Origin of the sequence: Carboxylicivirga longa, from assembly GCF_050589825.1 — a bacterium.
GTDB classification, from domain to species: domain Bacteria; phylum Bacteroidota; class Bacteroidia; order Bacteroidales; family Marinilabiliaceae; genus Carboxylicivirga; species Carboxylicivirga longa.
The window spans coordinates 1-57671 of record NZ_JBNGOZ010000010.1 but is presented as its reverse complement, the minus strand read 5'-3'; the positions used below and the strand labels follow the sequence as shown (position 1 = coordinate 57671).

The window sequence follows — 57671 nt, the reverse complement described above, 5'->3', positions numbered from 1 at the left end:
AGGTTATATGGTGGGGCAGGTAGCCGATAGTTTTGAACAGCCCATCCCCAAAAAAAGCTTTAACGCACTTATTAAACCAAGTCTTATCAATACTCAAAAAGAACTAAGTATGCCCGACTACTACCACTTTGATGATAAAGAGCAAGTGATGGAAGGGAACCGACTGCGCATCCACAATGACATCCAGGAAATCTGTCAGCAGCGGATGCGACCGAGCTAAAAAAGACAATTATTAACCCCTTAAATATAGAAATGATGGAACAAAAAACACGTTATGGACTCAATGAAGTGCCCCTGGAGAAACTCGAAAAAATGGGCATCAAACGCGACTTTGTCGATAAGATGGAGAAGAAAGAACTGACCGACTTCCTGAATGGTTTTCGCTCCCAGAAGCTGTACACGGTCAGTGCAAAGATTAACGATGAGAACTACCGCATTCCGGCTAAGATTCGTCTTCAAAAGGAAGAGGGCGAGATGAAGGTACGCATTCATCCCATTCAACGATTACACATCCCGGATAGCTTTATGGGGCATGCATTCTCCAAAGAAGAAAAAGCGGCCTTGCTGCAGGATAAAAACATTGGCAAAGCCATCGAGCTGCAGGATTTTAATGGCAAGAAGGATAAGTATTACATCGGCATCGATGCCAAGACCCATGAGATTATTCCGCTGAAGCAAAAGAATATCCAGGTGGCCGATAAAATCAAGGGTGTTACTCTGACAGATGCTCAGAAAGAAAAGTTATCCAACGGGGAGAAAGTGCAACTCAAAGGCATGACCGGACGCAATGATAAGAAATTCTCAGCAACACTTCAGATTAACCCGGCTGAGCGTAACATAGGTTTTAGCAATTTCAAACAGGAGAAAGCGGCGACTCAGAAGCAAGAAAAATCCGAAACACAGAAGCAAGGAAAAATTGCCAAAGTGGGTGGCTGATTATCGCTAATTCATTGTCGGAAAAGGAAAAGTAGAAACGTTTGCTTTTCCTTTTTTAATGCTGATTCTCTCTGAAAAGAGAATTAAGAAATGACTCTTACGAAGTGGATGCAAGATGTGTTTTTTAGTGCCTAAAAAACGAAAGTACTTGCCCGGTGGGACTAAAATAAAACAGAGCTAAAAATTAAGAAATTATTATTGATGGCACACAAAAAATCCAAGGAGCAGCGACGCACGATTCAGTTTAAGATACACCTAACTACAACGGAAAAGAAACAGATTCTAGAAAGCGTCAATCAGGAGAAATACAACTCCATCAGTGATTATGCCCGTGAACGCCTTTTGAAAAAACGCTTGGCAAAACGGATTACTGTCAGTGATGATTACATCCGGATATTTAAAACGATGGATTATAACCTGACGAAGATAGGCACCAATCTCAATCAGATAGCTCATAAGCTCAATGCGTACAATACCTATGTATTAACTGAAGATGACCAGCAAACCTTCAAAGCGTGTTTTGAGCAATTGAAAAGTTGCTATCAGGTTTTGGGAGAGCACCTTCGAAAAATCAAATAAAACAATGGTGATAAAAATTCATCAGACCGAATCAACAAAAGATGCCTTCTATTATAATGAGCAAAAGGTGGAGGAGGATCATGCCCGATTTCTTCATAGCAGGAATACCAATGAATTGACACCTTTTGTTTATTCCCAATCTCAACGCTTGGAGCAATTATTAGCCATCGAAAACGGTAATACACGTTGTCGAAATAAGTGTTTTCATGTATCGGTCAACCCAACGCCAAAGGAACTCGAAAAGTTAACAAAAGCTGGCATTAAAAAAGAAATTGATGCCTTTATGAAAAACATGGGCTATGGCCATCAGCCTTATTTTGTGTATGAACATGCAGATTTAAAGCGCACGCATTTTCATATTGTATCTACCCGCATTGATGCAAATACAGGAAAGAAGATTAGTGACAGCAACGAAAAACGAAAAGTTAGTCAGTTTATACAAGAGTTGCAGCAACGATATCAATTGGAAACAAGTAAAATAAAGCCTGAGAAGGTACAACTGATACCAACTGTTAACAATACTAATATGCATGAAAGTATTCAGCAGGTAATTAAACTTCTGAATCGTTCCAATGTCGCTAACCAGCAAGAATACCTGGATATACTTAAAGCTTTTAACCTGGAACTCTATCAATCAGAGCAAGGGCAATCTATATTAGTTAAGGACCAGGATGGACGAACCTTACGCCATCCTATTTCATTATCCCAATTTAAAGAATCACCGAACTTAAAAGACACTCTAACATCTGAAACCAATGAACAACTACAACAAGAATTGAAACTGAAGACAGAACGGATACTTAAGGAGCTGAATAAAAGTTATCGATTCTACACTAATATAGAATTACGAGAGGCTTTTATCAAGCACAATCTATTACCCTACAAACTCACAAAGAATGGCAATATAAACATCTATTCGCCCTTGGATAAGACAGTAGTTGATGCCCAATTTTTGCTGAAGAAAAATAAGATGCGTTTGCAGCAATTTACCCTCAGTAATGATCGGTTTTATGGAATCATTCGGGAATTAACAGAGCAGAGGCAGCAGGCAAATTATGCTGGTGTTGAGGCTTTAATTGATATAGAAAAATCAGTTTTGAATAATGGTGAGAATAGAAAAATAGTTCTAAAAGAGCTGGATTTAGAAGCTTGTGAAATATACAACCAACTGGCATCTCAGTTTGATGTTAAGGAGCAAAAAACAGTTAAAAAGGCAATACAGTCACACTTAGAATATATAGCAGTTAAAGCCATGGATAAAGTACAGAATCCCTCAAAATCATATCAAGAAAAACAAAGCAGGAGTTATTGGGAAAAGCTGAACTACCAGTTTATGATAGAGCTTTTGAATTATCAGGATTGGCAGAGAGGAAAGGGCAGCAATAAAAGAAAAAGTATTAAAAATCACCAGCAAAGACGAAAATGGAAGCGATTTTAGTTTTATGAAACCACTGTTTGGTGAGACATTTAATTCCTCCGTAACAAACATTGTCATTGACAGTCTCATAAACTGGCTTTATTAATGGTGTAGGTCTTCAGCTTAATTTGGACAGATTGGTATAAAAGTTAAGAGATGAATTCCTATTTTATAAACCAATAAAAGTTCAATAATGAAACAGAAGAAGCAGATTGTACAATTGAAGATATTGGAAACGAAAAAAGAGACGACATTGAAAAAAATAGCCCCTAATGGTTATCAATAAGGGCTATTGTAATTTTTTATCTTAGTCTTTTTCTGTTTGTTTTAGTTAAACACTTCGTCAGGCCATAAAGCTTCTTTTCCACTTTCTTTAAAACTAGGTCGTTGAGCTTCTACGCTACGTAAGTAGTCAGCTAGTTTTTTTGCCAGTTCATGGGTTTTATCTGGATTGGATGAGTTAAGATTATTGGTCTCTCCAATATCCTCTTTAATATTATATAATTCGAAATTGCCAGTTTTATACCAGTAAATCAGCTTCCAGTCATCCTCCCTGATTGTACTACATGTACCAATTCCAGGACCACTGTGACCCCATTTATTTGGATAGTGCCATATCAGAGCGCGGTTATTGCTGGTGTTACCATTTTGTAATAACATGGGTACGAAGCTAAGGCCATCAATTGTTTGTTTAGTTTGGTAATCGATAACATCTGCCATCTCAAGAATTGAAGGATAGAAATCTTCAATCATTAAGTAATCGTTACAAACAGAGCCTGCCTTCACTTTACCAGGCCATTTAACGAGCATGGGTTCTCGAATACCACCTTCGTAGGCCGAGCCTTTTCCACTTTTTAAGGGTGCGTTCTGAGTGTGCAATACACCACCCCTATCGTGAGCGCTAAGGCCGCCATTATCTGACATAAATAATACGATGGTGTTATCGGCAATTCCCTTTTCTTCCAGGTAATTCATTAAATCTCCTAAACTAGCATCCATACCTTCCACCATTGAAGCGTATTTGGCCTCGACATTGTCAAGACCTTTGTCAAGGTATTTTTGGTAATAACGATTATCAGCCTCAATTGGAATATGAACGGTGTAATGCGACATGTATAGGAAAAAAGGCTTCTCTTTGTTTAGTGCACTGTCCATGGCTATTTTAGCCTCAATGGTTAATGCTTCAGTCAGGTTGATGTCTTTTCCATGATACTTTTCCAATCCTGGAACTGCCCAATGATTGATTGGTTTCCCATTTTTATCATGTCCAAAGTTTTTTAAACCTTGAAAGGAAGCTGGTGCCCCCGCTGCATGACCAGCAATATTAACATCGAAACCTAATGCCATTGGGTTTTCAGATGGTGTACCAATGGCTCCAAAATGTGCTTTACCTGAATGAATGGTATAATAACCATTTTCCTTTAATACCTGCGGTAAAGGAGTAACAGCTACTGTATTTTCAATAGAGTCACAGGCTTGAACTCCATTTACATTCCATTTAGGAAAATCCAAAACATCATCTTTTGCATCAGGACCGGCATTACGCTTTAAGGTCCAGTTAGTCACCTTGTGACGTGCAGCATTCATTCCGCTCATCAAGCTAACACGTGTAGGGGAGCAGACAGCACAGGCATAAGCTTGTGTAAACTTCATTCCATTGGCAGCTAATTTTTCCATATTTGGTGTATGGTACTTTTCATTCAAAGGGGTTTTCTCAGTCCAAAATGGTACCGATGTATCCTGCCAACCCATGTCATCAACCAAAAACATGATGATGTTAGGTTTTTTTGCCACTAAGTTGGCCTTTTTAGAAGAGCAGGCCGATAAAAGCAAAGCGATGAGAATGAATGGTACTAACTTGAGGTTTCTGTTGTATTTAATGTGTTTCATTTGTATTGGTATTTTTAATTAAGCGAGAAATTAGTTAATGGTGTAAGCATCCATTACTGGCTTAAATTTCTCTAAACTTTGCTGTAAGCCACCCGGACGGTTACGCTCAAGCCATAGGAGCTGATAATCGTGCAGGATTGATTTTAAATCACTTTGCAAATCATATTTTACCTTATCTGAGGCCTTTGATATTTTATTATCATGTAAAGTAAGTCTTGCCTTTGCCTGCAATGCTGTATGTTTTGCAAATTGGGCAGCCACCATAAGTTCTTTTGCCAGCAACTCATCTTCCTGATTGTATTTGTTACAGTTTTCGAGCACCTTGATGATAGTGGTTAATTTATCTATAACCTTGTGTGTTTTTTTGAGGTTGACATGAGCAAATCGCTCTGTTGTAAGCAGGCTGTCAGGTTGTAATAGCATTTCATAAAACGTATTAACATACCTTCTTAGGTCTTCATCGTACAGTTTATAAACATGCCCCAGTTCTATAAGTTGATGAGCTATTTCTTTATTGCCACTTTCAATAGCATGGTTAGCTACAGCTTGCTCAATGTTTAGTTCCATGTTTTCGTTAACACTCCAGCTTAAAGCGGCCCCGTACATCAGCGGAGGATAACTAATAGCATACGGTTGCCAATGCCCATGATCCCCCCAGTCGGTGTTTAAATAACCGATGGCACCGTGTTGTTTTCCGGCTATGGCTGCCTTCTGTTGGTTTTCAAGGGCATTGGGCAAACGTCCTATAAATGATCGCCAGCTGGAAGTTCCTGGGCAAACATAGAATGGTACGCCAGCTTTTTTCATTTTCTCGCAATTTTTATCAAACGGATACCAATAACGATAACCCCATACCATGCATGTGATGTTATCAGGAAGACGGTGTAAATCTTTAGGGTAGTTTAAAATGATATCAGCCCACATTTGTGGTTCATAGCCTTTGTCATTCAGCGTTTGTGTGATTTCAGACATGTATGACAGATAGACTTCTGATTTGCCGTGTTTATCACATTCTTCTTTTGAGCGACCATAACCAAGTTCCCATGGTTCGTCACCTCCAATATTTACACTCTTTGAACGGAAGTTAGGTAGTAGTTCATCATATAACCCATTGACTAGCTCCAGTGAGCCTGGATCTACCGGATTAAATGTCGTCCGTTTCCTTTCATGTCTTTCGCCATTAGGTACCACATGTACTAATTCGGCCAAGTGTTGATACTCTTTGTGGTCAAACCACTTTTCCATGTGCCCAAGAGAGTTCTGATTAGCAATCAATTCAATGAAGTTAGCATGGCAATAGGCATCAATGGCAATTATATCCTCAGCAGTATAAGGCGAGTAACCTTTCCATACCTTTTCGTGATTTTGATAGGCAAAGGTATGCTCGGTATACAACTGAACCTGATTAATTTTCCAAGAAGCAAATTGGTCGATGTATTTAAAAAGAGTGGTTAAAGTTGGAACTTTATCGCGGCTGATATCAAGCATGATACCACGATTGGTATAATCCGGATGGTCTTCAATATGCAATTGCGGAATGGCACCAAACTGCTTGGCATAGTCAATGATTTGTTCCAAGGTTTTAATGCCGTTATTAAGTCCTTTCACATCATTACCTGTTAAACGAATGCCAGACGCATCAATATCAATTTTGTATCCTTGAGTTGGAGCATCCTTCTTATTCAAAATGGCTAACTCAAGTAAAGGCTTTTCACCATTAGCCAATTGATGAGTTAATTCGCATGATATGCCAATGTCAGATAATTGCTGTTTAACTTTTCTTGCTAAGTTAGTAATTCTGGCATCCTTTATTTCTGGAGATATAAGCATGCGACCTTTTACGATTCCCAAATTACCTTCGTTGCACGAAATGTGTTTTGGCACAGGCATCAAGTATTCAGTAAGCGGTACTTTGGCCGAGGATGAGATAATGCAGGCGTACAGGGCTGCAACTATTAATACAAACTTCACCATGATTTTATTTTATTAATTGATTAACGTATCGTGTATAATTGTATTCGTTGTAGAATATAGAATATGGTAAGGTTAGTCGTGTAATAGTGGTTTTGTAGCTATCTTCAATTATGATTGATCATTAGTTTTGATGAAACTGCTTTTCCCTCATTGAGTGTAGCTTTTACAATGTATAAACCGCCAGATAATGCAGAAACATTAATATTGCTGATATGATTAACGTTTGAATAATGTCGGTTAAAAACCGTTTCGCCGTTTTGGTTAATGATTCGTACTTGTTTAATAGAACTTGCTGAATCAATACTAAAAGATTGGTTAGCATGATTGGGATAAATAGTTAGATTGTTATTATCAATGTTAGTAATACTTGTTGGCTGGTTTGTTCCTTTTAACTCTAGCTGAGTAATCGTAGAATCAACATTGGCGTTGATAATGGTATTTAATCCTCGGAGTAAACATTTTGAGTTATTATAATCTAAATCAGTGGCTGAATCCCAATACATAACGCCTGCACAATTATTATTGCGAGCAAATAGTGTTTTTTTAATGATTGTTTTCTGGCCGTTAAATATGACTTTCTGAAGCTGATCATTCATTATTATTTCAGCTTCGTCAGCTTCTGGATTAATATCCGGGATTTGCTTTAAAACCGTATTGTAACCAACTTCTGTATGGTCGGCTGCATTGCCATAAAACGGTAAGCCTATCACCAGTTTATTGGCAGGTATACCATAATTGGTTACTGTTTGAAAATCCTGTTCTGTCCGTTCGTAGGGAAACAGATGGTTTTGTGGCCCGTATACTTGAATGGAAATGAAGTCACAAGCGTCAATTGCAGGCTGGCTAAGCTTATAAAAGAATGAATGTAAGGAAACGCTCAGGCATTTGTCAGCCGGTAAAACAGCATCAATTGCTTCAATCGTTTTACTATAGTTGGCCCACTCATCTGGCGATTCACACCATTCAAAATCCAGATCGATACCATCCAACTCATAGGTTTCAACCATTGTTTTTACATTATTAGCAAAAGTTTCACGTGTCGCCGATGTTTTGATCATTTCTTTCCATTGCTCTTTGCCCATAATGCTAAAACGCACTTGAACATCGCTCAGCTCTTTCACAGCTTGTTTTAATCGCTGTAAGTCATATTTGATGTTTTTTATATCTTTAGCTGGTGTGATGCGGTTGTTTACTTGCCAATAGCCTGTTAATAAACTGTATTCCCACCAATGACTTGGTACTTTTTTATACATTAACTTGGTAATTGCTTCAGGTGTTTGTGCTATTTTCCACAATCTGATTTCATCGATTTTACCCTTAAAATTTTCACCAATAATAAAGTCCCCTTCAATTTTGGGGCAATTGGTAGCAACTAAACCATTATTTCTGTTGAACCAGTGCTTAACAGGTACAGCATCAATGCATATCTCAAATTGCTTAAATGCGCCGGCGCTTCCATTGTAAGCTACCGCAATGTGATGCCATTTGCCGGTCGATAATTTATTATCTGCAACAGCGTAGGTATTGGTTCCGTTGTTAACGTGGATGTTTATAGATTTACTGGCTTCAGTTCCTAAACTAAGCGATGTTTTATTAAGCCAGTCCAGTGTTTTATGGAAGATGAAGCTTCCCTCCACCCATTCATCAATGTATACCCATGCTTCGAATGTAAATTGCTTAGCTCCTACATTGGCTGCCTGATATAGAAGCCCTTCACCGCAATTAACTTTTGAGTTTTGCCCATTAAACTGAAGCACACCACTTCGTCCATCAAATTGATCCAGATAATTAACGTTCGAAAGAACACCATCATTATCCGGGTATTCGTTATAGATACCACCATCTTTTTTTACTGTAGTTGTACCAATAAAAAGGAGGTCATTATTATTATGGAGATATTCATCGCTTATTTGTCCTGTTTGAAAGCGATTTTGGCGAACGTAACTGCTGACAATTCGGTATTTAAAATTAGGATTGTTGCTTACAATATTTTTTGCAACATTCCCAAAAGCTCTTGCGTGGTAGTTCCCAGTGTAATCGTAAATATTGGTCAAAAGATCTTGATCACCTCGATAATAAACTTTGAGCTTATCATACAATTGATGGTATTTGTTTATGGTGTTATTGAAATCTAACTGTTCAGCAGTTAGGGATGTATTCCAAACTCTGAATTCGTCGATTTGGCCATTAAATCGACTGCCAATTTCCAGGTTTCCATTAGTAGTAGGAGTAGTTGATGGTAAGGAGTTGTTAACGGTAGAGTACCATTTATTGCCGGACTGCTCACCATCGATAAAAACGGTTAACTGCTCTGTTGAATCACCCTTATAAACAACAGCGACATGGTGCCACTTGTTAACAGAAATAGACGAGTTATCCAGGGCCATATAGGTATTTGTACCATTTGACACATGTAGATAGATACGTTTGCTGGCATCAGGCCCCAGCGTCATACTTATCTTAGTTTTCCAGTCTGCACCCTCCTTTTTAAAAAGTATAGCGCCTTCGTTCCATTGATTGATAAGTATCCAAGCCTCAATGGTAAAAGCAGAGGTGTTGTTCAATGCCGCCACATTGCCGGACGAAATTTTTGATTCTTGCAGTCCATCAAAGCTCAGACATAAATTTTTAGTTTGGCTATTTATGTCGGTTAAAAAAGCTAAAGCTATAAGAATGAAGATTAGATTTTTTTTCATGTTAAGGGTGTTGGAGTTCAATATCAATGGTTATAGAAGACGACAGGTAATAGATATTTACTTGTATTTATTTCAATTAACGAGAGGCTTGGTATTTAAATTTTACTGATTAAAATTGCGAGAAGGCCTAAGTACTTCTCGCAAGAAAAAATAAAGGTTTACTCTACTAGTATCTTCTTGTAAGCTCTTTCTCCATTAGAAATTACTTCAACAATATATATTCCAGGTGTACTGGCTGTAAATGGTACTTTAGTGTGATAATTATTAAAAGCCATAGTTTTTTCTTTAATCAAAGTACCTGTTAAACTATAAATGCGTATGCTCCCAACTCCAATCGATTCGTTTTTTATGAGTAACGTTTTCGTGGTATTGTTGTAGTATAAGTCGGCTTTTTTATTTTTATTATCAAAAATGCTTGTGGGGGTGTTATTGAAGAACTTAATACCAGCTCCAGATATTGTACCATGTACTTTAGATGAACCGCTATCTAATACATTATTTACGTCATCGGCGTCTTCTTCATTCATTTTCCAATTGTGAAGAAGATCATAGATATTTGGATGACTCATTGGAATGTAATCCTGATAATTATTAGCGATGGTTGACTCATCCAAAACAGCACCCCAAACACGAATATCAGCCATTTTGCATTTCATCCCTTGATGACAAATCTGAAAATTACTTGCAAAACTACCAGGGAATTTATCTGGGGCAGGATTTGTAGAAGGATCATTTTCAACAGATAGAACACCATTAACATATAGTTTTATCGTCTTGTTTAGTCCATCAAATACGAAGGCTAAATGTTCCCATTTTGGATTATTAAAATCGTTAATTGTACCAGCATCAGTGTAAGCTACTGAGTTACCTATTGCAAGGGCTAACATATTATCGTTGGAAATCTGAATGGTAAATCCTTTATTTGTAGCCCTATCCCAGCCAAAATCAATTAATTTGCGATTGACTCCGGCAATTTCACGTAACCACCAGAATTCAATTGTGAATGACTGCAAATCAGCATATGCTGTGCTTAAAGAAGCACCTGGGAGTGTTAGTTTAGAAGACCAGTCGTTATTAAATGAGTAACCTTTAGAAGGTTGAGCATAGCTCATTGCGCACACAAAAAGAGTGGCAATAAATAGTAATGATTTTTTCATAATAAATCGTTTTTACTTAAAATAGATTAATTAGCGCTATTTGCATTTCGAGCAAATAACAGAGGCAAATGTAAAGGCAGTATCGAACAGTTTGAGGTGGTAAATTCTTTAAAGAAAGGCGAATAATTCGTCAGTAATGACAGGGGATGAATTATTCAAATTTGGTATATGAAATCACCTGTTGTTCTTGCAAATATCTGATAAACAGGATTTATGGGTTGCTTTATTTCTGAGTATACTCATTCGGAAGTTTCAAATATAACACAATGGTTATTCTTGATTCTTCACTTTTGCATGTAATCGTTAACCATGTGTTTTGCTATATTCCGATGGTGTGATACCAAATTCTTTGACAAAGCACTTGCGAAAATAAGCCGTATCACTGAAGCCTATTAGTTCTGAGATTTCTGTAATTGTATATTTTTTTAGTACTATGAGCTGTGCAGCTCGTTTAATTCGAATAGAACGTATAAATTCGGCAATAGATAAGCCGGTGAGTGCTTTTAATTTGCGGTAAAGACTTGGTTGACTCATGTTTAGGTTGGTTGCCAATGTTTTGGCACTAAACAGAGGATTTTGCAGGTTGTCTTCAATATGCTTAATTACCTTTTGTAAAAATTCTTCTTCATGGTGTGTTGCTTCCAGTTCGCTTGGCTCTATGGTAACTTTTTTACTGTAGTGTTCTCTTAATTTCTGTCTTGCGTTAACGAGGTTATTAACACGTGCTATTAGCATCTCTGTATCAAATGGTTTTGTCAGGTAATCGTCGGCACCATGTTCTAACCCAATTAGTTTATCCGCATCAGCTGATTTAGCTGTTAAAAGAATAATTGGAATATGCGAAGTTTTATTATCAACCTTAAGGCTTTGACATACATCTATGCCATTTTTTATTGGCATCATAATATCGCAAATTATGATGTTGGGAACGTGTTTTAATGCTAATCTTTCTCCTTCTTTGCCATCTGTAGCTTCTATAACATTAAAGTTAGTTGAAAAAATACTTTTAATGTAACTTCGAATGTCATCATTATCTTCAATCAATAGCATCAGCTGGTTATCACTGTTGTTCTCGCTTCTAGTTCCAGAAATCATATTCGTGCTGGTTGGGGTGTCTGGAATTTGTTCTAACGTAACTAGATCGTTACTTTCAGTATCTGACAACTCTTTCTCCGTAAAATGTTTGTTACCCAATAAAAAACTTAATGTGAATTCGGAGCCTTTATTGACTGAGCTTTTAACTTTTATCTGGCCTTTGTGAAGTTCAACAAGTTCTTTAACAAGCGCAAGTCCAACACCTGTTCCTGGTTTTACAGATGATTGTGCATCAGGAACCTGGTAAAATCTGTTAAATATTTTTTCAATGTGTTTTTGACCGATGCCTTTACCGGTATCTTTAATAATGATTTGACAATGCTTTAAAGCTTTATCATCTGGCAATGAAAGGCGAACCTCCATAGTAATACTTCCTCCCTGAGGTGTATATTTAAAAGCATTAGAGAGGATATTAGTTATGATCGTCTCCATTTTTCTGGTGTCATACCACAACCTAATTGATTGGTTTTGACAAATAAAAGTATACTCAATCTTATTTAATCTTGCTAAATCTTTAAATGAGTTGAAAATTGCTTTGCCAAATGGAACGATATTATTTTTCGAGGCAAAAGTATTCATTTCCTGAGTTTCAATTTTTCTTAAATCAAGCAATTGATTTACCAGAGTCAATAGTTTTTCAGCATTTTTATTAACTAAAATAACGCGTTGTTTTAAACCTGTTGGTAGTTGTTGCGATTGAATGATGTCTTTTAATGGTGCAGTAATTAGCGTCAATGGTGTTCTGATTTCATGCGATATATTCATAAAAAATCGCGATTTCATAGTGCTAAGCTCCTGCTCTTTTTTGTGCTTAATTCGAGCAATCTTAAGGTTGTTTTTCAATTCAGTTTGCTGCAGGTCGTGCTGCTGCTGTTTTATTAAACGATTTAGTCGTAACCTAAAAATACCAAATATAAAAACGAATAATAGAATCGCTTCAAGTGTAAAGGCCCACCAAGTGCCCCACCACGGAGGCAATATTGTTATTTTAATAGTTGTGGGTACGCTATTCCATTTTTCATCGTTATTTGATGCTTTTACCTCAAATATATAATCGCCAGGTCTGAGGTTATTGTATGTTACATACCGCCGTTTATCATCGGTAAAAACCCAATTGTCATCAAAATTTTTAAGGCGGTAGGCATATTTATTCTTCTCCTGATGAAGGTATGATAAGGCTATGAATTCGAGTGTAAAATTATTCTCTGTATGTTTTATTGTCAATTCTCTTGTATAGCTTATCGATTGTTCTATAACTGGTTTATTATTTGCTTGTTTAGTAGATGCCGATATGTTTTTAATTTTAAGGTCTGAAATAACGACTGGTGGAATAAATTCATTTTTAACAAACCTTTCAGGATTAAAAACTAATAAGCCACGGTTGTTTCCAAAATAGATATTGCCCTTAGAATCAGTGTAGGCAGTGCGATTGTTGTTATTAATGTAGTAATTGGTAAACGATTCATTTTGTTTATTAAAACGCGCAATGCCGGAGTCAGTGCCGAGCCACAAATGGCCTTGCGAGTCCTCAGTAATACATGTGATAAAGTTATCGCACAAACCATCGCGTTTGGTATAAAACCGGAGTTTCCCTTGCATAGGAATATACTTACCTAAACCACCACGATAACCAATCCAGATTGTTCCGGAAGAATCTTCATAAAGGGACCAAACTTCCTTGCTTTTTAGCTGTTCTATTGGTGTATAGATATCATTAAAGTGATTAAAACGAAAAGAGTCACGTTCGTGATAAATTAATTTATTGAGACCATTATTTGTGCCAATCCATATATTACCTTCAGCATCCTCCAGTATGGTTCTGATATAATTAGAATTAAGTGTTAGTTTTGCTTTTGTTTGCCTTGTAACTCGATGAAAAAGATCTTCTTTTCTATCATAAAAGACTAAGCCATTGTTAGTGCCAATCCAGAATCTATGTTTCGAATCGATGTAAATGTCTTTAATTTTCGGCTGGGTACCATTTTTTTTAGTGTTAGTCAAAATATTAGTAAAGTCTTCCGTTTTTGCATTATATAAAGACAAACCACTGCCTTCATGAGCAAACCACAAGTTGTTATCTTCATCCTTGGCACTTGCTACCACAACATTTGAAGCAATGGAGTTAGAGTGCCTATCGCTATGCAGGAACTCTTTAAATTCGTTCGTATTTATTGCTCCGGTTTGTGCTGTGGTTCTCTTTATTCCACCATGCCAGGTCGATACCCATAAATACCCACTTTCATCTTCAACGATATCTTTTATTTCCAAGTGGTTTTGCTTTGGTGAAGAATCAAAGTTAACTCTTCTGAAATTCTGATGACCGAGGTTAACTTTCACTACACCACCACCAAAAGTTCCAATCCACATAACTCCAGAGCTATCAAAGAACAATGCACTTGTTCTGTTCTCTAACTTATCTCTAAATTGAGGATGATTCCAGTTGTAATGGGTAAAATGTGGTTTGTTTAACCGTTCGTTGGAAGATTCAGTAACATCAACGCCATTCCATGTGGCCAGCCAAATATTGCCTAAATTATCTTGAGATATGGCATATATGTCAGTGTGAATTAGGGAATTAATTGCAGTGTGATTGTATGTGAATTGCTCAACGTTGGCAGAGGATTTGTTAAATCGCAGGACACCACTGCCCAGTGTAGCCAGCCATAGATATTTGTCATTCTCGGCAAATATTTTTTGTATAAACTTAAAATTATTGGCTTTGTGTTTGGGTAAGAGTGTAAATTCCTCAACCTCATTGGTAAAGGGATTGAATCTAATCAAATGGTTTTCATACGAGCCAATCCAAATCAGTCCATCACCATCTTCATATAAATCTGTAAAGTTGATATACGGCTGTCCATTCTTTTTTTTGATGATATGATTTAAGAACGTAACCTCATTGGAGTTATTTATCGTCATGTAGGATAAGCCTTGATTGGTAGTCAGCCATAGTCCACCTTTTTGTGCTATATGTATTGAACTTACTTTTGTACCAGGCAGACTATTCATATCTTTTGGATTGTGAGTGTAATGTGATACAAAGCTTTCGGTAATTGGGTTAAAATGATACAAGCCATTGGAGCAAGCTATCCAGAGGGTTGAATCACTGCTTTGTTCAATGTCCAGTATATGCATTACTTCGCCATCGGGATTAAAGGACTTTATTTGACTTCCATCATATCTATTTAATCCATCGTTAGAACCAAACCACATGAAACCTGTAAAATCTTTATAAATACAGTTGATGGTGTTATCCGACAGCCCATCTTCAATAGTAATTTGCTCAACCGAAAAGTTAGTTGATTGAGCATACGAAATAATGTGACCGGCAAGAATGAATACTAATATTTTGAAGGTTCTCAGCATATCTTGATTAGTAACTCAGCTTTTATTTTTATTGGTGACTTATTTTAAACAACATCTAATTAGAGAAAGAGTTGTACTAATACTGTTTTATCCAACTGCGAAATTAATGATTTCCACATAAAGTTATTACTCTGAGAAAATGCGTCCATGATGTATTATAATCAAACCCCTGCTACCACAACTAATGTGGTGTTAAAGTGAATAATTAATCCATCTTAAATGAATAAAATAACCACCTTATAGTCTGGAGAAAAAAGCGCTTTACAAAGATTAAAACGTCACCATCAGCAATAAAAGACAGTCGATATTTTTGTTACAAATAATTGCAATTAAAAAAGGTGGTATAGTGACAATTTACCCATTAATCGGATTATTATTTAAACACTCGATACATGTTATTAATGAAGAATAATTATTTACGGCTACTCATCCTGTTCATATTAGTCAGGAGTGCTTCGTCGGTTATTAATGCTCAGCAAAAAGATTGGGAAAATCAATTTGTAACCTGTCAAATGAAAATGCCAGCACGGGTTACTTCATACTCATATGGTAGCGAAAAGGATGCCTTATTAGGTCAACGAGAGCGATCCAGTTTATTGATGTTGGATGGAGATTGGAAATTTAATTTTGTACCAAAAGCAGAATTACGCTCTAACAACTTCCAGATGCTGGAGTTTGATGATAGTAATTGGGGCGAAATACCTGTACCCTCATGTTGGGAAATGCAAGGTTATGGTACGCCTATTTACACAAATGTTGAATACCCATTTAAGGTTAATCCACCATTTATTGAACGAGATAATCCGGTTGGGTCATATATAAAAGAGTTTGAACTGCCGAAAAATTGGACTGAACAGAACGTGATATTACATTTTGGAGGTGTCTCTTCAGCTTTTTACTGTTGGGTAAATGGTCATCTTGCTGGTTACAGCCAAGGTAGTAGATTACCAGCCGAATTTGATATTACAAACTATTTAAAAAAAGGCAACAACAAAATAGCCGTTCAGGTATTTAGATGGTGCGATGGCAGTTATCTTGAAGACCAAGACCATTGGCGTATGAGTGGAATTCACCGTGAAGTGTTTTTAATGGCACAACCCAAGGTGCATTTATCTGATTTTTTTGTACAAACAAAATTTGATAAAACGTTTACAAACGCGTCTTTGAAGATAAATCCAACTATTAAAATGACGGACGATATAAATATAAATAATTGGCAGTTCTCAGCAAGGCTTTTTGATGCCAATGGTCATGAGGTATTGGATTCACCGCTCACGGTTGATGTCAACCAAGTGGTTAATAAAAAACATGTCCCGCGTGATAATATTTATTTTGCTTTAATGGAGAAAATGATTCCTTCTCCGCATCAATGGTCTGCTGAACAACCATACCTGTACACATTAGTCATGTCTATATACAATGCTAATAAAGATTTGGTAGAGGCAAGGAGTTGTAAGATTGGTTTTAGAGACATAAAAATTACCAAAAACGGTGAGTTATTGGTAAATGGGAAATCCGTCAAACTCAAAGGAGTTAACCGCCATGACCATCACCACGTAACTGGTAAAACAGTTAGTCGTTCTGATATGCGGAAAGATGTTCAATTGATGAAACAATTTAATTTCAATTCCGTTAGGACTTGTCATTACCCTAATGACCCTTATTTCTATGAGTTGTGTGATGAATATGGATTATATGTGATGGATGAGGCAAATGTAGAAACACATGGTATAGGTGGACAACTAGCAAATGATGCTACATGGTCAAATTCTTTTCTTGAGCGTATCATTGCGATGGTTGAAAGGGATAAAAATCATGCTTCTATTATCTCCTGGTCATTGGGAAATGAATCAGGTTGTGGCCCTAATTTTGCAGCTGCATCTGCATGGGTAAAAGACTACGACCCCACAAGATTTGTGCATTACGAGGGAGCTCAGGGCGTACCAACTAGTTTGGATTACATTCCGGTTAACACAAAAGAGTGGCAAGAAAATTATAATACGCAAATGGCTAATCCCACTGACCCTGCTTACGTAGATGTCATCAGTAGGATGTACCCGTCAATTGAGCAAGTTCAAAATCTAGTAAATAATCGGCAAATAAAACGTCCGATTATCATGTGTGAATACGCACATGCAATGGGGAACTCGCTTGGTAACCTGAAAGAATATTGGGATTTAGTGTATGACTCGCCTAATCTGATTGGCGGATATATTTGGGATTGGATTGACCAGGGTATTTTACAAGAAGATGACAAAGGTCAAGTATATTGGGCTTATGGAGGAGATTTTGGTGATAAGCCTAACTTGAGTAACTTTTGTATTAATGGGATAGTTGCATCAGACAGAACACCAAAACCGCAACTATGGGAGTGTAAATATATTTTTCAACCTGTTGAATTTGGAGCTGTGGACTTGAAGAATGGTGCAGTTAGAATTAAAAACCGATTCAATTTTACTAATACGGACAACTATAACTTCAAATGGAGTGTTTCTGAAGAAGGCAAGGAAATTAAGGTAGGCACAATAGAAAATGTGCATATCAACCCCGGGCAATGGAAAGAAGTTGTAATACCTTTTAAGAACCTTAAAATTAAACCGGGAGCCGAGTATTGGCTAAGGGTGTGGGTAGAACAGAAGAATAGAACCCCATTTGCCGAGATTGGGTTTGAGGTTGCCAAAGAACAGTTTAAACTGCCTTTATACAAAGAAAAGCCTGCTGAGAGCAATAAATATTCCTCAATAGAACTAAGTGAAACAGAAACAGAACTCTTATTATCAGGGAATAAGTTTAACTTAATTTTCGAAAAGAAATGTGGTGTGCTAAAACAATATAAGTTCAAAGGAATAAATATCATTGAAGCACCATTAACAGCATCATTTTGGCGACCTCAAACAGATAATGACCGCAGAGGGTGGAAATCGCATAAAACATCAGCTTTTTGGAAGGATACCCATCAGCAATTGCAAGTATCGGATATCGAAATTGATGAAGTTACACCTGGAAAGATAAGTGTTAAAATAACGCATATAATTGAAGATAAACTTTCACAGGTGAGTGAATTTATAATTACAGGTGATGGAGAATTGAATGTCAATTATCAATTACAGGCTGATAAATCACTACCAATGCTTTTAAAAGTAGGAAGCCGATTTGGAATTAATAAGGACTTTACCAATATGAGTTATTACGGCAGAGGTCCTTGGGAAAACTATGCTGATAGAAAGGCCGCTGCTGAAATTGATGTTTATAGCGGAACGGTTGATGATTTTATTTACCATTATGTGTATCCACAAGAAAATGGGAACAGAACTGGAGTTCGTTGGCTTACGTTAACAAACGACAAGGGTGATGGATTGAGAATTGAAGGAACTAAACCGCTTAATGTTTCGGTTTGGCCATGGAGTGCTGATAATCTGGAAAAGGCAACACACACTAATGAACTTTACAACGATGAAACAATCACAGTGAATGTAGATATGCTTCAAGCGGGTGTTGGCGGAAATAACTCATGGAACGAGAAAGCTCGTCCGATAAAAAAGTACCAGATTCCGGCTGGCACATATCAATATTCATATAAAATAAAACCATTGCATTAATTACAATAGTGTGTGTATAAATACCTATCGGATAGTGTGATGGTGATTTTGAAGTTGAATGTGTCATGGTAGAATGAACGATTAATCATCCTGATTTCTGAACGATTATTACACATGTAATGATTAAAATGATGATGGAAGTTTAATTGTATCACAACTATTTTTGAAACACAAAATTAACTATCAGTAAGTTCATATTATGCAAAAAGGAATTGTTTGATAGTATTCATCTAAAGAAATAGTTAAAGATAAGTTTAAGTTATGAAAAAAGGATTATTTAAAGCGCTTAGCTATTTGCTTGTGGTTACCGGTTTGCTGGTGGTTGCATGTAATGAGGATATTGAGGAGCAACGCATCCCTTATTTTAGCGCTACTGCAGAGTATTTCACTGATGAAACCACTTTACAGGTTGGTGTTGATTCAATGGAGATTAATATTGAAACCAACTCGTATTGGGAAATTCAATTGGATGAAGAGGTTGATTGGGTAAGCGTTACACCGCAAAAGGGAACTGGTGATAATGTTGCATCTGTAGAACTTACACCTAATACAAGTGTTTATGAGCGAAGTGCCTATGTTTATTTTAATGCCTATGAGTTAAACGACAGTATTAAAATTCAACAGGCAGGTAGTATAATTGCTTTATCCGAAAGCTCTTTGACTGATGTACCGTGGAATGGCGAAGAAATTTCTATAAACCTTGCTTCTGCCGTAAAGTGGAAGTCAGAGCAATCCGAAACCGGAACATGGATTAATGTAGAGCCACAAAAGGGTGACGACGGAACTACAGAGATTATATTAATGATTGATGAAAACGATAATAAATCAGCACGTCTTGATTCTGTCTTATTCATTAGCGCGACGGAAGATGATTTGTCAAAAGTATGGTTAAAAGTAGCCCAGAATGGTAATGAAAATGCAGGTAAATCCATTATTCTCTCACAATCCAAAGTTGAGAAAATTGATGCTGCAGGTTTAACGCATACTATAGAACTTACGGCAATTAAAAACTGGAAAAGTAGTCAATCAGCCACCGGAAATTGGATAACGGCAAAACCAGGTAATGGAGAAGCCGGCAAAACCAGTGTGGATATTATTATTGCTGAAAATACATCAACAGAAGTTCGAACTGACTCAATTTTATTTAATGACAACGAGGCGGCCTATAATGTTTGGTTTAAAGTAAGCCAAGAAGCATTTGAACCGCTAATAGAAGCTACAACATCAATTGATCAGGTAAGTTCAGAAAGTGGTTCGTTAACAATTGAATTAAGTAGCAATGTCGACTGGGAAGCGTCTTGTGAAATAGAAGGTGTTCTATTTGAACCTGCTAATGGTATAAAATCAAATGAAAAGCAAAATATTAAGGTTACATACCCTAAAAATTCAGAAACTGACGCGCGTAATATTGAACTAAATATTATAGGTATATCTCCATATAATGATATTGTTCAGACCATCACAATAGCTCAGCAAGGTAGTGAGGGGCCTAGTTTTGAGGTTGAAAAAGAAAATATTAGTATTGATGGCTCAAATCAGGATTTTGAGATTCAACTTAACCTAGCTGTTGAAGCATGGGAAGCTGTTTCAAGCAATTCGAAGTTTCGCATTATCGAAAATGAATCGGGCAATGCCAGTACAACACCAATTGTTATTAAAGTAAATGCAGCTGATAACAAGAGTTTGAGTAATGTAGAAGGCATAATCGAGATAAGAAGTGTAGCAAATCCCGACAATAAAATTGAAGTGAATATATCGCAGGGATTACATCCTATGAATGATGAAACTCTTGTATATACCATTCCATCTCAAAAAGCTAATGAATTAGGTTTAGATCGTGGAGTAAATCATCCTACAAAAGAAGGTTGGAAATTCTGGAATGCCAATGAATTTGAGAATGGTCAATCAATGGATTGTTTCTGGAATTTTAATACCGCAAATGGAATTAAAAATGCCACTTTTAATAAAGATTTAAAAATTAGAACAGCTGAAGGAACACTAAAGCTTAAAACCATAAAATTAACAGAGGAAACTACCAATCAACATGGTGAACCAGCATTCTTTGAAACTGGTGCAGCTATTTATAGCAAACGCCATCATCAAGGTGGTGATAAATGGGTAAAGTTTACAGAGAACATGCGTGTGGAAGTTCGCTTTAAAAACTCGGGCATCCATGGTTTCAATGAAGCTATCTGGTTTATGGGACAAACCAACTACGATAGTTATAAAATTAATTGGCCAGATTGCGGTGAGTTAGATTTGGTTGAAATGCCTTTTCCTAACGAAGCACACTGCTCATTGCATACACAAAATTTTTCATCTAATACAGGTAATGCCGAAACGGCTCATGTGACTTTAGCCGATGAAACTAAGTGGAATATATATTGGATAGAAGTTTTAGAGGATCGCATAATTGGCGGCGTTAACGGTCACCAATACTTTGAGCATATCAAAGGAGAAGGCGGTAATAATGATTGGCCATGGGATCACCCGTCAGGAATGATGTTAATTGTTACACCAGGTATTGGTGCCTGGTCGGGTGTAATGCCAAATATGACAGCAGGTCAAGAGGCAAATATGGAGTTAGATTGGATTAGAGTATATGTTAATGACCAGTTTGACGAGTCTAGTCAAGATGGACACAATGCCAAATATTATTAAATCGGGAAATAAAGGGGGCGTTGTTCTAACGCCCTCTTAAAAAACTCTTCATATATGTGTGATTATACCTATATGAATAAGGATTTTAAAAAGTAAGAACTTGTGTTTTTTAGCATAAACTCTTGCTAGTAATTAGAATATTTAAAAACAGAATAATGAAAAGTATAAATAAATTCTGGTTGGCATTAATGTTATTTTGCTTTATTGGAATAAATGCTTTGGCCCAAAGCAATAATGTAACAGTCAAGGGGGTTGTTGTTGATGAGACAGGCGAACCTTTGCCAGGTGTTAATATTGTTTTACAAGGAACCACCAATGGAGTTATTACTGATTTTGACGGTAATTACAAAATTAATTTCGAGTCGACAGGAAAAGAGGTCTTAATTTATAGCTTCATTTCTTTTGAAAATCAAATATTTGAAATAAAAGAAACCGGAACTATTGAAAACAACGTAACTCTTCGTTCAGATTCAGAAGATTTGGATGAGGTTGTAGTCGTTGCTTTTGCAACGGTAAAAAAAGAAAACCTAACAGGTTCGGTTAGCCAGGTGAAAGCTGAAGTGTTGGAGTCACGTCCTGTAGCCCAGGCTTCTCAAGCCTTACAAGGTGTAGTTCCTGGTCTTAATATCAGTAATGATATGGGAGGTGAACTCGATGGAAGTATGAATATTAATATTCGTGGAGCCGGTACCATCGGGCAAGGATCATCAGGAAATCCTTTAGTATTGATTGATGGGATTGAGGGAAGTCTGAATGAAATTAATCCCAATGATATAGAATCTATTTCTGTATTAAAAGATGCAGCTGCAGCATCTATATATGGTTCGCGTGCACCATTTGGTGTTATTCTTGTAACAACCAAAAAGGGATCAGGTGGAAAAACAACAGTTAATTATAGCAATAACTTACGTATTTCAACGCCTATTAATATTCCAGATCGGATGAATTCTTTAGATTTTGCCTATTATTTAAATGATTTATATCAAAATACGGGATTAAACCCGGTGTACAAGGAAGCACAAATCCAACGAATTACTGATTTTCAAAACGGTGATTTGGCATTTGGTACGCAACCAAATCAAAGTAACACAGGGTGGTTATCGCTCTACGAAAGTTATGGTAATACCGATTGGTATGATGTACACCTGAATGATATTAGCTTTGCTCAAGATCATAACTTAAGTGTAAAAGGTGGAACTGAAAAAGTGAATTACTATATTTCTGGTGGTTATTTAGATCAGGAAGGTTCATTCCGTTTTTCAAATGAAACCTTTGGACGAAAGACATTAAGTACAAAGATTGGTGCTCAATTGCATGAAAAAGTGACCTTGAATCTAACTTCAAGATTTATTCGTAAAGAATTGGATAAGCCAACTGCTCAGGATGCTATGTTTTATCATAACTTGTCCCGTCGTATTCCTACAACTGCCTTGTATACTCCTTATGGCGATTACACTCAGAAGTCATTAGTTAACCAGCTAGTAGATGGAGGTCGAACTGTCGATCAGAAAGATTATCTGTATAATAAAGCACAGATTAAATTTGAACCAATTAAAAACTGGAATATTTTTGGTGAAATTAATTCACGTATTGAAAATCATGATAACACCAAACACATCGCAAAAGTATCCATAACTCAACCTAATCGCAATGATGAGTATATTCCTGTTTTTGAGGGATACGTACCGCAAATTGAAGCAAGGCAGCATGGTATTTATGCCATAACAGCCCCTGGACAGAATTATTTCCAAATTGGATCACGTCAGATTAACTATACAGCCTTTAATTTTTATACCGATTATTCGAAGTCAATAAAGGAGCACAACTTTAAGTTTTTAACTGGTGTTCAAAATGAACTATTTAAATCAAAATTATCATATCTGGGAACAGATAATCTTGATTCCGATGAACGTCCATTTATTTCTCAAAACGGCGAAAAGTTTGTTTACGAAGCTAAAGGAGAATGGAGTAACCTAGGTATTTTTGGCCGAATCAACTACAATTATAAACAGCGATATCTGGTAGAAGTTAATATGCGTGCCGATGGAGCATCACGATTTCCTGAAGACGAACGTTGGGGATTTTTCCCATCAGCATCTGCTGGTTGGAATATGTCGCATGAATCATTTTGGAAACCTATTTCGCATGTCGTTGGTAGTTTTAAAATTCGTGGTTCATGGGGAGTCTTAGGAAACCAAAATACCAATAGTTATTATCCCTATTTTCAGAATATGAGTATTGCTAATGGAAATTGGGTTGTTGATGGAGATGTCCCTTCTGAATTACCAGCACCAGCACCTTATAGCTCATCTATTACTTGGGAAAGCATCGAAAGCTATAACTTTGGTTTCGACATGGGGCTGTTTAATAATCGATTAACATCCACATTCGATTTATTCAACCGAACCACTTCTGACATGATTGGCCCGGCACCTGCAAAACCAGGCTCTTTTGGTGCAACAGTACCAAAAACCAATAATGCCGAATTGGTTACACGCGGTTGGGAATTTGAAATTGGCTGGAGAGACAACGTGACAAATGATTTTTCGTATGACGTTAAAGTGGTATTGAGTGATGCTAAATCAGAAGTAACACAATATAGTAACCCTGAAAATTTATTGTTTGCCGGTAATACTCAACAGTTTTACGAAGGTATGCAATTAGGTGAGATATGGGGGTATGAAACAGTAGGTATTGCACAATCAGATGCGCAAATGAACGAATGGCTGGTGAATAATCAACCATCTTTTGGAAGTCAATGGGCAGCTGGTGATATAATGTATCGCGATTTAAATGGTGATAATGTCATTGACGCAGGTGCACAGAAACTGAATGATAGTGGTGATATGAAAGTTATTGGTAACAGCACACCTCGTTATTCGTTCGGAGTTAATGCTGGTTTTAATTACAAAGCTTTCGACTTTAGTTTATTTATTCAGGGCGTTGGTAAGCGTGATGTTTTGCTTTCGGGCGGAGCCTTTTATCCTGGTATCAACCAATGGCAGGTATCACCATATAGTGATCACCTTGATTATTTCCGTCCGGCAGGAAGTTCACTTGGCGAAAATATGGATTCGTATTACCCACGACCATTTATTGGCGATAAAAATTACAAGTCACAAACTCATTTCTTGCAAGATGCTTCATATGTGCGTTTAAAGAATGTGCAGATTGGTTACTCTTTACCACAAACACTCTTGAGTAAGGTAGGTGTTTCTAATTTACGTGTATTTGTATCAGGTGAGAACCTACTGACGCTAACAAACCTGATGCTGTTTGACCCTGAAGGATTAGCTGATTTAATTAATGGTAGCGGTAAAACCTACCCTATGTCTGCCGTATATTCGGCTGGTTTAAGTCTTACCTTTTAATTGAATGCAATGAATAAGTTATGTAAATATTTTAGTAGTGTGGCAATCATAGCAGTAATGACTGTATTTACAAGTTGTGAAGATTTTCTACAACGTGAGCCGCAAGATTTCTTATCTGAAGAATCATATTTTAATAAACCGTCAGATTTGGAATTGTTTGTCAATAAGTTTTACGCATCATTTAAAGTAACTGATGTGTATGGACAATATTCACTATATTCGGTTGATAATAATAGTGACAACCAAATAGGAGGTTCAGCTGATATAAACCTGGTAAAGGGTTATAAGCTAGTACCCGCTTCGGCAGGTAAAAAGGTAGGCGATTGGTATTTCAACAATATTCGTGAGTGTAATTACTTTATCGAAACAGTTGAAAGTCGAATTAATGAAGGAGTTCTTGATGCAGATCATGGAGATGTTCAACATTTCAGAGGGGAAAACTATTTCTTTAGAGCCTGGTTTTACTTTAACAAATTACAAGCTTTTGGCGATTTTCCAATAATTAAAACTGTATTGGCAGATGATACCGAAACTTTAAGTAAGGCTAGTAAGCGTGCTCCACGAAATGAGGTAGCAAGGTTTATTCTGGATGACCTTTCAAAAGCTATTGAATTATTAGACGATGGCCGTTCTAAAAATCGAATTAGTAAATCAGTTGCTTACTTATTAGCATCACGTGTTGCATTATTTGAAGGCACTTGGCTAAAATATCATAAAGGTACTGCCCGTGTACCGGGAGGCGAAGGATGGCCAGGAAGCGCCTTGTATCCTGATTTTTCATTCAATGCCGGAAGTGTTGATGACGAAATTAACTTTTTTCTTGATAAGGCAATGAGCTTTGCAAAGCCTGTAGCCGATAATGTTGAGTTATCTTCAAATTACCAGGAAATGTTTGTTTCAACAGCCTTAGAGTCGGTTGATGAAGTACTACTATTTAAAACATACAATGTTGGAACAGTAACCGGACATGGAGCTACGCATTACCTGCAACGAACTGGTGGTGGTAGTGGTTATACTCGTTCGTTGGTTGAATCATTTCTGATGAACAATGGTCTGCCGATTTATGCAAATGGTTCCAATTATCAAGGAGATGTTAAAATATCTGATGCTGTTACAGACCGAGATATGCGATTCCAACAATCTGTATTATCCGAAGGCGATGTCCGTAAAGTCAATTCTAATGGTTCAAAAGAATATTTTGATTACCCGATGCTATTGTTAGGATCTGGTTGGCAAGGGGTTTCGTCAGGGTATCAGCTGGAGAAATGGATGAGTACCGATCCACAGCAGGCTCTTTCATCCACAGCAGGAATTACTGATTGCCCAATTTTTAGAGCTGCAGAGGCTTATTTAAATTACATCGAAGCGGCCTATGAACGAAATGGCAATCTGAATGCCACTGCCACTGCCTATTGGCATGACATCAGAGCACGTGCCCAAGTTGATACTGACTTTCAAAAAACAATAGCAAATACAGATTTATCGAAAGAACGTGATTTGGCAACTCATTCAGGCGAAGCTCAGGTTGATGCAACTTTATACAATATTCGTCGTGAACGACGTAGTGAATTTATAGCTGAAGGGATGCGTTTAATGGATCTTTATCGTTGGCGTTCTTTGGACAAAATGGAGAATTATATTGTTGAAGGCTATAACTTCTGGGACCATTATTATACCGATTGGGATGGTATGCTTGAAGAAGGAGATAATATCTCTTATTCGCCAGAGAATGGAGGTTCAAAATACTATCAGCCATTCCGTCGCTCTGAAACAAATATCGCTTTTGAGGGATATACGTTTCCGCAAGCACATTATTTGAGTCCAATACCTCTTGACCAATTTGCGTTAACCAATTCAATTCGCGATGATGGAGTTTTATATCAAAATCCAGGATGGTCTAAAATTGCTGCAGCACCCGCTGAATAAATAAAATACAAACAAGAGTACTTTATCTGAAGTGCTCTTGTTTTATTCATTACCCTCTTATATGTACAATTACTCTTATACTTCTTTTTTCTTTTTACTACTTCTCCCGCTCTTTCTATCAGGATGCAATAAGAAGAACAGGCAACCAAATTTTCTTATTATAATATCGAATACGCATGATACTAAAATGTTCAGTATCTATGATAATCGATTTATAGAAACACCGAACTTAGATAAACTAGCTAAAGATGGAGCGGTTTTTCGAAATGCATTTATAAGTAACTATAATGTAGACTGTAATAAGGCAGCTTTATTAACAGGTAAACATATACTATCGAGTCATCATTTATTCGATAATGATGATGCCGGTAATAAACAGGCTTCATTTCTTAAAGTACTTAAGGATGTAGGCTATCAAACAATGGTTTTTGGGCAATGGTATCCCGAAGGTCAGTCTTTAAAATATGACACTTTTGATATATCTAAAGTTAGGCGTGAAGATGTACGAAGTCATCAATGTAACAATGACCTAATTACTAGAAAGGCTATAAACTGGTTGAGCAATAAAGGTCATTCGCAACCGTTCTGCCTGATTGTTAATTATGATAGCGGTTTTCTAAATCATAAATCATCAAAAGGGGGATCGAACAATCAAAGTTTATCTTCTTCAATGGCTGACGAGTCTAAATCGAATCTGGAAATCGGTAATTCTTATCAGGAGTATATTGCTTCAATTGACAAAAATATTGGCAATATTCTAAATTACATGGATAATGGAGGAATGATTAAGAATACGGCTATGCTATATACATCCCTTCAAGGTAATACAATAAATGACGTAAAAGCAAAGGAACATCATGTTAAGCATGAGCAAACAATGCGCATACCTTTAATTATTAAATATTCTGAATTAATTAAACCAATTGATATTTGCGAACTGGCCCAAACTATTGATATTGCACCAACTCTTGTGGATTTGGCGGGCCTAGAAGTGCCTTCAGTAATGCGAGGTATGTCATTAAGACCTCATTTAGAATATAAGTCTGCTAGTTCAAGAAACGAAATCTACTTTCATTATTCTGATAGCTGCAATATAAATAATCCTGTGTTACATTATGGAATTCACACAGGTAGATATAAATTAATATACTACAACCATTCGAATCAATGGGAACTATATGATCTTGAAAATGATCCCGACGAATTGAAAAACTTATATGATGACGACAATTCTCAGGTATTAATTAAACATCTTAAGGTAAGGTTACACAAAATTAAACGTGATTATTCTATGCAGAATGATAAGCGGATAATATAGAATAATTGTATTTAAAGTGAAGTTGGTTCTTCGTCAATTTTGGGGAATTAGCCATATTGAGACAACAACACTTTCCTCTTCAACAATTCAAAGTTTGCACGACCATACATTTGACGTTTGATGCTCTTAATCCTGTTTACATGACCTTCAACCGGGCCATTACTCCACTTAAGCTGTATTGCATTCTTTACAGCGTCAATATCCATCGCCATTCCTCTCGCAAAAGATGTGAGGCCAGGCAGTTTTTGCTTGGAGTCTTTTACTGTCTGAATCCATTCTTCGATATCACCAGTACCTTTTCTGATCATCTTTTTAAACTTGCGAACTAATTTTCGCACCTGCCGTAGCAAAGGCATATATTTTAAAAGCATCTGCATATAATTGCGTTCATCAAGATTCTCAATCCGATTCATGTTTCGCCCAATGTATTTTGCAAGCCGGCGAGTACTTAATGGTTTAATATATGGGATGTTCTGCTGGTTTATTTCAGATTGGCTCAGTACCATATTGCCAGTTGTGCCTTTAAGTTGTCTTATGTACTGGTATGCCTGGGAATTACCACCTGAATATCCCAATTGACGAATGTCGGCAACGATATCTTTCATCAAATAGCCAGCCTTTGAAATACTGTCAGTTATGTAAGACTTAAAATTCTCAATGTTGGTTCTTCTTGAATGTGATTTGGGCACCAACTCATCCATTGTAAAATACAGGCGTACAGTGTTACGACTAATGCCCAGTTCTCTCGCGATTCTCTTTTTCGGTATATTTTGACTTTGCAGTTCTTTAACTTTTTCAAAAACAGGTAGTCTCGAATCGAATCTTGGCAAAACGCTTGAAGTGCCCGTTATATTCTTTGATTCTGGTAGTTCTGCCTCTTGACACAACTCCATTGTTTTGGCCTTGACTAGTTTATTTATTTTGGGTGCCACGCTCTTAAAGTACGTATCTAAAGCTTCTGACAGGTTCATTAACAGGTGAAAACGATCTGCAACTTGTAGTGTACCGGGACTGGCAGAGTCAATCGCAGACGAATAAGAACTCGCTCTGTCCCTTGTAATTATTTCAATACCAGGATTCTTTTCGAGCCAGACTTCCAGATCTTCTCCCTCTCGTGTTGGCAGAAGGTCAATTGGCTTTGAGGTTTCCATGTCAACCAAAACAGTACCATAATTGACACCTTTCCGGAATGCCCAATCGTCGACACCAACCACTGTAAGTTTTCCTGGTTCCGGCGGTTGTAACCGGTAAGCAAGACGAGTGATGGTAGCCCGGCTTACTTTGACATTAAGTTTTTCAGACAATTTACTTCCTGCGCCACTTGTCATTTCAATGGCAATTTCAGATAATAGCTTATCAACTCGGAGCGTACGTCTGGCATATGGGAGAATATCATCATGTCGTTCTGTGAAAACCTTTCTTTGGCAGTTTGCATTCTGGCATTTAAACTTACGAATGCCTAATATGATTCGAGTAGAGTATTGAAATACTGGCAGATCAGTTATCTTACGGGCGTATCGATCGTGTACAGAATAACTGTATCTGTTACAAACCGGGCACTTTGCCTTCTTGCTGGTTATTGAAGCATGGAATGTAATTAATGATTGTTTATACTCGATATTGGAAATCTTGATTTTTGAAATTCGAAGGAGCTGTTTTAAGGTAATATATAATTGATTATCAATTATATAGATATAACCAAAAGCACCATCATAACCAAAGAAAAACACACATTAAATAACTGTACATCAATTAATTAAAGACACATCTCCTTGTCTGAATGTGGTTCCCCAAAGTTGACGAAGAACCAAGCTACTTTGGGGAACGGCTAACGTTTTCTCAAATGCACGTTACATGAATGGTGCTTCTACTAATCCTGATTTCACAGCTTTAGCACATGCTGCTACACAGGTTAAAAATGCCATTGATACAACGATTGCCTTAGGTGGTCAGAACTATGTATTCTGGGGTGGACGCGAAGGTTACATGTCATTGCTTAACACCAACATGAAAGCTGAGAAAGAACACCTGGCACAGTTCTTAACCATGGCACGCGACTATGCTCGCAAAAATGGTTTTACAGGTAACTTCCTGATTGAGCCTAAGCCAATGGAGCCAATGAAGCACCAGTATGATGTAGATGCTGAAACGGTAATTGGTTTCTTACGTCACCACGGCTTAGATAAAGACTTTAAATTAAACATTGAAGTGAACCACGCTACTTTAGCTCAGCACACATTTGAGCACGAATTACAGTGCGCTGCCGATGCAGGTATGTTAGGTTCTATCGATGCCAACAAAGGTGATTACCAAAATGGCTGGGATACAGACGAATTCCCAACAAGCATTCCTGAAACAGTACAGGCTATGATGGTTATTCTTCAGGCTGGTGGTTTACAAGGTGGTGGTGTTAACTTTGATGCCAAAACTCGCCGTAACTCAACCGACTTAGAAGATATCTTTATCGCTCATGTATCGGGTATGGATACTTTCGCTCGTGCTTTGGTTATTGCTGATGATATTTTAACTAACAGCGATTACCTACAACAGAAAGCAGCTCGTTATGCGTCATTCGATAGCGGTAAAGGGGCTGAGTTTGCAGCCGGTAAATTAACGATGGAAGATCTTCGCAAGATTGCTAAAGAAGCTGGCGAACCAGCAATGATTAGCGGTAAGCAAGAGCGTTATGAGCAGTTAATTAACATGTATATTTAAATTTAGGCAGTAGTTGAAAGGCAGTAGGCAGAAGTTTATTTACAGCTTCAATAAAAAAATCCCCCATCGCCTTACGGCACTTCCCCGAGGGGAAGATTTATAAACGTATCGGACAAGGGAAATTATAAACCTAAGCACTGTAATACTAACTAATATAAATTATTAATAATCCCGAAAGATGTAAAATGAACTCAAACCCAGACAAATTCATTGAATAGAGTCCGGGTGTTATCTAAAGAAATTAAAACACATTTGTAGTTCAGTCTTCAAACCCGCATCTTTCGGGATAACTTTAACAGTCAATAGTCTGTGGAAAGTAATCAGTAGTCGTGATACATTGTATCTTTTTATAAAACTACTGACCAATAACTATCTGCTACTGACTAACATTAAATCCGGGAATAATGAAAGAAAATCAGAATTTAGGCTATATCATGCTGTTAACATTGGTAGCAACCTTAGGCGGGTTGCTTTTTGGGTATGATACGGCCGTCATTTCGGGGGCCGAAAAATCCATTCAGGCCTTCCTTATCGATGGGCTTAACTTAAGCTCATTTGCACACGGAGCAACTGTTTCCAGTGCATTAATTGGTTGTATTATTGGTGGTGCCATCTCAGGTATTCTGGCTTCACGACTGGGAAGAAAGAAATCACTAATGGTAGCAGCTACCTTATTTTTTATCTCTGCCTTAGGTTCAGGAAAACCTGAAATCTTATTTTTTGAAGAAGGCAAAGCCACCATGGGCTTACTATACATGTTTAACGTCTACCGTATCATTGGCGGTATAGGTGTTGGTTTGGCTTCGGCTATTAGCCCAATGTACATCAGTGAAATTGCACCGGCTCACATTCGTGGTCGTTTAATTTCATTCAACCAGTTTGCCATTATCTTTGGTATGTTGGTGGTGTATTTTGTAAACTGGTCCATTGCTAAAGGGCAAACAATAGAATGGATTAACGAAACAGGCTGGCGCTATATGTTCTTATCAGAAGCCATCCCTGCCTCTTTATTTGGCATCCTCTTAATATTCGTACCTGAAACGCCACGTTATCTGGCCATGCAAGGTCATAACGACAAAGCATTAGGCATTCTGGAACGCATTAATGGCATCGATAAAGCCAAAAGCATTTTAAATGACATTAAAGAAACCGTTACTAAAACAGCGACTTCATCATCAAGCATCTTTTCGTACGGAAAAAAAGTGATAATCATCGGCATTTTACTATCAGTACTCCAACAATTTGTAGGTATAAATGTGGCACTTTATTACGCACCTCGCATATTTGAAAGCATGGGAGTCGCTAAAGATGCATCCATGTTGCAAACCATTGTAATGGGATTAATTAATGTGGTTTTTACCGTTGTTGCTATACTTACAGTTGACAAATGGGGACGTAAGCCTCTATTAATCACAGGTTCCATTGGAATGGCAGTTGGCATGATTGCCATTGGCCTATTATCATTCTTCGAAGTAATTGGCATCAGTACCTTGGTATTTATCATCGTCTACACCGCTTCGTTTATGATGAGTTGGGGACCAATCTGCTGGGTATTAATTGGCGAGATATTCCCTAATAAAATTCGTGGTAAAGCCATTGCTATTGCAGTAGCAGCACAATGGGCTGCCAATTACTTTATATCGTCAACCTACCCGGCCATGATGGAGTTTAGCGGTGGAATGACCTATATGTTCTATGGGGTGATGAGTATTTTATCAGCCATCTTTGTCTGGAAAATGATTCCTGAAACAAAAGGTAAATCATTGGAAGAAATGGAAGAAGTTATTGAGAAAATATAATTTAAACGAAACGCTCCGCTCTTTTATGAATGGAGCGTTAAATTTTGTCTCTATGACAAATTTGGTAAAGATGTGAAGTGATTGGCTTTAACTAGCAATTTATTAATGTATAAGGGTGGTGTGAGTTGCATCTGATTAACAATATTTTAATCTGGCAGATATGGTTGTTAAAACTATCCGCACTTTGTAAATCTAATTTAGAGACTGAAACTTTATGTATTAATGTGTTTTTAATGTGATATCAAACACAAATCCAAGGTTCGAACCTATCATTCATTTTTTCTTTTTGAGCGAAATGATATGAAACCGATAAAAATGTTAGAAAATTAATTTTGACTTGTTTTGTTGCTTTTTAGTCAAAAAATGCGTAGCATTACATTGATAAACAAAGGTTTATAAAAGCGGGTGACCTGCGAGGTGACCTAATTAAAAATGAAATTATAACAAAAAGAAAATAAGTGATTTACGAGATAGGTGTATCATCCTGGTACCCCGACAATTATAAGGGATGGACTATTAGGTTTATCCTTTTTTTATAGCATCTTCCTAAGTGCTTATTTTACTAGTCGTAAGGAAGAGATGCGTGAGAGGCAGTGACGGCTGTTTCGATAGAAAAGATTGGAGAGTTGGGTGAGTGGCTGAAACCACCAGTTTGCTAAACTGACGTACGGGCAACCGTACCGGGGGTTCGAATCCCCCACTCTCCGCTGAATAAAATGTCAATAGAAGACAGAAAAGAGACAAGTCCTACACTATCAATTAGTTGTAGGACTTTTTTTATGTCTTCATGTTTTGTCTGACTTACTTAAAATGCCTGTAAAAGACACGAAATCGTGACTAAATCGTGACCGAAAATTTTCAGGCAAAAAAAGGTCACGATTTGTCCAAAATTGGCAGTGCTTTGTCCAAGCTTGGCAGTCCTATAATCATTTCATTTTGAGATTGATAATGTAATTTTACAAATTGAAAAATGATGATTATGAGAAGTACATTTAATGTTCTTTTTTTCCTAAAAAAGAATGCAGAAAAGAAGGATGGAACAGCCCCTATCGTGGCCAGAATTACCATTAATGGAAAAAGCAGCCAGTTCAACACGAAACAATTCGTTAACAAAAATGACTGGAACGTAGAGTTAAACAGGGTTAAAGGCAGAAGTGCAGAAGCCAAGAAAATGAATAGCGTATTGGATGAAATTAGATCATGTCTCCGGAACGCTTATAATGACCTTACCCGAAAAGAAATAATTGTAACTGCCGAAAAGGTCAAGAATACATTCTTAGGTATAGGTCAGGAAAAATTCTTACTGGTTGAGTTATTTGAGGAATGCAACAGCATTTTGAAAAAGCAGGTTGGTATCACCAAATCAAAAGCAACTTACCAAAAAGCCGAAGTTTGCAAACGGCATGTATCCGAATACATAAAGGCGGAATATAAGTTATCCGATATTGATTTAAGAGAAATCAACCACTCCTTTATTGTTGGCTTTGAAACCTACCTGAATACTCATTGCAAATGCAATTACAATACAACAGCTAAATTCATTCAGAAATTTAAGAGCATCATTATTACAGCTCAGAAAAACGGTCAACTCCATAACGACCCCTTTGCCAACTACAAAATATCTTTAAAGAAGGTTGACCGTGGCTACCTGACCAAAGACGAGCTAAATAAAATAATAGAGAAAGAAATTAAAAATGAACGACTGGAGCGCATACGTGATATTTTTGTTTTCTCCTGCTACACCGGTTTAGCTTATATTGACATCAAAAACCTAAAGAAAGAACATATTATCCAAGGTTTTGATGGTAATCCATGGATAATGACCAAAAGGCAAAAAACCGATGTACAAACCGTAGTTCCTTTGTTGGATGTTGCCCAAGAGATTCTAAAAAAATACAAAGGGCTTCCAAAGGATGTATTGCTACCTGTACCAACGAACCAGAAAACAAATGCGTACTTGAAAGAAATTGGAGACCTGTGTGGCATTAATAAAAACCTCACCTTTCACCTTGCCCGGCATACTTTCGCAACCACCATTACCCTCTCAAATGGAGTACCCATTGAAACAGTTAGCAAAATGCTTGGGCATACGAATATTAAAACTACGCAAATTTATGCCAGAATTACGAATGAGAAGGTCAGCTCAGATATGCAGATACTGTCAGAAAAACTAAAGGAATCAGGATTGGATGCCAAGACATTATCGGCTTAGGCATTACAGACACAAAAAAAAAACTCCCGGTTGATTCATTGAGCCGGGAGTTTTTTATTCATTTATAATTTTGATTAGGCCAAAGCTTTAAATTCACTTAGGATTTTTTCAACAAGCTCTTCAGGAGAACTGAAACTTGTATCAATTATTAAATCATAATTGGTAGTATCAGTAAAATCAACACCAAAATTCTTGATAAACCGTTCTTTCATTTGCTTGTTTCGCTTTTGGATAGCCACTTTTGAATAATCTTCATCATTCCGTTTAGATGAAGCAATGCGATTAAACGCTATATCATCAGACACAGTAAGCAAAATGTGTGATGCATTTTTGACAAAATGAAATCCAAGTCTATAATCAATAACCAAGCTATCAGATTTATTACAATAATTTTTAAACCTATCGTCTATGATATTATCAAGCTCCGGCTTCTCAGAAAGCAATACTTGAAATTCATTAATTGTCATGTTGTAATCTTCCTTTGCTAATTCTCTGGAGAAATTTCCAACTGAAACAAAACTATAACCCAAAGCCTCAGAAAGCAATTTACCCACCGTTGATTTACCGGTTCCGGCTAATCCACTAATTGTAATATTCTTCTTCATACTAGGCTATTTCTGTTTTTATCAACGAATCATAAATACCACCTCTTTCTAAAAACTTACCATAGTTATACTCCATGCTATTATAAGCATCCTGCACCCCTACTTCTAAAATTGGTGAACTATATTTATGCCTACCTAAGCTGTTTTCAAAAAACCTTCCTGATGGGTCAATCATTGCATACGATGAAATCATTTGAGAATTGTCTTCTGATACTAAGCTATTAATATGTTTATGCCTGTCCAGAAATAAATCAAATTCCTCATTAGAAATGATATACTCATCTACTTTATTGTCGTTCTGCCCCTCAATAGGTAAAACTTGCATTACTTTCCATCTTTTGGGTTTTGCAAACTCAATGAAGTCAACAAAACTTTCGTTGTAATTAAATCTGTTTATTACCGTGTTTAATTTCAATTTGTAATTATTTACTCTAATTCTCTCAATTAATGAGTAATAATGCTCACGCAGTAATGGCCTCTTACCTTGTAATGCTCTGCCAATTTTAATATTAGAAAATTCGTTTAAGCTATCGATACTCAATCCAATCCAGTCCAAATGCGTTTTGTTCTTTTTTAGAAAGTCATCTGAAAGCTTTGTACCATTACTAATAATCATAGTTGTCATTCCCAGTTCCTTTGCCAATATAATTAGCTCAGGTAACCAAGGGCAAAGCGTAGGCTCTCCACCTGCAAAAGTTATTTTCTCAAAGCCAAAACCAGCCAATTGTTTTACAATTTCAATGGCTTTGTCTTTTGGTAAATGTCCTTTCGGTAAAATACTACTTTTCACATCCTGAAATGTCGCAAAACAAAAGCCACAGTCCATGTTACATGGTTCCCATAAGTGAAAGTTTACACTTGGGATAATCTCAATTGCACTAACTAATTTGTTCATAATATTCACGTTTAAAAAGTTAGCTTATAGCTATAACATGAATATTCTGTGAACAATTAATTACTCTAGATAACCTGCTTCTGAATTATACTCACCAATAGAATATGAATACACGATATTGTCAAACTCTAAATGCTTCCATATTTTATTTTTCTTTATTGCTGATATGATATCAAATGGAGAACAGTTATTATCATTTTTCCATAATTTTAAATCCTCTTTCTTTAAAATTCTATCTTGTCCCGGCTCTGGAAGCCCAGAAGGATTATGATGACTAACATTGTCAACATTAAATCCTTCAAATTCATTTATTTCAAGCAGTGTTTTAAACATTTGCGTTGTTCTCATTGAATACAAATCATCTCTTAAAATAATCGTCAATTCAAACAGACTTAGTTTTAAATACTTCTCATAGAAAATATTTTCGTCTCCCACATATACATTTGAAACAATTAATGGTTGGATGTTTAATTCATCTAAAGAACAATCAATTTTAAGTTCCTTTTTAATTTCAGGAAAATTATCTCTTATGTACTTTTCTCCTTTTTTAAGTTGATTTACAGCATGAATTTTAAAATTTTCCAATACATATTTATGGTCTCGTTTGGGATTTTCCTCTACATATGTATTTTTTACTTCTACAATGAATAATGTTTTTTCCTTATATGCCAACGTGTCAATATCCCCACTAATCCTTGTTTTATTATCAATGGTGTAATTATACTTATAACTTGGCTTAGATTCGAATCCTGCATTTTCAAAAAGCTCTGCTATATCCCTTTCAGTATCTTCAGTTTGTTTATTATGTGCTAAAATTTCATCTCTAACAAATCTTCGATGGAGTACTACTTCCCATTTCAAGTCTTTGTTTAATGCAGACAACCAGAAATATAAATCACCTATCTTTATAAAAGGAGTATCTTCAATGTTAATTAATTGGCCGTTCTTTAAGTTCAAGTCAATAGTAAGATAATCAATAATACCAGTCACATCATCCTTACTCCATTGAAAATATTGGATACAATTATTAATTAATTCGTTTTCTTCAAATACTGATACATAGTCAATTTGCCTTCTTTTTGAAAACACATTTTTAAACTCAGTTTCAAGTTGTCGCTTAAATACAGAGTCTACTTTCTTATTTTGAATACCAAAGAATCTACCTTGAGGAAATAAATTAGCCGCAAATACTTGAAGTAATAAGATAGCTTTTTCAAAGTCAACCTTACTTTCGGTTGATTCCGGTTTAAAAGCGAAAGGTATATTGAAAAACTTAAAATATTCTAAACTAGAATATTTCTTCATTATGTACTCTCTTCTCCACATGTCATTCTCCACATTACCCTTTCCCTTTAATTCATCTATATTTCCTCGAATGACTTTGTTTATTAGATAATGCTCATTGTATTTGTCTTTTTTTAAGCTAGTCTGGTAATCCATGTAGCTCTTATTTGTTAAAATTTCAGCTTCATTACCATCTATCATTTCAAAGTGAGCATTTCCAGTTAAAATGGAATTCACAATATTCTCATTCTCCGCTTTCGCAAACTGGAAATTAATAATACCCCTTATTTGTTCTTTAATATCACTTACATTTTCCTTTGGTAGAAATTTAGGATCAAAGTTGTTTTCAAAATATTCTTTTGGCCTTAATGGTGGCAATTCTTGATTTAATATTTCAGAAAATGTTTCAATGCAATATTTAGGCTGAGAATGCAACTTATTATTAGAATTATCCTTTCTTTTTGCATTAATGAACTTGTTTAGGATATGTATCAAATTAAGCCTGTAACTAATTATCTTGCTGTTGTCATTAATATTTTGGGGAGAGTAGTTTTTAAATTTCTGAAAAAACGATATTGCCTGAATGATAATATCTTCATAACTGAATTTTAAAATTTCTTCTTGATGTAAATTATCTTGAGCATCCCAATACTCCTTGTTATTTTTCAGAAATTCTAATTCTCTGTAGAATTGCTTTAGCTTTATATCTCTGGATGATTTAAAGGATTCAAATGTATCCCAGTGATAAGAGTACTTATAGCTTTCATAAAGTAAAATGAAGTCTTGTGCTGATTTAAAATCAATATCCACAACAGCTTCTAAAAACCTTGTACTGGCATTTACTCCTCTAGAAAAGTAATAATATAAAATCTCATCCCATAGGTCGGTTTGAGATAAATCCTTTACGAAATTTGACGCAAAATCAGACTTATAAAAAGTATCTGATACTTTCTTATCCTTAAACGGAGTATTTACTTTCAGGAATAAGTATTCTACATCAGAAAATGAATTGCCTTCTAATGCTGCTAACGCTTCTTTTAACTTAGTTTTATTCATATTTAAACATTATATAAGAGTTAGCTCGTGGCTAATAATGTTTAAATATATGCTTCAAAATTAAAAAATAATATCCACAAATAAAATATTCATATTGATTGTACGAATTTTATGGAATCCATCCTTCTCAACCACCCCTTCAAAAACTTATGATTCTGACCTCGTTGGGCAATTGTGTTGTAATAATGAATACGTGCAGATTTAATGGCGTTAAAGAGCAATTCCGGTGGACAAGAGTTAATAGCTTTGATGGTGTTTTTACCGATAATTCCATCGAGTTTAAGGTCACTATCAAAGAAGCGATTCAAGACCTTCTGAACGCCACAACTACCCCAATATCCACTATTGACACACCAGTCAAAAATGATTTCTTGTAACGAGCCGGAGTTAATGCTTCCGATTTTGTATTTATCGTAAAAAGTTTGTTTGTAGAACTGTTTAACCATTGCAGTTAAATCCGGAATATCAATCTTGGCGTTTCGTTTTAGCTCTCCAAAAGTCAATTTGTATCCATCAATTATTTGCCAACCTTCCCAGTTTGGATGCAGGTTTCTGGCTACCCCCATATATGTCTCACCACCTCTGTCTCCGGTTACATTGGCGTAGTAGCCTTCGTGCTTTATTACGCCATTAAAGAGTTCATCAAATGTCTTCATTCTTGCGTTTGGTTTTAAGTTTTACGTTGTTTACTCCGGAAATTGCGCCACCGAAAAGGAAGTCAATAATGGTGCTTAGTTTGGTTGAGATACCGCCATTAATGCTGCTTACAAAGGCTATTTGCCAATCTTTTAATTCAATGGTCTGAAACACGAAATAGTTAAGCATTAGAATCGTTAATGCGCACCAAGCCAGTAAGAAGAAAAGTGCAAACACTTTTTGCAGCCAACTATCCTGTGCATACATGTCACGAGCAGAATCCCGGTCGGCAACTGCCATTTTAAAAAGCTCCATTTTGCCATGTAGCTTTTCTTCCTGCGTGGTAAAAATCTCATCAATGAGTTTTGTGCCAACTTTCAATGTCTCTGCTACTCCGGCATTGGTTAGTTTTCCAAATATCTTTCTCATCGCTCCACAAATTTTAAGATGGTATCAAGCTTGTCATTGAGTTGCTTGATGGTCTGATGAAACAGTTCCTTACTCACATAGATTTCCTTGGAGCTATCCCTTAAATCGGAAACACGTTTATGAAGTATGGCAAACTTGTTTTCAGCTCCTTCCAGTTCTTTTGTTAGGTGCTTAATGTCTTTCTCCAGTAAATCCGTTTTGGCTTCCACCGTTTCCTTTGTCGCATTCTTTGAAATAGCATTGCGAATGATAAACGAAACCACTCCAACCATTAATGAGCTTAACCCGGCTATCACAACCCAGTAGAATTTAATTGTCATTTCCTCCATGTCTAAAAGATTTTAATGGTTTCGGTACTACCTCCGGGAAAGCGGTTTTTCTCCATTGTGGCACTCTGGTTTTCAATGTGCATAATGGCATCCACATCGTGTTCCCAGTCTGTTCCACCTTTAGATGTCCCATCACGGTTAGCTTTAAAAACCAGAATAAATGATGTATTCGGGAATCGCTTTTTAAGGGCTTTAAAATCATCCGGTTTCATGCCTACGGTTTGAGTACTGTCCAAGAAAACGGCATCGTAGCCTTTAAACTGGCTTGTATCGTAGTTTTCCACAAAATCAATTGGATTACTGATTCTTAATCGTAAGAGCTTTTCCTGAAGAGAACCTTTTACACCTTCCTCATTGGAAACATACAGAACATTCAATCCACATTTGACCAGTAAATCAGCGAACAATAAAGCCACGGAGCTTTTACCATGAAACCTTTGTCCATATATCATCAAATAGAATGGCTTGTATGGTTTACCAAGGAGTTTCCCGAACTTTCCGGCTAGAGAAAGTGTAGAAAACTTCATTTTGGCTATCTGGTTAGCTGATACTACCTGATTGGGAGCTACGTTTACTGTTCTTGTTGCCCTTGGTTTTGAGCCACTACTTTTGGGCATTGAGGTAGTGGCATTTACTTTCCCAATCCGGCAACACCTTTCAATCCGTTTAATTGGATGTTGGTTACCAGTAACTTATCGCTATCCAGATAATCTTCCAGATGCTTTTGCACTTGGTTAATGCGGTCGTATGCCCGGTCTGAACTGGTAACTTTACCGTTCTTTTTGGCATTCTTTATACTTGTGAGTAGTCGTTTTGCCTTATCAATGGTGATATTACCGTAAAGGTTGATGAAACGTTTTATTAACGATACAGCAGGAGTTACACCGTAGCTATCCACGATATTTTTTAGTTTGGAATACATTGAATCCGGCACTTCAAAAGTACAGGAACTACCCATTTCCTTGTAAGTTCGTGCAAGGTCATTACCAATCTTTTTAACTTCCTCTGCATACTTACTGGATTTACGAATAGTCTTTTCTGTGGCTGCTTTCTGAATCACTTTATAGAGCAAGGAAACCTGACGTTCTGTTACTTTCTTACCATGCATATTCAGATAACGCTTAATAATCTTTACTTCCAAAGGCATTAAAGGCACTTCATTGGGCTTTCGTTGTGCTGTTTTAGAAGTAGTTTTCTTTGCAGAAGAAGTCCGCTTTTTTGCAGTTTTCTTGTTACTGGTTTTAGCAGTTGCTTTCGGTTTTTTCTTGCTATCCCGGTATTCCTTTAAAGCCTCTTTGTATTGTCCGGATTCCTTATCCAGAATGTTTAAAGGATGGTCAAATGGTAATTCAGGAAAACGCTTTACGTTGATGTACGGCTCAACAATCTTAAAATGATTATCAAGCATTTCTTTTATATCCTTATCATCACTGTAAAAGTCTGCAAAAGCATCAAACTCTTTGTGAGCTTCACGAGCTGCTTCCGGCAATTGTGAAAAGTCAATATCCTTGGTTGCTTCCTTGTAGTTTTTTATTGTAAGCTTCATATCATTAGTTTTTTATTGTTGTCGAATTGATTTACAGTCCTACCTATTCGGTAGGCAGGCCTGCTACAGCTTTAAGTTGCTTTTGCTTTATCAGAATGGCTTTTGCCCGGAGCTTCACCAGTTTAAGTTTTTTGCCTTGGTCGATACTGATGGTCTTAGTTTTGGTAGTAGCCTTCTTCTGCTTGGCTAACCTTTGAGGGAATTGCTTTTTATCCTGCTCAAACATTTCCATCGCTTCTTTGGTCAGACTATCTGTGTTATCATTCCGTTTTGAACCTTTCTCCAGATATTCTTCAAAATAGTTCCGGGGCACTTTTACCGATAAGCTAAATCGCTCTCCAAGTAGATTCAGTAGCTTGGGCATTTTCTTTTCTGATACCGAAGCTTTCATATTGCCCGATACCATTTCAAAACCATCCCGGCTATTCTCCAATAGCTTCACCACTTCCTTATCCGTATAAATCGGAATGTGGCTTTTGGTTTTAGGCATGATAACCTTGAAAGTGTCATCGTAGTGGCGTACAATGCTAATCTTGTTTTCGGTGCTGATGGTAGCTCCACTGCGCAAGCTCATAATGTGCTTTTGCAGTTTGGCAATGGGCGCAACCACATAGCTGCTGGAATTCTTTTCAGCTTCATCCGGTGACCATGCTTCTGACATGAGGATTCCTTTCTGAATACCTCTACCTTTGGTGGTATAGCTTACCAGTTTGCCTGAGAAGTCAGCCGAACCTTGAAGGATATTTCCGGTAACGATGTATCGCACTTGCCTGTCCTGAGTAAAGTTTTTAATGGCTTCATCCCACTTTCCAATCAGACTTTCCTTTTGTGGTGTGCTTAATTGAAAACTACGTGCCTGAATACGCTCAATTTCTTTGGCTGTATCTCCCGATGCAGGTAGAACGATGTACTTTCGACTATCTGAAATGGCGAAACGAAGCTTTACAGCCGATGGCGCATAAGGATTGTTCCGTTTGGGATTAATATCAAAACCAAGGAAGATACAGTATGAGTTATCGCTGCTTTCACTGTCAAAGCTCAATGCCGGGTAGAAATAGCCATGCCCAATTTTAAAGAACTTGAAAAAGGCATTCAGATAGTTCTTTCGGTTCTGGCTTTGCATTTTCACCTGCGTAATCTTCTCCTGTTTGGCATCTTCCAGTTCCTCTGTTCGTTCAGTCATGTACTCGTTTTGAGCTGCCTTGTCAAATACAGGTATTTTCTGAAAAGCTTTTTCATTGGGAATATCAGCAGTCAGCTCTTTGTACTTGGTTTCAATCTCCTTTAAATCTTCTATCAGTTTGCTTTGCACATGCTTCTCGTGCGCTGCAATAATATCTTCAGAAATACTGTCCGGGTGTTTGCCAGTCAGATGCTTTTTAATCAGCTTCTCCAGTTCCGGTTTGCCATACGGCTTTTTTAGTACATTACATTCACATTTTTCCAAGAAGGTATCATTACCAAAAACAGAACGCCCACCTTTCCCGGCAATCACAACACGCTTATCCAGTGTCTCCGCTTTTAGATTCAGGATTACAACTTCAAGGTCGTATTCATCGGCTTGCTTGAGGTACTCCACGTAATCGTTGTATCGCTCAATGACCTCATTGTAGAACTTCTCCTGTTCTTTAACCGATAATACCGCTACTCGTCCGGTTACCTTTGAAGCATCACCTTCCGATGGTGTTTCATCGCTTTCCTTTCCTTCAAATTTGAGAGGATTATCCAAAGCTTTGTTTAGTTCCGGATTCTCCAACATATACTGGCGAACCACTTTATCACCGTATTTATTCAGGAAGTCATCCGATTCCAGTTGTGACTTGCTACTTTTCTGGTTAGAAGTGGTATTGGCATCCAATGATTTCAGCTTCTTTTTAAGCATCATCATAAACCGCTTTTGCGCCGGAATGGATGAGATAATGTAATCGTAAATCGGTTTCATTATCTGTCCGGTACGGTTGATACGACCACGCTTTTGAATCTCGGTATTGATATTCAGTTCCGGTTGAAGTATGACCATCACACGCTGCTTCACCTGTTCGGCAGGTACTTTATCGGTGACAATGGCATGAGCCGAAGCCCCGGTAGAACCACTCTGGTTAATCAGCAAACAATCAATTTCATTATCGTTGAATCTACGGAATAAGTCAGCGGTGTTTTCCTTCTTTCTACTCATCACCAAAGCTGTTGTATTCTTGGCATTGGTTGAGTTGTACTGAACACAAAGCTTACGTCCGGTAACTTCTCCAACGGTATAGCCAGCCTCTTTTATTTTTTGGATGATTAAGTCCAATGGGCTTATGGTAATTCCAGTTGAAGCCTTTTCAATTCTCCTGATAATATCACGGTATGCAAACTGAGCTTCTTCCGATAAATCGGCAATATTGAAAGCTTTACCTTCACTTTGTCCGTCAATATCCTTTTCAGTATAACGAAGAACCGAATCCAGACCTTTCTCCAGAACAGTTGAAAAATCTGCATTAATCACATCGTCCGGTTTTGCCATTCCTTCCAGAAAGCTTCCCATTGTAGAAGCAAAAGCAATGATTGGCTTCTTACCATCCTTTAATCTCTGGATGGCATGTTCAGCCACATCAGAAGCATTGATACTAAACAGCAATTGGTTAATGACATTGAAAACCTTGGAGAAGTAGGGAATATTATCAACTCCGGCTTTTTCAGTTCCTTTACGTGTTTCCACTTCTTTACTTTCGGCTGCTGCAACCTTATCAAGTTGTTCAACCTGTTTGTTAATGTACTTTTCCTGAAAGCCAATAATATCACGAATAATGGCTGTTATCTTATCGGCAATGTCAGCTTGTTCTTTGGCTTTTTCTTTCAGTTCAATGTAGTTGACTTCCACACCTTCAAAGGAACGTTCACGCCTAATCATTTGACCTTCTGAAACCAATTGAGCTGCTAAGATTTCTTGCAATGCCACACCTCCTTTTGAAATGGCTTCCACTAAATCCTCTTTGCTCATATTGGCATCACTCATGGATGTTTTCTGCGCATAGATGGGCATGTTATCCGGTCGCTTAGCAAAGGTGGCTGACAGGAAACAAACACCTTTAGTTTGACGAAGTACACCCTGCATAAACTCCCCGGTATTAGAACTACCGGAAGCGTTGTGTGCTTCATCCATTATGATGATATTACCATTACTGCTTGCACTTAAAAACAATTGCTTTGCAGGTTTCTTTGGTTGATTAAATTGAGAATAAGTAGCACAAACAAAATTATAGTTGCCCGGCACTTGTTGGCTTTTGATAATACGCTCCTGAGTTGGTTTTTCAGGAGCCGTATAAACAATCTCACCGCTTTTATCCTTTATATGGGTTTTGCTCTCCTTGGTGTTGACGATAAACGGTACAAGTGCGGAGCTTCCAATATCTGATAAATCACGATACAAGTCGGTAAACAGGTTTGGCTTTTCAGACAGGAATACTGGTTGCATCCCTTGTTTTACTCCATATCGGATTAGAGCTGCTGCGGTTCGTCCTTTTCCTATTCCGGTCTGGTCACCAACAATGATTCCCTGACCACGTTTTTCAATGTTGTAAATAGCCAATGATACCGCATCCACCTGTTCAGCTGAAAGTGCTTTTACCAATTCATCGTTTTGGTAATCGAGCTTTTCAGCTACATAGTCAAACAAGGGCATTCCAATACTTTTTTTCACTTTACGAATAGCGATGTGCATTTCATGCCCCATAGAATCCGGAACGGTTGTATCAAGAATAAATCCTTTCTCGGCTGCCGGGATGTATGCCATACCCAAACCTTTTGTACCCAACATTCCTTGCAGGTACTCGTGTTCGTTTTGAGCCAGTTTTTGAATACGGATAAAACACTTGTTATCCTTGGTAGAAAAGCCCAATTCAATTAACCGGGAGACAATATGTTCCTGTGGTTTGCGACTGAACTTTACTGTTATGCTGTTTTTCTGGAATTTAATTTCGGACTTCATATTGCTTTTGTTTTAGAAGGATGGCTTTAGCTCTCAACTTCACTAAGCTCAAATGTTTATTATTCGTATTATTTTTGGGATTCTCCAACCACACTCTGTCCCAGAGTTCTTCATGGCTATTGACCATTGTGCTGTGGAGTTTATTCTTTAGTGGAGCTGCACCTTCGGGTTTGAATTTTGCACCATCAATCAGTATCAACCGGGTGTTGAATGATGTACCTTGTCGAGAATAAAGCTTCTTTCCATTGATGGGAATTATATCTTCCACATTGTAAAAATGATACAGGTAGTTTAAGAAGATTCTGTTTTGTCCGGCTGATACCCGACCATGCTTATCCCATGAAGTATGACCACCAATGATAATGGCTGCCTTTCCATCATCCTTCATGCAACGCAAGGCATTTAAAGCCATTGCATGTTCCAATCGCTTGATTTTAAACTTTCCAAATAGTTCAGGTTGAGAAAGTGAACCGAAAGGAGGATTTGTTATTACACCATCAAATTTTCTATCGTAAGCAAAAGGTGGTTTTACCGCATTCCAACTACTTACTTTTGCAAAGGGTTGTTCTTTTAGATTGCTCAACCTGACATCATCCAATTCGTTGACGTAGGTTTGATGATAGGGCAAAGCGATGGTCAATAACCCATTACCTGCCGATGGCTCTAAATACAATGAATCATCATTGGTATTTCTTACATAACTCGATGCCAAAAACGAAATGGGTGCAGGAGTTGAATACTGCTGCATCAATACGCTCATGCTTGTGCGCATTGACAGGTTAACCTGAGACTGGTAAAGGGCTACAATATCAAGGTATTTCTCATAAGTGGTCAGCGAATTGTCGTGCGCTATCTCTCGTGCATTCAGGACTATTGCCAGTTCGGTGTATTCTTTTACCAAATTTTTATTGGTTATGCCGAAGCCTTTGGCAATACTTTCAATATTGGTTTTAGAGTGCTTACGACCATTAAGCAAATCCTCACGAATCCTTGATATGTAGCCTTTCTTATCCATTATTTTTTTACATGATTGAATGAGCTAAATAGAAAAGACCAATAAATATCTCTGCCGATAAAGTGAGTTCTAAGCACCAAATACGCTTATCCGCAAAGGCACTCGCAAAAAGGGCAGATATGCCAATTAGGATTGTATAATTGATATACCCGAAGCTGAAATGATAGCTTAATCCAAGAAGCGTAAAACCGCCAATGGCAAAGAAATAGTGTGCTATTCGGATTATCAGGTTTCGCTTGAAATCTGAAAATACACCAACCATAAATATTCCAGAACCTCCGGCAATAACCACCCAATCAGGGTTTCCTTTGATGAAGATTCCGGTTATAATAATTGCTAAACCACAAATCCACATCACTATTTCGAATACAAGCTTGTAAGGCTTTTGCAAAAAGTAATTGCTATCAGAAATAGACTTCCGGATTCCATGAACTGCAATTATTGAAGTGAGATATACCACTAATGAAATAAAAGCCGTGAATAAACTTCCTAATACTAATGCTTTCATAATTATTGGAGTGTAATGGTTTTATCAGTTTCATCTGTAAATCTCAACTTCAGGTTATTCCCGGCCACATCAACCGAAAGACTTTCCACATCTGCATCCACAAAGTTTTTCATGAAGTTGATTTGGAAGTTCAGTATCTCAGCCAGCTTTGCTTCCCAGTTCTCACCAGAGAAGATTCCGGAATCAGCATATACCTGTAAGAACTTTTTAAGGAAGTCCGGTATGTTTTGCAGGTTTGTATCCCAATCAGCTCCAACTGTGGCGTTTTCTTCTACACCTGCCAGTTTATCTTCATCAACCTGCGGATAGCTACGTTTTTGTGTATTCGCTTCAATGGCTGCTGTCTGTTCAGGTGAAATGGTTACAGGTTTATTTTGCACATTTGTTTCCCAGTCAGCTCCGACAGTTGCATTTTCCTCAATCCCTGCCAACTTATCGGCATCGACTTGTGGATAGCTTACTTTTTGCGTATTGGCTTCAATAGCTGCCGATTGCTCCGGCGTAATGGTTACAGGTTTGTTCTGTACATTCGTTTCCCAATCTGCACCAACCGTTGCATTTTCTTCAATTCCGGCAAGCTTATCAGCATCTACTTGTGGATAGCTGTTCTTTTGGCTATTGGTTTCGATGGCTGCTGCCTGTTCCGGAGAAATGGTAACAGGTTTATTTTGCACGTTGGTTTCCCAATCTGCGCCAATAGTCGCGTTTTCTTCAATCCCTGCCAACTTATCGGCATCCACCTGTGGGTAGCTTACTTTTTGAGTATTGACTTCGATAGCTGCTGCTTGCTCCGGTGAAATCGTTACTGGTTTGTTCTGAACATTCGTTTCCCAATTCGCTCCAACTGTGGCGTTGTCCTCAATACCTGCAAGCTTATCTTCATCTACTTGTGGATAACTACGCTTTTGAGTGTTGGCTTCAATAGCTTCGGCTTGTTCAGGAGAAATGGTTACAGGTTTGTTCTGTACATTCGTTTCCCAGTCTGCGCCAACCGTGGCATTTTCTTCTATACCTGCTAACTTATCGGCATCCGCTTGTGGGTAGCTTACTTTTTGGGTATTGGCTTCGATAGCTGCTGCCTGTTCAGGAGATATTGTAACAGGCTTGTTCTGTAAATTTGTTTCCCAATCTGCGCCAACAGTAGCATTTTCTTCAATTCCGGCAAGCTTATCTTCATCTGTTTGTGGATAGCTACGCTTATTGTTGTTGGCTTCAATATCGGCTGCTTGCTGTGGAGAAATGGTTACAGGTTTATTCTGCACATTCGTTTCCCAATCAGCGCCAACAGTAGCATTCTCTTCAATACTTGCCAGTTTATCTTCATCGCTTTGTGGATAGCTTCGCTTTTGAGTGTTAGCTTCAATAGCTGCCGATTGCTCCGGGGTAATGGTAACAGGCCTGTTCTGTACATTTGATTCCCAGTCTGCTCCGGCTGTGGCATTTTCCTCAATCCCTGCCAACTTCTCTGCATCTTCCTGTGGATAGGAGTTCTTGCGGTTATTGACTTCAATAGCGGTTACTTGTTCCTGAGTAATAGTAGTTGGTTTGTTCTTCAACTGCTCAAAATCGCTTGTCAGGTTCATATCATTTTCCAACTGCGAAAACTTGGTTGGAACGGCTATGTCGATGTTTCCATCAGGACGAGTAACGAAACCTCCATGAATCTCTACGCCACCATTGGGCATATACACCGGGCTTTTCTCTGAGATAAGTAAGTCCTCTACATTTCCGGCAATAATCATCCCACCACTTAATGAACTTACAATGGTCTTGGGTCTGAAATCCGGTGCGGATTTACTTCTGGCAATATTCACAAACGAACCCACCGATGCTTTATCCAGAATGGAATCTTCCACATCTCGGTTCATTTTGAAATAAGTATCAGAAAATACAATCTTGTTATATCCCCGGTCAAACACACATGACTGGTTTACCTTGGCATCAAAGCAACAATCATCAATATTGGTGGTGCTGTTCAGGTAAGCAATTGCACCATTTGAAGCATCAGCATATTCAAATCGAATATCTGAAAAGTTCACGGCACTATTGTAAATCTCAATAGCCCTGTCACTTTGAAAAATGACTGGTTTCACATACGTCCCCAATAAACCATCAACCTTATTACTAAGTGACTTAATGTTGATTTGGTAGGAGAAATCACGAAGTACCAAGAATGTTCCCAAGTCGTTGATGAAAATACCATCTTCAAACATGATGTCGATACTGGCTTTTTCATTGGTATGGTATTTCAATGCTTTTGGAAGTGTATCGAATAAGCGTTGCAGCTTTGAGAAAGGCGTACCTGAAGGAATGATAATTGCTTTTTCGTCAAGGTCGTATTCAAACCCGGTAATCTCTTGGTCTTTACTCATATCAAACACACCCTGAAATACTTTGTATTGTCCGTGTTCCATTCCCAAATAAGCGTAATGACCATCAGAAGCCCATTCGCCTTTTTTCAATAACGGTGGGGTTGTTCCCCTAAACATTTTGATTGTTCCCATATGTGAAGTCTTTTAAATTTCTATATCATTGAATAAGCCCTGTCAAACAGTTGATTGCTGACGTAATTACCACCATTTTCAACCCTAGCGATGGATAGCACTAAAAGGCGAAGCGTATTCTTTGTTGGCAATAGCTTTGCAGTTTTGCTTACCTTTAAATCCTTGCAAACTGTGTTGATATAAGCTGTGGTATTGTTCTCGAATTTGGGTGCGTACTCCTCGATAAGAGCCGGAACCGTATTCTTGCCCTTTTCAATATCATGCTTGAGGTCTTTAATCATAGCACGAACACCATAAACCGGAGCAATAAACATTTCAAATCGTCTGTCTTTATTCTGCTCTTTAGGCAGTTTGCCGTTCCACTTGATTTTGGTGTAAATCAGGTTACCCGGATTATTATTGCGGATTCCCCTTGGAGCATTGGACAGGTATGTGTTTCCACCATTCCAGTTTTGAAAGTTCGATGGCAACGTATTATTGTTTGTACTCAGAATATTCGCCGGACGTGTATCGGAACCACTTGGGGGCAATAGTCCACGCTTACGCCTGTTTCTTATACGAACCAGTAAAACGGTTGTCACTATTGCCCCGGTGGTTAACACCCCTCCCGAAATAAATAATATCTTCTTTTGCTTCTTATCCATAGTTGTATTGGTGTTTAAAGAGGAATGCCCCAACTATCGAATTTGGGCTTGATTTTACCAATCTCTTTATCGTCTAACTCAAAGCGTAGCCAACCAATCAGGTTATAGTTTTGGCCAAGAAAGGCTGCACGAGTACCCCAGAGGTACATCTTCATACCAAAGGCTTTTATCACCAGTAGCATGTCATCCTTGGTCTGGATTTTATCAATAGTGCTGTAAATGGTCTTTTCATCCGTACCAAAATCAAGCATTGCACCATAGAGTGTATTGGCAAACAGAGCTGCATCGGAAGGTGTGATGGTCAGGTTCTCCTTTTGGAGTACCATATCCTTTAATGATGGCGCAACCGTTGATGATGTTCCATCCGGATTACGTTTAAACATCTTGCGAATGGCATAAACCCCCACACCGATAGCCAGTACCGGAACACCAATTCGTATTCCGGTACTGATTAATGCTGCTTTATTTGCTGTACTTAAATCCATTAGATAAACCTTAGTGCCTTTTTAACTATGCTTGGATTCTTTGCAACCTTGGTCAGTAGCTTGATAATGTCTTCTTGCTCAACCTTGTTGACTGCATTTTGAATCAGGTTGCCTACTTCTTTTACTTTCTCAGGCTTTTCAGCCTCGATGGTGATTCCTATTTTGAATTTTCTCATAATCGTATGCTTTAATGTTATTTTTGTTCTATTTCGGTTGATTCCTCCTGAACTCCTTGCATGGATTGATTCAGGAATAGGAGTGTTTTGTTGATGAGTTCAGCCCGGTCAAGGCATAATCCAACGATGTTGGCAATCTTGGCTACATCTTCCAGTTCCCATGTTGACAGGGCATCTGAAAGATTCTTAATGATGGTTGCCTTTTGCTTCTCTTCCGGTGTTTGTGGAGAGCCTACTTCGCTAATTTCAACATTGGTTTCCGGAATGGATTGTGTTTCTTCTGAATAGTCTTCTACCAGACCTAAAGCCCCTTTTAATTCTTCAGGAGACAACCCAAATAGTTCAGCCGTTTTAGGGCTGTTACTTAATATCTTAGTGCCAATACCGGATACAACACCAATGGCAACACGTTTCATTAGTTCGTTGGGTGCGTAACCTGCCAGTCGTTGTTCTAAATCTGATTTCTCACGTTTCAGTTCTTGGTTTTCATTGTTAAACTGGTCACGTTCTACACGAAGCTCGGTGTTTTCATTACTCAGCTTTTCATACTTCTCCTGAAGCATGTTGTAGCGTGTCTCAAACTTGAAGTCATCCAACTGCTTTTGGTAGCCTATTCGCTCTACTTCCTTGTTGTTGCCGGATAAGGCATTAAATAAGCCAAACAAACCTTCAATATCATTTCTGGCATTTTCATCTTTTACCAGTCCCAATAACCCACCAAGTCCTATGCTTGGAGTACTGTTTTCCTCATTCATCTTCTTAACTTCTTCTTTGACCAGAATCTGAATGTCTGCTTTTTCGATGGGTGGTTTTGGTGGATTCATCAATCCACTCACGTTAACTGTGTAAGTGTTCAATCTACGAGCATTGGGGCTTTTACCTCCAAATACATAAACTTTCAAAGTGCCATGTGCTTGCTTTGCTTTTTCAACGGCATTTTCAATATCCTGATTAAAGGATGAAGTGCCGGAAGTTCTTGATGTCAATGCCGTTTCATCAACTCCGGTTAAAAGGTAAATCTCGTAAGCGTAAGGGTACTTTTGTTGTTCCTCCGAACGCTTGATAAAATCGTATATGCTTTGTATTTGCTCTCTAAAGTCCAACATATCATTATTAATTTCGGTGTGGGATAATCTTTACAAACTCCAAGCGATAAGGCTTAAAGCTTTCTGTATTGGTTTTTATGTCGATGTAATCGGTAAAAACCTGATAGCGGTATTCGTCCATGAACTCGTATTCTTCGGGTGTTGCGGTGAATACATTGTCGGAGCTTACCAGTTCCATTTCTACGATGCTTCCGGGCAATCCTTTGGTGTTCAGAATCCACATATCATTCTTTAAATCCAATGTCTGATTGGCTTCTGTCACACGAATGACCGTTGGTTTTAACTGGTAACTGTCAATGGTTCGCATTCCGGCAATACGGTCTTTAGCTATGGTATGTAATAACTCACTCGTGTTCATATTCAATGTAAATTCTAAGGGTTAAAGTGTTGTTATCACTATTTTTATTGCTCTTGAAAACCGTATGGATATTGCTATTCACTTCCAATGGCTCATGGAAAGGGATAATCTCTTTTTTCATGTGACGCACTTTACGGTTAGCTGTCACCATGTAATCACGAAGTAAGAAGCTGTTGCCATTTACAAGCAGACTGATATTGCCACATTCGTATGGTTCCGGGCGTTTGTATTCCTGCTTGATATGCAAAAACACATCTTCACGTTTTTTATAAGCGAACATCAGGGTATGTTGGGCAATCAAGTCGGCAAATTCCAGATTATTCAGGTATTTACCTTTTTCGTAAAGACCAACTTCACCATAGAGGTAATCCGTAAATTCGTTAATGAATGTGTCGGTGATGTTTTGCTCCAGTTCTTCCTGCTCAGCTTCACTCAAACAAGTGTACTTGATATTCTGACTTAATATCCGGGTGATTTCAGGAAGCATATCACTTACAAAATAAGCCCGACTATCTTCCTCACTTGAACGTGTGCGCAAGTAGGAATAAAACAGGTCAACAATGCTATCCTGTTCCAATAAATCGGTTATCAGGTGCTTGGGGAAAGACAACAACTCAGTTACATCCTCTAACTGACCATCCTGCTTTGCCGTGGCGTTCACAGCAATTCCGGTAATTAACTTACAAGATGCAGGTAGCAAGTCCTGAACGTTAATGTGACTATTGTCTTTCGATTGGTGGGATATAACAAAGTATCTTTTCATGTGATTGTGTTTGTCTTTCAATTGCCACATGGAACTCGCCAAAAGAATAATTCCGGAATTATGGTTGTTATTGTCGTGGCTCGTTTCATCTCGATGGGGGGTGATAAATTTTACTTGTTTACTTCGGCTAAGAGGTACACACGAACATCATAGCTATCGCTTACTGCAAGGTTTTCGCTGTTGTCTTTGTAGATGATTCGAACAGGGCTGTTCTTGGCTTTCTCATCCACCGGAAAGGCAACATCCTGAATACTCATATCATCGTTGTGATGTAATAGTGCCACTTCGGTATCGTCCGGGATGATTTCAGTATCATCAATCCAAACCCTTAGAGTTGCACCCGGCAAAGCTTGTTGGTTCGACAAACGAAGAAAAATGCCCTTAATGCGGTCATGCTCCGTTTTGGTATTGCCGTTAAACTCGAAAGTCTGACCTTTCTTCACCTCAAACTTTACAACCTGTAGTTTCTTTATATTCTCTTGTGCTTCCATTCGTAATTAATTAGGAGAGAAAGGGAACGGCAGAAATACCGCCCCCTTTGCGATTATGAACAAACTCAGTTACTATGCTTTCTCTGTGATAGTACCCAGTAGCGTTACCTTAACGGCAGGATTAAACACCTTATCTCCGTTGTTGATAGCCTTTGGCATGTTCAACTTTGGCGTAATATCCATAGATGGTTTTAACCATTTTGGATTCGCCAGTTTGTACTGGAACTTACGCTTGGTCGTATCGGTATCATCGAATACGGCACATGAGATTTCAGGCATGATTACCTTAGTTCCCAAAGTCATTTCAAACGTACCGTTCAGGATTTGCGGTGGTAACGCAAACTGACCGAAGGCAAAATCTGCCGGATCAACATCTTCCTCCGATGCTCCATGAGCATACTCCAGAACAATGTCAGTTAACAAGAAGTACTTTCCGCTATCCAATTGCGCACGATTCAGGTTGGTACGTCCTGATTTCTTATCGTCTGATGCTTCCATCAAATCAATATCGGACTTATCCTTAATGCTCTTTACCGTGTAGATAGCTGCATCAACGGTTTGCATACGTGCATCTTTCAATGCCTTTTGAATCTCCGGTGGCAATTGCTGTCTGCGAAGCTCAAACTGACCTTTGGAAGTCAGGTTTCTGGTTAAACCAGTTTTTACAGCAACGCTTCTCGCACCTGCATTGTACGACCTGCGGACAGAACGTTTGCGACTGCTACGTCTGCGTGAACGTCTGGCTCTGCGCCTGCTTCTACGACGTGAGCGACCTAAATCGCCAATGCCTTCGACCGCATCATCCTGGTCTTCCTCTTTTTCTAATGCGTCTTCTTCTTTATCAAGAATCGCTTCCTCTAAACCTTCAACCTCTTCCATTGAAGGATACAAATCATTTTGCTCGTTAATTTCTGCCATGATTTTACTCTCTTTTGTGTTATTAAAAATTGATTAGTTCAAATTGTATCAAAGGCTGATGGAACTAGGATTCCATCATATCGCCCGAAAAGATGTCGTAGTCCATGCTGTCCGGGTCAAGGTTGGTTATCTTTCCAACTGTTTCTTCCTCGTCATCATCCGAACCGATTGGCTCATCTGACATAGAATAATCTCTTGCTGCGCTGCCCATTGGTTCATCGCTCATGCTAAAATCAGTGGCTGCACCGGAAACCGAGGCTTGGATTTCTCTTTCGATGTCAATATCTGCTGCCGGAAGAGCTTGAGTAACCGGATTTAATGCCTGTAATCCATCTATTTCCTCGTAATCGGTGTATTCATCACCCATTAAGCCCTCCAATCCTTGAAGAATGGTTTTACCTGTGGCTTTTTTCACGATGGATTCTACACCTGCACCTGCTGCACCTACCAAACCAATTTTGACGTATTCATTCTTGGTGAACTGTGTAGCAACCAAACCACCCATAGTAACCGCTGCCGGAACGATGTAGGTTTTCATGTCCGAACCTAGTAGCCCGCTTACCGTTGGACTTTTTTCAAGCTTTTTAAGTGCATACTTACCAACAGCAAACCCTGCTACGGCAGCAATAGGCTTGCCTATGTTGTTGGTGGCTTTCATAAAGTCAATCTTTGTGGCGGTTGACCTTGTTCTTGCACGAGTTTGACTCGTAGTTTTTTTAACTGCCATGTTTCTAATTTTTATTTATTGAATTGCATTTGTTATTGAAGCGAGATGCTTCCCAATGATTTCTTCTCTGTGGATTTCTTAGGAGTTGATTTACTTCTTTGCTTATCATCCTTGCGGAACATGAAATAAGCTCCGGTTCCAATCAATGCTGCCACTCCCAGACCTATTCCAATTTTAGCCCCTTTGCTCATGCCTTTTTTCGGATTAACCGTAGCAGGGACACTTGCTGATTTCTGCATTGGCACAACCGGGGTGATTGGAGTAGTTACTTGCGGAACACTAATATTCGTAGGACTGATGGGGGTCATTGGTGTCAATGGCTGCACCATATCCTGCGTATTGTAGGATTGCGTATCCGTAGTTTGTGGAGCTGCTTGTCTGTTTGGAGCAACTTTGTTTTTGATTTTGGTAAAGATGTTCTTTACAGGCTTGAGCCAGCTTTTGATTTTAGCCAGAACTCCGGTAGCTGCACCAACCGATGCTGCGGTAGCAACTGCACCCATTTGTCCTAGTTCAGCCAATTCGCCAATGGATTCCAGACCTTGTAAATCGGCTAATAATCCATCCATGCCTTTTAATGAGAAGTCGGAACTCTTTTGTTTTGCTCCTTTCAGAATGGCTTTTCTCAGGTTCTTTTCTTTACCCTGTAATCCTTTAAAGAGCTTACGAACTCTGTTATGACGTTTCTTTAAATCCTTTAATTTCTTTGCATCAATATTGTGTTTAGCTGCAAGGTTATCCGGTAAATAGGCATATTGTAGTTTCTTGGCGATGCCAAACATATTCAGGCGTAAGGCTGCCAATAAACCGTTACGAATGGCTATTGAAAGGGGATTAAAACGAACAACGGCTTTAACCACTTTCTTGGCTACCTTACCGATTTTCTTGCCAACACGTTTAATGGCTCTCCAAAAGCGACCTCTTCGCTTTCTTCTGCCCAGACCATCCATTTCATTTTCCAAATCGTCAAATTCCAGTAGCCCTTCAACCGCATCAACATCGTATTTAATCAATCCTTTTTCTGCAAGAGCTTCTTCAATGTCAGCCAGTTTATCCAATACTTTCTCTCGCTGTGGAGTGTGCCAGAACTTAATGGCTTGGTCAAGCATACTAATGAACTGGTCAGGGTTCTGTATATGAGCCATCTTACCTTTATTCTCCTTGTTTTTAAGTAAGAAGTTACGGGTTCGTTTGAGGTAGTTTAATGTGGCTGCATCCGGGTCACCAAGTCCGTTGACTGTATCTTCAAAGTCAATACCGGAAACAATGGCCATAAGGTCAGCATCATCATTTGCCATGCTTCCCCCGGCATAATCAATTCCTGATAAAGCATAAATTGGTAAGCCCAATGAAGTAGAACCTGTTAATCCATCAATACCATGAACACCTGCAACCATTTGAAGAGGTGACATATTAAAGTCAGACTTCTCAAAGCTGTATGGCTTCTGGTAATCAAATTTGGAAAGTACTGGGTCGATGATAATCTCATCTTCGCTATCGCCAATGGCAGGAACAAAAACATAGATATGCTGAAAGTTCCTTTTACCATCGTATTTGGTAATTCTAAACTTGAATGGAATACCCAGGCATTTTAGGATAGAACCCACAAAAATGCTGTAATCATCGCAATCAATGCCGGATGATGTTTTGCCCTGCTGCTTGAACCTGATTTGACCATCTAGCCAACTGCGGGCAGGTGTACGAAGTTGTTCCGTTCCGTTTTCATCTTTGTGATATTGCAGGTAGGAGTAGGAAAAATTAAAGATGTTCCGGCAGGTACTTTTCAGTGAATCGCCTTGCAGCATTTTAGCCAAGTCTTCAACTTCGAGGTAGTGTTCGGCAACCAAGTCAATACAACTTTCAACGGTTTCCAGAACATTACCGTTCTTTACAAATACATCTTTGCCGGATGCTTTTTTTATGAGGTGATTGTATCTGCGACCGTCTTTTGTATTACGAGGGCCGGAAACAATACCCAATTCTCCCAATGCTAATCCGCTCATATTATCGTCTGTTAAATTTTGAGTAGTGGTAATAGTTTCCCCATTCACGCTGATGGTTAGCGTAAAGGTCATATCGGCTTTAAGCTGCTGCGTGTTCTGAAGTGCAGCCATAGTCAAGCCTTTACCCATTAGATTCAGGTAAGGCACTTGAAATAAGATTTCCGGTTCTTGTGATTTGCCTGCCGGAATGGTCAGACCTTTAATATCAGGGGTGGAATAAGCGATTGCCGAACCTTTGTATTTGGCTACAACTTGGTTAACAGCTAACGTGATAGGAGCTTTTGTAGGGTTATAACAGCGAAGTTTTACAGCAAACTGAACTTCCTGAAAGTCCAGTTTATGAATACGAAAACCAAGGAGTGCAAAGTTCATTTTTGCACCGGACAGGAGTTTCTTGCCTTTTTTAATCAGGTAAAAACCACCGCCAACGGCTGCTGGATATTCCGGTCATGCTGACCCCCTTCTCCGGATATTGACCCCTTAGACATTGGATATGGTCAAAGAGCGTGATG

The 57671-nt window shown here is 38.0% G+C and carries 38 protein-coding genes, 1 tRNA gene and 4 pseudogenes (1 of these 43 running past the window's edge); 13 read left to right on the top strand and 30 right to left on the bottom strand.

Annotated features, from left to right (window positions below; genetic code table 11):
• The 4 genes from ACRD7A_RS10395 to ACRD7A_RS10380 form a co-directional block, all read left to right on the top strand.
• Positions 1-220, top strand: the end of a protein-coding gene (locus ACRD7A_RS10395) for a type IV secretory system conjugative DNA transfer family protein (protein ID WP_430811071.1). The gene continues 1700 nt to the left of window position 1, outside the view; the window shows 220 of its 1920 coding nt (coding positions 1701-1920); the start codon falls outside the window, past its left edge; its stop codon occupies positions 218-220.
• Between the two features lie 32 nt (positions 221-252).
• Positions 253-936 carry a DUF3945 domain-containing protein gene (locus tag ACRD7A_RS10390; RefSeq protein ID WP_430811072.1) on the top strand — a complete coding sequence of 228 codons (684 nt, stop codon included), beginning with the start codon at positions 253-255 and terminating at the stop codon, positions 934-936.
• A gap of 201 nt (positions 937-1137) precedes the next feature.
• Positions 1138-1515, top strand: a complete 378-nt coding sequence (locus ACRD7A_RS10385; RefSeq protein ID WP_430811073.1) for a plasmid mobilization protein — start codon at positions 1138-1140, stop codon at positions 1513-1515.
• Positions 1516-1519: 4 nt separating this feature from the next.
• Entirely contained in the window at positions 1520-2953 is a 1434-nt protein-coding gene (locus tag ACRD7A_RS10380) for a relaxase/mobilization nuclease domain-containing protein (RefSeq protein ID WP_430811074.1), read from the top strand.
• Positions 2954-3259: 306 nt separating this feature from the next.
• Here the strand turns inward: ACRD7A_RS10380 and ACRD7A_RS10375 are convergent, their stop codons facing one another.
• The 7 genes and pseudogenes from ACRD7A_RS10375 to ACRD7A_RS10345 form a co-directional block, all read right to left on the bottom strand.
• Positions 3260-4822, bottom strand: coding sequence for a sulfatase (locus ACRD7A_RS10375; RefSeq protein ID WP_430811075.1), 1563 nt, complete (start codon positions 4820-4822; stop codon positions 3260-3262).
• A gap of 30 nt (positions 4823-4852) precedes the next feature.
• A complete protein-coding gene (locus ACRD7A_RS10370; protein WP_430811076.1) occupies positions 4853-6796 on the bottom strand; it encodes a beta-N-acetylhexosaminidase in 1944 nt (647 codons plus the stop codon).
• A gap of 104 nt (positions 6797-6900) precedes the next feature.
• A complete protein-coding gene (locus tag ACRD7A_RS10365; RefSeq protein ID WP_430811077.1) occupies positions 6901-9492 on the bottom strand; it encodes a LamG-like jellyroll fold domain-containing protein in 2592 nt (863 codons plus the stop codon).
• Positions 9493-9650: 158 nt separating this feature from the next.
• On the bottom strand, positions 9651-10649 hold the full coding sequence (locus ACRD7A_RS10360) for a LamG-like jellyroll fold domain-containing protein (protein WP_430811078.1): 999 nt from the start codon (positions 10647-10649) through the stop codon (positions 9651-9653).
• A 303-nt stretch (positions 10650-10952) separates the two neighbouring features.
• Positions 10953-11189, bottom strand: a pseudogene (locus ACRD7A_RS10355) (helix-turn-helix domain-containing protein); the annotation flags it as partial.
• 200 nt (positions 11190-11389) lie between these two features.
• Positions 11390-11636: pseudogene (locus ACRD7A_RS10350) on the bottom strand (response regulator); the annotation flags it as partial.
• Between the two features lie 219 nt (positions 11637-11855).
• A pseudogene (locus ACRD7A_RS10345) lies at positions 11856-15110 on the bottom strand (two-component regulator propeller domain-containing protein); the annotation flags it as partial.
• Between the two features lie 392 nt (positions 15111-15502).
• On the opposite strand from ACRD7A_RS10345, the gene lacZ reads away from it, so the two are divergent.
• From lacZ to ACRD7A_RS10320, 5 genes are all read left to right on the top strand, one after another.
• Positions 15503-18709, top strand: coding sequence for a beta-galactosidase, LacZ type (gene lacZ / locus ACRD7A_RS10340; RefSeq protein ID WP_430811079.1), 3207 nt, complete (start codon positions 15503-15505; stop codon positions 18707-18709).
• A 261-nt stretch (positions 18710-18970) separates the two neighbouring features.
• Positions 18971-21370 (top strand): BACON domain-containing protein, encoded by a 2400-nt coding sequence (locus tag ACRD7A_RS10335; RefSeq protein WP_430811080.1) that lies wholly within the window; start codon positions 18971-18973, stop codon positions 21368-21370.
• A gap of 155 nt (positions 21371-21525) precedes the next feature.
• Positions 21526-24741 carry a SusC/RagA family TonB-linked outer membrane protein gene (locus ACRD7A_RS10330; RefSeq protein ID WP_430811081.1) on the top strand — a complete coding sequence of 1072 codons (3216 nt, stop codon included), beginning with the start codon at positions 21526-21528 and terminating at the stop codon, positions 24739-24741.
• 9 nt (positions 24742-24750) lie between these two features.
• The gene (locus tag ACRD7A_RS10325; RefSeq protein WP_430811082.1) at positions 24751-26667 is read left to right on the top strand and encodes a RagB/SusD family nutrient uptake outer membrane protein; all 1917 of its coding nucleotides are present in this window, start codon (positions 24751-24753) and stop codon (positions 26665-26667) included.
• Positions 26668-26728: 61 nt separating this feature from the next.
• Positions 26729-27985, top strand: a complete 1257-nt coding sequence (locus ACRD7A_RS10320) for a sulfatase/phosphatase domain-containing protein (protein ID WP_430811083.1) — start codon at positions 26729-26731, stop codon at positions 27983-27985.
• A gap of 47 nt (positions 27986-28032) precedes the next feature.
• Here ACRD7A_RS10320 and ACRD7A_RS10315 read toward each other — a convergent pair whose 3' ends face one another.
• Positions 28033-29715, bottom strand: coding sequence for an ISL3 family transposase (locus tag ACRD7A_RS10315; RefSeq protein WP_430811084.1), 1683 nt, complete (start codon positions 29713-29715; stop codon positions 28033-28035).
• Between the two features lie 88 nt (positions 29716-29803).
• On the opposite strand from ACRD7A_RS10315, the pseudogene ACRD7A_RS10310 reads away from it, so the two are divergent.
• The 4 genes and pseudogenes from ACRD7A_RS10310 to ACRD7A_RS10295 all read left to right on the top strand — a co-directional run.
• Positions 29804-30700: pseudogene (locus tag ACRD7A_RS10310) on the top strand (xylose isomerase); the annotation flags it as partial.
• 404 nt (positions 30701-31104) lie between these two features.
• Positions 31105-32499: a D-xylose transporter XylE gene (xylE, locus tag ACRD7A_RS10305; protein ID WP_430811085.1), complete on the top strand. Its 1395-nt coding sequence runs from the start codon at positions 31105-31107 to the stop codon at positions 32497-32499.
• A gap of 620 nt (positions 32500-33119) precedes the next feature.
• A tRNA-Ser gene (locus ACRD7A_RS10300) sits at positions 33120-33206 on the top strand.
• A gap of 272 nt (positions 33207-33478) precedes the next feature.
• Positions 33479-34711, top strand: coding sequence for a site-specific integrase (locus tag ACRD7A_RS10295; RefSeq protein WP_430811086.1), 1233 nt, complete (start codon positions 33479-33481; stop codon positions 34709-34711).
• Between the two features lie 74 nt (positions 34712-34785).
• Here ACRD7A_RS10295 and ACRD7A_RS10290 read toward each other — a convergent pair whose 3' ends face one another.
• From ACRD7A_RS10290 to ACRD7A_RS10185, 22 genes are all read right to left on the bottom strand, one after another.
• The gene (locus tag ACRD7A_RS10290) at positions 34786-35316 is read right to left on the bottom strand and encodes a cytidylate kinase family protein (protein WP_430811087.1); all 531 of its coding nucleotides are present in this window, start codon (positions 35314-35316) and stop codon (positions 34786-34788) included.
• Between the two features lies 1 nt (position 35317).
• Positions 35318-36211, bottom strand: a complete 894-nt coding sequence (locus ACRD7A_RS10285) for a viperin family antiviral radical SAM protein (protein ID WP_430811088.1) — start codon at positions 36209-36211, stop codon at positions 35318-35320.
• 60 nt (positions 36212-36271) lie between these two features.
• Entirely contained in the window at positions 36272-38551 is a 2280-nt protein-coding gene (locus tag ACRD7A_RS10280; protein ID WP_430811089.1) for an NERD domain-containing protein, read from the bottom strand.
• Positions 38552-38640: 89 nt separating this feature from the next.
• Positions 38641-39207, bottom strand: coding sequence for a glycoside hydrolase family 108 protein (locus ACRD7A_RS10275; RefSeq protein ID WP_430811090.1), 567 nt, complete (start codon positions 39205-39207; stop codon positions 38641-38643).
• Entirely contained in the window at positions 39194-39616 is a 423-nt protein-coding gene (locus ACRD7A_RS10270; protein WP_430811091.1) for a hypothetical protein, read from the bottom strand. Before ACRD7A_RS10270 ends, ACRD7A_RS10275 begins: the two co-directional genes overlap by 14 nt.
• Complete coding sequence (locus ACRD7A_RS10265) at positions 39613-39945, bottom strand: hypothetical protein (protein ID WP_430811092.1); 333 nt, start codon at positions 39943-39945, stop codon at positions 39613-39615. The genes ACRD7A_RS10270 and ACRD7A_RS10265 overlap by 4 nt, the downstream gene beginning before the upstream one ends.
• A 2-nt stretch (positions 39946-39947) precedes the next feature.
• Positions 39948-40562, bottom strand: coding sequence for a P-loop NTPase family protein (locus ACRD7A_RS10260; RefSeq protein WP_430811093.1), 615 nt, complete (start codon positions 40560-40562; stop codon positions 39948-39950).
• 14 nt (positions 40563-40576) lie between these two features.
• Positions 40577-41491, bottom strand: a complete 915-nt coding sequence (locus ACRD7A_RS10255) for a hypothetical protein (RefSeq protein ID WP_430811094.1) — start codon at positions 41489-41491, stop codon at positions 40577-40579.
• A gap of 43 nt (positions 41492-41534) precedes the next feature.
• Positions 41535-45461 carry a strawberry notch-like NTP hydrolase domain-containing protein gene (locus ACRD7A_RS10250; protein WP_430811095.1) on the bottom strand — a complete coding sequence of 1309 codons (3927 nt, stop codon included), beginning with the start codon at positions 45459-45461 and terminating at the stop codon, positions 41535-41537.
• A complete protein-coding gene (locus ACRD7A_RS10245; protein ID WP_430811096.1) occupies positions 45445-46476 on the bottom strand; it encodes a hypothetical protein in 1032 nt (343 codons plus the stop codon). Before ACRD7A_RS10245 ends, ACRD7A_RS10250 begins: the two co-directional genes overlap by 17 nt.
• Before the next feature lie 7 nt (positions 46477-46483).
• Complete coding sequence (locus ACRD7A_RS10240; protein ID WP_430811097.1) at positions 46484-46984, bottom strand: hypothetical protein; 501 nt, start codon at positions 46982-46984, stop codon at positions 46484-46486.
• A gap of 2 nt (positions 46985-46986) precedes the next feature.
• Positions 46987-49488 (bottom strand): hypothetical protein, encoded by a 2502-nt coding sequence (locus ACRD7A_RS10235; RefSeq protein WP_430811098.1) that lies wholly within the window; start codon positions 49486-49488, stop codon positions 46987-46989.
• 20 nt (positions 49489-49508) lie between these two features.
• Positions 49509-50132 carry a hypothetical protein gene (locus ACRD7A_RS10230; RefSeq protein ID WP_430811099.1) on the bottom strand — a complete coding sequence of 208 codons (624 nt, stop codon included), beginning with the start codon at positions 50130-50132 and terminating at the stop codon, positions 49509-49511.
• 14 nt (positions 50133-50146) lie between these two features.
• The gene (locus ACRD7A_RS10225; RefSeq protein WP_430811100.1) at positions 50147-50617 is read right to left on the bottom strand and encodes a hypothetical protein; all 471 of its coding nucleotides are present in this window, start codon (positions 50615-50617) and stop codon (positions 50147-50149) included.
• Complete coding sequence (locus tag ACRD7A_RS10220; protein ID WP_430811101.1) at positions 50617-50793, bottom strand: hypothetical protein; 177 nt, start codon at positions 50791-50793, stop codon at positions 50617-50619. Before ACRD7A_RS10220 ends, ACRD7A_RS10225 begins: the two co-directional genes overlap by 1 nt.
• A gap of 17 nt (positions 50794-50810) precedes the next feature.
• A complete protein-coding gene (locus ACRD7A_RS10215) occupies positions 50811-51899 on the bottom strand; it encodes a hypothetical protein (RefSeq protein WP_430811102.1) in 1089 nt (362 codons plus the stop codon).
• Positions 51900-51906: 7 nt separating this feature from the next.
• Complete coding sequence (locus ACRD7A_RS10210; protein WP_430811103.1) at positions 51907-52257, bottom strand: hypothetical protein; 351 nt, start codon at positions 52255-52257, stop codon at positions 51907-51909.
• The gene (locus ACRD7A_RS10205; RefSeq protein ID WP_430811104.1) at positions 52244-53020 is read right to left on the bottom strand and encodes a hypothetical protein; all 777 of its coding nucleotides are present in this window, start codon (positions 53018-53020) and stop codon (positions 52244-52246) included. Before ACRD7A_RS10205 ends, ACRD7A_RS10210 begins: the two co-directional genes overlap by 14 nt.
• A gap of 110 nt (positions 53021-53130) precedes the next feature.
• Positions 53131-53511 (bottom strand): hypothetical protein, encoded by a 381-nt coding sequence (locus tag ACRD7A_RS10200; protein ID WP_430811105.1) that lies wholly within the window; start codon positions 53509-53511, stop codon positions 53131-53133.
• 72 nt (positions 53512-53583) lie between these two features.
• Positions 53584-54429 (bottom strand): hypothetical protein, encoded by an 846-nt coding sequence (locus ACRD7A_RS10195; RefSeq protein ID WP_430811106.1) that lies wholly within the window; start codon positions 54427-54429, stop codon positions 53584-53586.
• Between the two features lie 64 nt (positions 54430-54493).
• Positions 54494-55156 (bottom strand): hypothetical protein, encoded by a 663-nt coding sequence (locus ACRD7A_RS10190; protein ID WP_430811107.1) that lies wholly within the window; start codon positions 55154-55156, stop codon positions 54494-54496.
• A 32-nt stretch (positions 55157-55188) separates the two neighbouring features.
• The gene (locus ACRD7A_RS10185; RefSeq protein ID WP_430811108.1) at positions 55189-57531 is read right to left on the bottom strand and encodes a hypothetical protein; all 2343 of its coding nucleotides are present in this window, start codon (positions 57529-57531) and stop codon (positions 55189-55191) included.
• Positions 57532-57671: the final 140 nt, after the last annotated feature.

Coding starts and splice junctions, on each gene's coding strand:
- ACRD7A_RS10390 (WP_430811072.1), top strand. CDS start 253: ATGATGGAACAAAAAACACGTTATGGACTCAATGAAGTGCCCCTGGAG.
- ACRD7A_RS10385 (WP_430811073.1), top strand. CDS start 1,138: ATGGCACACAAAAAATCCAAGGAGCAGCGACGCACGATTCAGTTTAAG.
- ACRD7A_RS10380 (WP_430811074.1), top strand. CDS start 1,520: ATGGTGATAAAAATTCATCAGACCGAATCAACAAAAGATGCCTTCTAT.
- ACRD7A_RS10375 (WP_430811075.1), bottom strand. CDS start 4,822: ATGAAACACATTAAATACAACAGAAACCTCAAGTTAGTACCATTCATT.
- ACRD7A_RS10370 (WP_430811076.1), bottom strand. CDS start 6,796: ATGGTGAAGTTTGTATTAATAGTTGCAGCCCTGTACGCCTGCATTATC.
- ACRD7A_RS10365 (WP_430811077.1), bottom strand. CDS start 9,492: ATGAAAAAAAATCTAATCTTCATTCTTATAGCTTTAGCTTTTTTAACC.
- ACRD7A_RS10360 (WP_430811078.1), bottom strand. CDS start 10,649: ATGAAAAAATCATTACTATTTATTGCCACTCTTTTTGTGTGCGCAATG.
- lacZ (WP_430811079.1), top strand. CDS start 15,503: ATGTTATTAATGAAGAATAATTATTTACGGCTACTCATCCTGTTCATA.
- ACRD7A_RS10335 (WP_430811080.1), top strand. CDS start 18,971: ATGAAAAAAGGATTATTTAAAGCGCTTAGCTATTTGCTTGTGGTTACC.
- ACRD7A_RS10330 (WP_430811081.1), top strand. CDS start 21,526: ATGAAAAGTATAAATAAATTCTGGTTGGCATTAATGTTATTTTGCTTT.
- ACRD7A_RS10325 (WP_430811082.1), top strand. CDS start 24,751: ATGAATAAGTTATGTAAATATTTTAGTAGTGTGGCAATCATAGCAGTA.
- ACRD7A_RS10320 (WP_430811083.1), top strand. CDS start 26,729: ATGTACAATTACTCTTATACTTCTTTTTTCTTTTTACTACTTCTCCCG.
- xylE (WP_430811085.1), top strand. CDS start 31,105: ATGAAAGAAAATCAGAATTTAGGCTATATCATGCTGTTAACATTGGTA.
- ACRD7A_RS10295 (WP_430811086.1), top strand. CDS start 33,479: ATGAGAAGTACATTTAATGTTCTTTTTTTCCTAAAAAAGAATGCAGAA.
- ACRD7A_RS10290 (WP_430811087.1), bottom strand. CDS start 35,316: ATGAAGAAGAATATTACAATTAGTGGATTAGCCGGAACCGGTAAATCA.
- ACRD7A_RS10285 (WP_430811088.1), bottom strand. CDS start 36,211: ATGAACAAATTAGTTAGTGCAATTGAGATTATCCCAAGTGTAAACTTT.
- ACRD7A_RS10280 (WP_430811089.1), bottom strand. CDS start 38,551: ATGAATAAAACTAAGTTAAAAGAAGCGTTAGCAGCATTAGAAGGCAAT.
- ACRD7A_RS10275 (WP_430811090.1), bottom strand. CDS start 39,207: ATGAAGACATTTGATGAACTCTTTAATGGCGTAATAAAGCACGAAGGC.
- ACRD7A_RS10270 (WP_430811091.1), bottom strand. CDS start 39,616: ATGAGAAAGATATTTGGAAAACTAACCAATGCCGGAGTAGCAGAGACA.
- ACRD7A_RS10265 (WP_430811092.1), bottom strand. CDS start 39,945: ATGGAGGAAATGACAATTAAATTCTACTGGGTTGTGATAGCCGGGTTA.
- ACRD7A_RS10260 (WP_430811093.1), bottom strand. CDS start 40,562: ATGCCCAAAAGTAGTGGCTCAAAACCAAGGGCAACAAGAACAGTAAAC.
- ACRD7A_RS10255 (WP_430811094.1), bottom strand. CDS start 41,491: ATGAAGCTTACAATAAAAAACTACAAGGAAGCAACCAAGGATATTGAC.
- ACRD7A_RS10250 (WP_430811095.1), bottom strand. CDS start 45,461: ATGAAGTCCGAAATTAAATTCCAGAAAAACAGCATAACAGTAAAGTTC.
- ACRD7A_RS10245 (WP_430811096.1), bottom strand. CDS start 46,476: ATGGATAAGAAAGGCTACATATCAAGGATTCGTGAGGATTTGCTTAAT.
- ACRD7A_RS10240 (WP_430811097.1), bottom strand. CDS start 46,984: ATGAAAGCATTAGTATTAGGAAGTTTATTCACGGCTTTTATTTCATTA.
- ACRD7A_RS10235 (WP_430811098.1), bottom strand. CDS start 49,488: ATGGGAACAATCAAAATGTTTAGGGGAACAACCCCACCGTTATTGAAA.
- ACRD7A_RS10230 (WP_430811099.1), bottom strand. CDS start 50,132: ATGGATAAGAAGCAAAAGAAGATATTATTTATTTCGGGAGGGGTGTTA.
- ACRD7A_RS10225 (WP_430811100.1), bottom strand. CDS start 50,617: ATGGATTTAAGTACAGCAAATAAAGCAGCATTAATCAGTACCGGAATA.
- ACRD7A_RS10220 (WP_430811101.1), bottom strand. CDS start 50,793: ATGAGAAAATTCAAAATAGGAATCACCATCGAGGCTGAAAAGCCTGAG.
- ACRD7A_RS10215 (WP_430811102.1), bottom strand. CDS start 51,899: ATGTTGGACTTTAGAGAGCAAATACAAAGCATATACGATTTTATCAAG.
- ACRD7A_RS10210 (WP_430811103.1), bottom strand. CDS start 52,257: ATGAACACGAGTGAGTTATTACATACCATAGCTAAAGACCGTATTGCC.
- ACRD7A_RS10205 (WP_430811104.1), bottom strand. CDS start 53,020: ATGAAAAGATACTTTGTTATATCCCACCAATCGAAAGACAATAGTCAC.
- ACRD7A_RS10200 (WP_430811105.1), bottom strand. CDS start 53,511: ATGGAAGCACAAGAGAATATAAAGAAACTACAGGTTGTAAAGTTTGAG.
- ACRD7A_RS10195 (WP_430811106.1), bottom strand. CDS start 54,429: ATGGCAGAAATTAACGAGCAAAATGATTTGTATCCTTCAATGGAAGAG.
- ACRD7A_RS10190 (WP_430811107.1), bottom strand. CDS start 55,156: ATGGCAGTTAAAAAAACTACGAGTCAAACTCGTGCAAGAACAAGGTCA.
- ACRD7A_RS10185 (WP_430811108.1), bottom strand. CDS start 57,531: ATGAACTTTGCACTCCTTGGTTTTCGTATTCATAAACTGGACTTTCAG.